At 66.9% G+C, this 54,526-nt stretch carries 61 protein-coding genes and 1 pseudogene (2 of these 62 running past the window's edge); 27 read left to right on the top strand and 35 right to left on the bottom strand.

Annotation, left to right across the window (positions count from 1 at the left end; genetic code table 11):
• From QA609_RS00865 to aroC, 3 genes and pseudogenes are all read right to left on the bottom strand, one after another.
• Positions 1-480, bottom strand: the 5' portion of a protein-coding gene (locus QA609_RS00865; RefSeq protein WP_278300690.1) for an alpha-ketoacid dehydrogenase subunit beta. It extends 531 nt beyond the left edge of the window; only the first 480 of its 1,011 coding nucleotides appear in the window; its start codon is at positions 478-480; its stop codon lies beyond the left edge, outside the window.
• Positions 477-1,528: pseudogene (locus tag QA609_RS00860) on the bottom strand (thiamine pyrophosphate-dependent dehydrogenase E1 component subunit alpha). Before QA609_RS00860 ends, QA609_RS00865 begins: the two are co-directional and overlap by 4 nt.
• Positions 1,529-1,718: 190 nt before the next feature.
• Positions 1,719-2,870 (bottom strand): chorismate synthase, encoded by a 1,152-nt coding sequence (aroC, locus tag QA609_RS00855; RefSeq protein WP_278300689.1) that lies wholly within the window; start codon positions 2,868-2,870, stop codon positions 1,719-1,721.
• Positions 2,871-3,231: 361 nt separating this feature from the next.
• Here aroC and QA609_RS00850 point away from each other — a divergent pair, with 361 nt between their 5' ends.
• Positions 3,232-3,804, top strand: coding sequence for an FxLYD domain-containing protein (locus tag QA609_RS00850; RefSeq protein ID WP_278300688.1), 573 nt, complete (start codon positions 3,232-3,234; stop codon positions 3,802-3,804).
• Between the two features lie 21 nt (positions 3,805-3,825).
• On the opposite strand, the gene QA609_RS00845 is transcribed toward QA609_RS00850, so the two are convergent.
• Both QA609_RS00845 and QA609_RS00840 read right to left on the bottom strand, forming a co-directional pair.
• Positions 3,826-4,038, bottom strand: a complete 213-nt coding sequence (locus tag QA609_RS00845; RefSeq protein ID WP_278300687.1) for a hypothetical protein — start codon at positions 4,036-4,038, stop codon at positions 3,826-3,828.
• 43 nt (positions 4,039-4,081) lie between these two features.
• The gene (locus QA609_RS00840; protein ID WP_278300686.1) at positions 4,082-5,353 is read right to left on the bottom strand and encodes an alkaline phosphatase family protein; all 1,272 of its coding nucleotides are present in this window, start codon (positions 5,351-5,353) and stop codon (positions 4,082-4,084) included.
• Between the two features lie 108 nt (positions 5,354-5,461).
• Between QA609_RS00840 and QA609_RS00835 the strand changes: the two genes are divergently transcribed.
• On the top strand, positions 5,462-6,193 hold the full coding sequence (locus QA609_RS00835) for a GNAT family N-acetyltransferase (protein WP_278300685.1): 732 nt from the start codon (positions 5,462-5,464) through the stop codon (positions 6,191-6,193).
• A gap of 38 nt (positions 6,194-6,231) precedes the next feature.
• Here the strand turns inward: QA609_RS00835 and aroA are convergent, their stop codons facing one another.
• The 3 genes from aroA to QA609_RS00820 all read right to left on the bottom strand — a co-directional run bounded on the left by aroA (position 6,232) and on the right by QA609_RS00820 (position 10,170).
• Complete coding sequence (gene aroA, locus QA609_RS00830) at positions 6,232-7,527, bottom strand: 3-phosphoshikimate 1-carboxyvinyltransferase (RefSeq protein ID WP_278300684.1); 1,296 nt, start codon at positions 7,525-7,527, stop codon at positions 6,232-6,234.
• Positions 7,528-7,631: 104 nt separating this feature from the next.
• Positions 7,632-8,276, bottom strand: coding sequence for an SDR family oxidoreductase (locus QA609_RS00825; RefSeq protein ID WP_278300683.1), 645 nt, complete (start codon positions 8,274-8,276; stop codon positions 7,632-7,634).
• Positions 8,277-8,388: 112 nt separating this feature from the next.
• Entirely contained in the window at positions 8,389-10,170 is a 1,782-nt protein-coding gene (locus QA609_RS00820) for a carbamoyltransferase C-terminal domain-containing protein (RefSeq protein ID WP_278300682.1), read from the bottom strand.
• 109 nt (positions 10,171-10,279) lie between these two features.
• Between QA609_RS00820 and QA609_RS00815 the strand changes: the two genes are divergently transcribed.
• Genes QA609_RS00815 through QA609_RS00805 form a run of 3 tightly spaced genes read left to right on the top strand, consistent with a single transcriptional unit; the run spans position 10,280 to position 12,193 of the window.
• Positions 10,280-10,639, top strand: coding sequence for a winged helix-turn-helix domain-containing protein (locus QA609_RS00815; RefSeq protein WP_278300681.1), 360 nt, complete (start codon positions 10,280-10,282; stop codon positions 10,637-10,639).
• Positions 10,640-10,677: 38 nt separating this feature from the next.
• Positions 10,678-10,950, top strand: a complete 273-nt coding sequence (locus QA609_RS00810) for a hypothetical protein (RefSeq protein ID WP_278300884.1) — start codon at positions 10,678-10,680, stop codon at positions 10,948-10,950.
• A 58-nt stretch (positions 10,951-11,008) separates the two neighbouring features.
• Positions 11,009-12,193: a Xaa-Pro peptidase family protein gene (locus QA609_RS00805; protein ID WP_278300680.1), complete on the top strand. Its 1,185-nt coding sequence runs from the start codon at positions 11,009-11,011 to the stop codon at positions 12,191-12,193.
• Between the two features lie 184 nt (positions 12,194-12,377).
• On the opposite strand, the gene QA609_RS00800 is transcribed toward QA609_RS00805, so the two are convergent.
• The 9 genes from QA609_RS00800 to QA609_RS00760 form a co-directional block, all read right to left on the bottom strand.
• Positions 12,378-13,427, bottom strand: a complete 1,050-nt coding sequence (locus tag QA609_RS00800) for an NAD(P)-binding protein (protein WP_278300679.1) — start codon at positions 13,425-13,427, stop codon at positions 12,378-12,380.
• A gap of 129 nt (positions 13,428-13,556) precedes the next feature.
• On the bottom strand, positions 13,557-14,858 hold the full coding sequence (locus tag QA609_RS00795; RefSeq protein ID WP_278300678.1) for a serpin family protein: 1,302 nt from the start codon (positions 14,856-14,858) through the stop codon (positions 13,557-13,559).
• Between the two features lie 106 nt (positions 14,859-14,964).
• Positions 14,965-15,732, bottom strand: a complete 768-nt coding sequence (locus QA609_RS00790; protein ID WP_278300677.1) for a DUF5518 domain-containing protein — start codon at positions 15,730-15,732, stop codon at positions 14,965-14,967.
• Between the two features lie 87 nt (positions 15,733-15,819).
• Positions 15,820-16,593 (bottom strand): 7-cyano-7-deazaguanine synthase QueC, encoded by a 774-nt coding sequence (gene queC / locus QA609_RS00785; RefSeq protein ID WP_278300676.1) that lies wholly within the window; start codon positions 16,591-16,593, stop codon positions 15,820-15,822.
• Positions 16,594-16,613: 20 nt separating this feature from the next.
• Positions 16,614-17,396: a 7-carboxy-7-deazaguanine synthase QueE gene (locus tag QA609_RS00780; RefSeq protein WP_278300675.1), complete on the bottom strand. Its 783-nt coding sequence runs from the start codon at positions 17,394-17,396 to the stop codon at positions 16,614-16,616.
• 1 nt (position 17,397) lies between these two features.
• Positions 17,398-17,856 carry a 6-pyruvoyl tetrahydropterin synthase family protein gene (locus tag QA609_RS00775; RefSeq protein ID WP_278300674.1) on the bottom strand — a complete coding sequence of 153 codons (459 nt, stop codon included), beginning with the start codon at positions 17,854-17,856 and terminating at the stop codon, positions 17,398-17,400.
• Positions 17,857-18,156: 300 nt separating this feature from the next.
• The gene (locus tag QA609_RS00770) at positions 18,157-18,474 is read right to left on the bottom strand and encodes a hypothetical protein (protein ID WP_278300673.1); all 318 of its coding nucleotides are present in this window, start codon (positions 18,472-18,474) and stop codon (positions 18,157-18,159) included.
• Positions 18,474-19,943 (bottom strand): sodium-dependent transporter, encoded by a 1,470-nt coding sequence (locus tag QA609_RS00765; protein WP_278300672.1) that lies wholly within the window; start codon positions 19,941-19,943, stop codon positions 18,474-18,476. The genes QA609_RS00770 and QA609_RS00765 overlap by 1 nt, the downstream gene beginning before the upstream one ends.
• A 286-nt stretch (positions 19,944-20,229) precedes the next feature.
• Positions 20,230-20,418: a hypothetical protein gene (locus tag QA609_RS00760; protein WP_278300671.1), complete on the bottom strand. Its 189-nt coding sequence runs from the start codon at positions 20,416-20,418 to the stop codon at positions 20,230-20,232.
• A 27-nt stretch (positions 20,419-20,445) separates the two neighbouring features.
• Here QA609_RS00760 and QA609_RS00755 point away from each other — a divergent pair, with 27 nt between their 5' ends.
• Entirely contained in the window at positions 20,446-21,138 is a 693-nt protein-coding gene (locus tag QA609_RS00755) for a molybdopterin-binding protein (protein ID WP_278300670.1), read from the top strand.
• Positions 21,139-21,164: 26 nt separating this feature from the next.
• Here QA609_RS00755 and QA609_RS00750 read toward each other — a convergent pair whose 3' ends face one another.
• Positions 21,165-21,290 carry a hypothetical protein gene (locus QA609_RS00750; protein WP_005553559.1) on the bottom strand — a complete coding sequence of 42 codons (126 nt, stop codon included), beginning with the start codon at positions 21,288-21,290 and terminating at the stop codon, positions 21,165-21,167.
• Between the two features lie 96 nt (positions 21,291-21,386).
• Between QA609_RS00750 and QA609_RS00745 the strand changes: the two genes are divergently transcribed.
• The 9 genes from QA609_RS00745 to QA609_RS00705 all read left to right on the top strand — a co-directional run bounded on the left by QA609_RS00745 (position 21,387) and on the right by QA609_RS00705 (position 30,517).
• On the top strand, positions 21,387-22,493 hold the full coding sequence (locus tag QA609_RS00745) for an ATP-NAD kinase family protein (RefSeq protein ID WP_278300669.1): 1,107 nt from the start codon (positions 21,387-21,389) through the stop codon (positions 22,491-22,493).
• Between the two features lie 103 nt (positions 22,494-22,596).
• On the top strand, positions 22,597-23,628 hold the full coding sequence (locus QA609_RS00740) for a phosphate uptake regulator PhoU (protein WP_278300668.1): 1,032 nt from the start codon (positions 22,597-22,599) through the stop codon (positions 23,626-23,628).
• Between the two features lie 86 nt (positions 23,629-23,714).
• Positions 23,715-26,909: a bacterio-opsin activator domain-containing protein gene (locus QA609_RS00735; RefSeq protein WP_278300667.1), complete on the top strand. Its 3,195-nt coding sequence runs from the start codon at positions 23,715-23,717 to the stop codon at positions 26,907-26,909.
• Between the two features lie 152 nt (positions 26,910-27,061).
• Complete coding sequence (locus QA609_RS00730) at positions 27,062-27,409, top strand: hypothetical protein (protein ID WP_278300666.1); 348 nt, start codon at positions 27,062-27,064, stop codon at positions 27,407-27,409.
• A 278-nt stretch (positions 27,410-27,687) separates the two neighbouring features.
• The gene (locus tag QA609_RS00725) at positions 27,688-28,545 is read left to right on the top strand and encodes a bile acid:sodium symporter (RefSeq protein ID WP_278300665.1); all 858 of its coding nucleotides are present in this window, start codon (positions 27,688-27,690) and stop codon (positions 28,543-28,545) included.
• A gap of 92 nt (positions 28,546-28,637) precedes the next feature.
• Entirely contained in the window at positions 28,638-28,823 is a 186-nt protein-coding gene (locus tag QA609_RS00720; RefSeq protein ID WP_278300664.1) for a hypothetical protein, read from the top strand.
• A gap of 88 nt (positions 28,824-28,911) precedes the next feature.
• Complete coding sequence (locus tag QA609_RS00715; protein WP_278292124.1) at positions 28,912-29,136, top strand: hypothetical protein; 225 nt, start codon at positions 28,912-28,914, stop codon at positions 29,134-29,136.
• 125 nt (positions 29,137-29,261) lie between these two features.
• On the top strand, positions 29,262-29,696 hold the full coding sequence (locus tag QA609_RS00710; RefSeq protein WP_278300663.1) for an SRPBCC family protein: 435 nt from the start codon (positions 29,262-29,264) through the stop codon (positions 29,694-29,696).
• The gene (locus QA609_RS00705) at positions 29,693-30,517 is read left to right on the top strand and encodes a carbon-nitrogen family hydrolase (protein WP_278300662.1); all 825 of its coding nucleotides are present in this window, start codon (positions 29,693-29,695) and stop codon (positions 30,515-30,517) included. Before QA609_RS00710 ends, QA609_RS00705 begins: the two co-directional genes overlap by 4 nt.
• A 222-nt stretch (positions 30,518-30,739) precedes the next feature.
• On the opposite strand, the gene QA609_RS00700 is transcribed toward QA609_RS00705, so the two are convergent.
• Entirely contained in the window at positions 30,740-31,441 is a 702-nt protein-coding gene (locus QA609_RS00700) for a class I SAM-dependent methyltransferase (protein ID WP_278300661.1), read from the bottom strand.
• Positions 31,442-31,567: 126 nt separating this feature from the next.
• Here QA609_RS00700 and QA609_RS00695 point away from each other — a divergent pair, with 126 nt between their 5' ends.
• The gene (locus QA609_RS00695; protein WP_278300660.1) at positions 31,568-31,900 is read left to right on the top strand and encodes a 2Fe-2S iron-sulfur cluster-binding protein; all 333 of its coding nucleotides are present in this window, start codon (positions 31,568-31,570) and stop codon (positions 31,898-31,900) included.
• A 48-nt stretch (positions 31,901-31,948) separates the two neighbouring features.
• Here QA609_RS00695 and QA609_RS00690 read toward each other — a convergent pair whose 3' ends face one another.
• Positions 31,949-33,484, bottom strand: a complete 1,536-nt coding sequence (locus QA609_RS00690) for an aldehyde dehydrogenase family protein (protein WP_278300659.1) — start codon at positions 33,482-33,484, stop codon at positions 31,949-31,951.
• A gap of 139 nt (positions 33,485-33,623) precedes the next feature.
• On the opposite strand from QA609_RS00690, the gene QA609_RS00685 reads away from it, so the two are divergent.
• Positions 33,624-34,460, top strand: a complete 837-nt coding sequence (locus tag QA609_RS00685; protein ID WP_278300658.1) for a proline dehydrogenase family protein — start codon at positions 33,624-33,626, stop codon at positions 34,458-34,460.
• A 91-nt stretch (positions 34,461-34,551) separates the two neighbouring features.
• Here the strand turns inward: QA609_RS00685 and QA609_RS00680 are convergent, their stop codons facing one another.
• The 3 genes from QA609_RS00680 to QA609_RS00670 all read right to left on the bottom strand — a co-directional run bounded on the left by QA609_RS00680 (position 34,552) and on the right by QA609_RS00670 (position 36,904).
• Positions 34,552-35,274 carry a helix-turn-helix domain-containing protein gene (locus QA609_RS00680; RefSeq protein WP_278300657.1) on the bottom strand — a complete coding sequence of 241 codons (723 nt, stop codon included), beginning with the start codon at positions 35,272-35,274 and terminating at the stop codon, positions 34,552-34,554.
• 194 nt (positions 35,275-35,468) lie between these two features.
• Positions 35,469-36,008, bottom strand: a complete 540-nt coding sequence (locus tag QA609_RS00675; protein ID WP_278300656.1) for a hypothetical protein — start codon at positions 36,006-36,008, stop codon at positions 35,469-35,471.
• An 83-nt stretch (positions 36,009-36,091) separates the two neighbouring features.
• Entirely contained in the window at positions 36,092-36,904 is an 813-nt protein-coding gene (locus tag QA609_RS00670) for an RIO1 family regulatory kinase/ATPase (RefSeq protein WP_278300655.1), read from the bottom strand.
• 150 nt (positions 36,905-37,054) lie between these two features.
• On the opposite strand from QA609_RS00670, the gene QA609_RS00665 reads away from it, so the two are divergent.
• The 3 genes from QA609_RS00665 to QA609_RS00655 are packed head-to-tail and all read left to right on the top strand — an operon-like array spanning position 37,055 to position 39,680.
• On the top strand, positions 37,055-38,263 hold the full coding sequence (locus tag QA609_RS00665) for a hypothetical protein (RefSeq protein ID WP_278300654.1): 1,209 nt from the start codon (positions 37,055-37,057) through the stop codon (positions 38,261-38,263).
• A 54-nt stretch (positions 38,264-38,317) separates the two neighbouring features.
• Positions 38,318-39,460, top strand: coding sequence for an acyl-CoA dehydrogenase family protein (locus QA609_RS00660; RefSeq protein WP_278300653.1), 1,143 nt, complete (start codon positions 38,318-38,320; stop codon positions 39,458-39,460).
• A 1-nt stretch (position 39,461) separates the two neighbouring features.
• Positions 39,462-39,680, top strand: coding sequence for a hypothetical protein (locus QA609_RS00655; RefSeq protein WP_278300652.1), 219 nt, complete (start codon positions 39,462-39,464; stop codon positions 39,678-39,680).
• An 87-nt stretch (positions 39,681-39,767) separates the two neighbouring features.
• Here the strand turns inward: QA609_RS00655 and QA609_RS00650 are convergent, their stop codons facing one another.
• From QA609_RS00650 to QA609_RS00635, 4 genes are all read right to left on the bottom strand, one after another.
• Positions 39,768-40,274, bottom strand: a complete 507-nt coding sequence (locus tag QA609_RS00650; protein WP_278300651.1) for a DUF2062 domain-containing protein — start codon at positions 40,272-40,274, stop codon at positions 39,768-39,770.
• 84 nt (positions 40,275-40,358) lie between these two features.
• Positions 40,359-41,615, bottom strand: coding sequence for a Glu/Leu/Phe/Val dehydrogenase (locus tag QA609_RS00645; protein ID WP_278300650.1), 1,257 nt, complete (start codon positions 41,613-41,615; stop codon positions 40,359-40,361).
• 96 nt (positions 41,616-41,711) lie between these two features.
• Positions 41,712-42,566 (bottom strand): CoA ester lyase, encoded by an 855-nt coding sequence (locus QA609_RS00640; protein ID WP_278300649.1) that lies wholly within the window; start codon positions 42,564-42,566, stop codon positions 41,712-41,714.
• A gap of 84 nt (positions 42,567-42,650) precedes the next feature.
• On the bottom strand, positions 42,651-43,310 hold the full coding sequence (locus tag QA609_RS00635; RefSeq protein ID WP_278300648.1) for a helix-turn-helix domain-containing protein: 660 nt from the start codon (positions 43,308-43,310) through the stop codon (positions 42,651-42,653).
• A gap of 164 nt (positions 43,311-43,474) precedes the next feature.
• Between QA609_RS00635 and QA609_RS00630 the strand changes: the two genes are divergently transcribed.
• Entirely contained in the window at positions 43,475-43,612 is a 138-nt protein-coding gene (locus QA609_RS00630; RefSeq protein WP_278300647.1) for an FmdB family zinc ribbon protein, read from the top strand.
• A gap of 66 nt (positions 43,613-43,678) precedes the next feature.
• On the opposite strand, the gene QA609_RS00625 is transcribed toward QA609_RS00630, so the two are convergent.
• Together QA609_RS00625 and QA609_RS00620 are read right to left on the bottom strand one after the other, a co-directional pair.
• On the bottom strand, positions 43,679-44,146 hold the full coding sequence (locus QA609_RS00625; protein WP_278300646.1) for a pyridoxamine 5'-phosphate oxidase family protein: 468 nt from the start codon (positions 44,144-44,146) through the stop codon (positions 43,679-43,681).
• 67 nt (positions 44,147-44,213) lie between these two features.
• Positions 44,214-44,861 carry a helix-turn-helix domain-containing protein gene (locus tag QA609_RS00620; protein WP_278300645.1) on the bottom strand — a complete coding sequence of 216 codons (648 nt, stop codon included), beginning with the start codon at positions 44,859-44,861 and terminating at the stop codon, positions 44,214-44,216.
• A 117-nt stretch (positions 44,862-44,978) separates the two neighbouring features.
• Here QA609_RS00620 and QA609_RS00615 point away from each other — a divergent pair, with 117 nt between their 5' ends.
• From QA609_RS00615 to QA609_RS00600, 4 genes are all read left to right on the top strand, one after another.
• Entirely contained in the window at positions 44,979-45,134 is a 156-nt protein-coding gene (locus tag QA609_RS00615; protein ID WP_278300644.1) for a hypothetical protein, read from the top strand.
• Between the two features lie 113 nt (positions 45,135-45,247).
• Positions 45,248-45,616, top strand: a complete 369-nt coding sequence (locus tag QA609_RS00610; protein ID WP_278300643.1) for a helix-turn-helix domain-containing protein — start codon at positions 45,248-45,250, stop codon at positions 45,614-45,616.
• A gap of 63 nt (positions 45,617-45,679) precedes the next feature.
• Positions 45,680-45,949 (top strand): HalOD1 output domain-containing protein, encoded by a 270-nt coding sequence (locus tag QA609_RS00605; RefSeq protein ID WP_278300642.1) that lies wholly within the window; start codon positions 45,680-45,682, stop codon positions 45,947-45,949.
• 58 nt (positions 45,950-46,007) lie between these two features.
• On the top strand, positions 46,008-46,607 hold the full coding sequence (locus QA609_RS00600; protein ID WP_278300641.1) for a DUF420 domain-containing protein: 600 nt from the start codon (positions 46,008-46,010) through the stop codon (positions 46,605-46,607).
• Positions 46,608-46,637: 30 nt separating this feature from the next.
• On the opposite strand, the gene QA609_RS00595 is transcribed toward QA609_RS00600, so the two are convergent.
• Positions 46,638-46,790 (bottom strand): hypothetical protein, encoded by a 153-nt coding sequence (locus QA609_RS00595; protein ID WP_278300640.1) that lies wholly within the window; start codon positions 46,788-46,790, stop codon positions 46,638-46,640.
• Positions 46,791-46,937: 147 nt separating this feature from the next.
• Here QA609_RS00595 and QA609_RS00590 point away from each other — a divergent pair, with 147 nt between their 5' ends.
• A complete protein-coding gene (locus QA609_RS00590) occupies positions 46,938-47,960 on the top strand; it encodes a Gfo/Idh/MocA family oxidoreductase (RefSeq protein WP_278300639.1) in 1,023 nt (340 codons plus the stop codon).
• Positions 47,961-48,018: 58 nt separating this feature from the next.
• Positions 48,019-48,531, top strand: a complete 513-nt coding sequence (locus QA609_RS00585) for a pyridoxamine 5'-phosphate oxidase family protein (protein WP_278300638.1) — start codon at positions 48,019-48,021, stop codon at positions 48,529-48,531.
• A 61-nt stretch (positions 48,532-48,592) separates the two neighbouring features.
• Here the strand turns inward: QA609_RS00585 and QA609_RS00580 are convergent, their stop codons facing one another.
• The 5 genes from QA609_RS00580 to QA609_RS00560 all read right to left on the bottom strand — a co-directional run.
• Positions 48,593-49,816, bottom strand: a complete 1,224-nt coding sequence (locus tag QA609_RS00580; protein WP_278300637.1) for a hypothetical protein — start codon at positions 49,814-49,816, stop codon at positions 48,593-48,595.
• A 170-nt stretch (positions 49,817-49,986) separates the two neighbouring features.
• Entirely contained in the window at positions 49,987-51,228 is a 1,242-nt protein-coding gene (locus tag QA609_RS00575) for a cytochrome P450 (protein ID WP_278300636.1), read from the bottom strand.
• Between the two features lie 42 nt (positions 51,229-51,270).
• The gene (locus tag QA609_RS00570) at positions 51,271-52,044 is read right to left on the bottom strand and encodes an ABC transporter permease (protein ID WP_278300635.1); all 774 of its coding nucleotides are present in this window, start codon (positions 52,042-52,044) and stop codon (positions 51,271-51,273) included.
• Positions 52,041-52,976: an ABC transporter ATP-binding protein gene (locus QA609_RS00565; protein ID WP_278300634.1), complete on the bottom strand. Its 936-nt coding sequence runs from the start codon at positions 52,974-52,976 to the stop codon at positions 52,041-52,043. Before QA609_RS00565 ends, QA609_RS00570 begins: the two co-directional genes overlap by 4 nt.
• 66 nt (positions 52,977-53,042) lie before the next feature.
• Positions 53,043-54,526, bottom strand: the 3' portion of a protein-coding gene (locus QA609_RS00560) for an alpha-amylase family glycosyl hydrolase (protein ID WP_278300633.1). It continues 616 nt past the right edge of the window; the window shows 1,484 of its 2,100 coding nt (coding positions 617-2,100); the start codon falls outside the window, past its right edge; the stop codon is at positions 53,043-53,045.

Below are 54,526 nucleotides of genomic sequence, written 5' to 3'. Positions count from 1 at the left end.
GGGGGCGACGGCTTTGAGCCCGGGGAAGTGGGCCATCCAGGTGTGGATCGTCCCCGAGTGCTGGCTCGCCGCACCCATGCCGCCGCCCTCGGTCGTCCGAACGGTGACCGGCATCTCGGCCTTCCCGCCGAACATGTAGCGCATCTTCGCCATCTGGTTCATGATCTGCTCCATCGAGACGCCCGCGAAGTCGGAGAACATGAGCTCGACGACCGGGCGGGTGCCCGTCGCGGCGGCACCAGTCGCGGCGCCCATGAAGCCGGCCTCGCTGATCGGCGTGTCCCGTACGCGCTCGCCGCCGAACTCGTCGAACAGGCCGCTCGTCACTTCGAGGACGCCGCCGAAGAGCCCGACGTCCTCGCCCATGATGTAGACGTCCTCGTCGCGCTCGAGTTCCTCGCGCAGCGCCTGGCGGACGGCCTCCCGGACGGTCATCGTCTCGGTCTCGGTCTCGAGTTCGCGTTCGGCCTGTGCGGTCATCGTCGCTCACCTCCGGGGTGGCCACCATCGGTGCTGGTCCGCGCAGCAGTTGCAAACCGTTCGATCTCGGGGGGTGTCTCGGCGAACATGTCGTCGTAGGCCTCGTGGGGCGCCGGCGGCTCCGCGTTCTGGGCGTACTCGACCGCCGCATCGATCTCGGCCTCGATCTCGCCTTCGAGCTCATCGAACTCCTCGGCGGTGAGTTCGCCTCGGTCGATCAGCCGCTCCTTGAAGGAGTCAATCGGGTCGCGGGCCTTCCAGCGCTCGAGTTCGTCCTCGTCGCGGTAGGGCTCCTCGTCGCCCTCGTAGTGGCCCCGGTAGCGGTAGGTCTCGGCCTCGATCAGCGTCGGCCCGTCGCCGGCTCTGGCGCGCGCTCGAGCCTCGCCGACGGCCTCCGCGACCGCAGTGATATCCATCCCGTCGACCGTCAGCCCGGGGATATCGTGGGCCTGGGCGGTGTCGCTCAGGTTGTCGACGTTGTGCTGTTCCTCGACGGGCGTCCCCTCGCCGTAGTGGTTGTTCTCGATGACGAAGATCGCCGGCAGATCCCAGGTCGCCGCGAGGTTCATCGCTTCGTGGACCTGCCCCTGGGCGACCGCGCCGTCGCCGAGGAAGCCGACCGCGACCTGGTCGCGGTCCTGGTAGTCGATCGACAGCGCCGCGCCGGTGGCCAGCGGCGGCCCCGCGCCGACGATCCCGTTGGCGCCGAGCATCCCCGCGTCGACGTCCGCGATGTGCATCGAGCCACCCTTGCCGTTGCAGTAGCCCTCGGCCTTCCGTACAACTCCGCCATCATATACTTCGGGTCCAGTCCCTTCGCGATGCAGTGGCCGTGACCCCGGTGCGTGCTGGCGATGTAGTCGTCGTCCTCGAGCGAGGCGCAGGTACCGACGCCGACCGCCTCCTCGCCGATGTAGAGGTGGACGAAGCCCGGAATCTCGCCGTCCGCGAAGCGGTCTCCGGCCTCGCTGTCGAACGCTCGGATCGTCAGCATTCGGCGCAACGCTTCCCGTCGTCCTTCTTCGGTTTCTATGTCAAGTCTCCCCATGGCGTGTGAGAGTAACACAACATCCACAATATGTGCTAGCAGTCACCACGCACTGGTACCACGGAAGCGTTCGGATCTCCGACACCGGCAGCCGGACGGCGACTATCCGGGACCGCAGCCCCGCTACGGTCGATCCGCGCTGCTCGAGCTCCGGGACGTATCGCTGGCGTCAAAAAAGCGGTCGCGTCGGTTACTCGTTGCGGGGGCTACTCGGGTGGTACTCCGTGTCGTACTCGCCGGGCTGATCGTCGACCCGGTCGGGGTTCATCCGGCCAGACAGCAGCATGAAATCCACGAGCGTCAGCGCGAGCATCGCCTCGACCACGGGGACGCCGCGGGGCGGCAAAACGGGGTCGTGGCGGCCGATGACCTGCTCCTCCTTGAGTTCGCCCGTCTCCCAGTCGGCCGTCTGCTGGCTCTTGGGGATCGAGGTCGGGGCGTGAAGCGTCACTTCGCCGTAGATCGGCTCGCCGCTCGAGAGACCGCCCTGGATCCCGCCGTGATCGTTCTCGACGGGGGTTGGGTTCCCCTCGGCATCGAACTCCCAGTCGTCGTTGCGGTCCTTGCCGGTCCACTCCGCGGCCTCGGTGCCGAGTCCGAACTCGAAGGCCGTCGTCGCCGGCACCGACATCATCGCCTGTCCGAGCCGCGCGGAGAGGGAGTCGAACCGGGGCGCGCCGAGACCGACCGGAACCCCCTGGACCTCGAAGTAGATCGAGCCGCCGATCGAGTCGCCCTCGTCCTGGTACTCCTCGATCAGCTCCTGCATCTCCGCTGCGGTCTCGGGGTGAGCACAGCGGACGTCGTTCTCCTCGCTGTGTGCTTTGATCTCCTCGAAGCTCACCTCGGGTGCCTCGACGTCGCCGATCTGGTTCACGTGAGCCTTGAGCTCGATTCCCTCCCGGGCGAGCAGTTTCTTCGCGATGGCGCCCGCGGCGACCCAGTTGACCGTCTCGCGGGCCGAGGAGCGCCCGCCGCCGCCCCAGTTGCGTGTGCCGAACTTCGCCGAGTAGGTGAAGTCGCCGTGGCTCGGTCGGGGCGCGGTGATGAACGGTTCGTACTTCCCCGAGCGGGCGTCCTTGTTCTGGATCACCATGCCGATCGGCGTCCCCGTGGTGTAGCCGTCCTGAACGCCCGACTTGATCGAGACGTCGTCTGGCTCGCCGCGGCTGGTTGTGATCATCGACTGGCCCGGCTTTCGCCGATCGAGGTCGGCCTGGATGTCCTCCTCCGAGAGCTCGAGACCCGCGGGACAGCCCGAGACGGTACAGCCCATCGCCTCCCCGTGGCTCTCGCCGAACGTGGTCACCTGGAAGAGGCGACCGAAGCGGTTGCCGTTCATTGGAACCCCCTCGGGGACGCGGACACTTATGGGTGCAGGATCGGTGCAAGATCCGGAAGCGCGGGACCGAACCGGAGTTACGAGGGCGTTTCCACCCGCGGACGTCAGCCCCGCCACGGGAAGGAACCGCCTACTGCGCCCGAGAACCAGCGCAACGGGCCGACTCGAGCGAGGCGGGTTCGGCGCCCCCGAAGAGTCGGGCCGACCGACGGACGGCGCAGCCGGGTCTCGGCTGTGCGGAACGGACGGACTCCCTCCGGCCGAGATAGGCACGGCGTACGACGACCCCCGGGCGGCGGCCGCGCTCCCGTCCAGAGATAGGCGGCGTATACTCAACTCCACGAGCGGGATACGCTCTCGCATGCACAGACGAACGGTGCTATTTGGAACGAGCGTTGCAGTCTCGGCGCTCCTCGCCGGATGCGCGTCCGAGGACGGGGACGAGACCGACGACGATACCGAAGTCGGAGCCGACGATGGAGAAGAGACCGAGACTGACGACACAAACGGCGACGATGACGCGAACGGTGACGGCGGAAACGGCGACGACGATAGTGGCGAGGACGAGGAAGCCGACGAGAACGGGGACGACGAAACGGACGAAGACGAAACGGATGATCTCGAGGAGCGGATCGAGGAGGGACCGCCGATCGAGGGGCTCGCGCTCGAGGAGCACGAACTCGTCGAGGACGACCTCTCGGCGTCGGTCGAGGGGGTCGTCGTCAATGAGTCGGGTGAGGACGTTCGGTCCGTTCGAGTGGGGATCGTCTTCTACGACGCCGACGGCGAGCGGATCGACGACGCCACGCCGAGCACCTCCGAGCTGGCAGACGAGGAGGAGTGGGCGTTCAGCGCGATGACCCTCGAGGAGGGGATCGCGAGCTACGCGATCGGTATCGTTGAGGCCGAACCGGTCGAGCGAACCCCGCTGTAGCTCTCCGGCCCTCCGTTTGGCTCATTCGACGAGGTAGTAGCGCTCGTACGCGGCGAGCAATCCGACGAAGACGGCGACGAACGCGGGGACCGCGACCGCGTAGGCGACGACCCCCTCGAGACCCGTGAGACCGACGATCGTCAGCGTCGCCATTCCGGTGAGGAAGAACGCGCCGACGAGATAGAGGAAGTTCCCCAGGGCCGGCGGGACGTCGGTCGTGCCAGGGAGGCTCATGCGCTGAATACGGGACAGTGAGCGTATATGTCTTCTCCCCGTACTACTTCGCTTGCAGTGCGTCCAGACGCGCTGCCGCCAGCGGGACCAGCATCTCCTGATCGGTGAGTCCGCCGTGCATCCCGATCGAATCCATCGCCGACCACCACAGCCCGCGGTTCCGGTGGACAGCGAGCAGGTCGCCACAGCGCCGGTCGAACAGCGCCGAGGGCTCGCCGGGACCGAACAGTCCGCGCTCGAGTGCGTCCTCGCGGGTGAACGTTCGGCCGTCCAGAGCCGAGTCGACGATCCGACGAGCCTCCTCGAGGCGATCCGGCCGCACGTGGAAGTGGACGTTGCGCGGGCTTCCGGTCGGCAACCGGGGCTCGCCCGCCCCGTCGTGGCGGAACGTCTCCCGCAGCGCCGGCCACGCCTCCCAGTCGGTCATGACGACGTTCTCGTCGGGCGCGGTGTCGACGATCCCGTGGTCGGCCGTCACCACCAGCAGCGTCCGCTCCGCAAGATCGGAGTCGAGTCGCTCGACCAGTTCGTACTGCAGCCGTTCGAGGATCGCCTCGAGGTTCTGGCGGTAGCGCTCGGTACCGGTCCCCTCGGCGTGGGAGACGGCGTCGATCGTCGGCTCGTAGGCGTAGACGTACGCCGGCGTCGCGGACTCCTCGAGGGCCCGCCGGATCGACAGCGCGAGGTCGGTCGCAGTGTCGTAGCCGACCCGGGTAGAACCGGCGGTCGTCGCCCGGGTGTACCCCGAGTCGACGAACTCGGCGGGCTGGAGCGCGTACGTGTCTATCCCCGCTCGTTCGGCCCGCTCGTAGATCGACGATCCGGCGAACAGCTCCGCCGCGTCGGACGACGGCGAGACGTCCGCGAGGGGATCGCCCTCGAGCGTTCGGAACGGCAGCGTCTCGACGATCTCGTCGGCGGACTCGAGGTACTGGAACCAGCCCAACAGCCCGTGCTCGACGGGCGGAGCGGTCGTGTTGATCGTCGTCAGCGCGGCGGCCGTCTCGGATGGGTAGATCGTCGTCAGCGGCGCCACGGTGCCGACGGTCGAGAGGCGCTCGAGCAGCGGGTGGACCCGCCGGTGGCGCTTCCAGTGTTCGTAGCCGAAGCCGTCCAGCAGGAAGACGACGACGTTGTCGACGTCGGCGTCGACGCCCTCGAGCGCGTCGTCGGGCAGCCGTCGCTCGAACCCGTCCTCGAGCAGCGACAGCGCCGTCTCCGGCACGTTCGCGACGCAGTAGCCGTCGTAGTCGGGAAACAGGTAGCCGTCCTCGCTCAGGCGCTCGCGGAGCCGCGACTCGAGGGACGCGCGCATACCGGTTCCGACGACGCCGTGGGGGATAGTCCCACCGGCACGGGAGGGGTCGGAAAGTATGGTACCCAATGGCAAGGACTATACTCGCGCCACCCGATGACCTCTCTCATGCGTGCACCCGAGCGGCCGACGTTCGAGAGCGAGGCGAGCAGGTCGATCTACCAGTACGTCGAGCGCCACGGGACGGCGGCTCGACACCGAATTCGGGAGATGACGTCGCTGCCGCCCGAGCAGTTCCGATCGGAGCTCGAGGCGCTGGAGACCAAGGGCTACCTCGAGGAGGACGGCGGCACGATCCGGCTCGCACTCGACGTCGGCTCGGTCGAGGAGTACGAGACCGACGACGGAACCTACCTCATCCGTCCCGGGCAGAATCGGGACTTCGACGGGCTGGTCGAGGCGATCCGCGACGTGACCGCGAAGGAGTCCTACGTCGTCGCCGAAAGCGTCGCCGAGCAGCTGCTGTACGAGGACGCGGTGACCCGCCACAACACCGTCGAGTCCCGCGTGTTCTTCGTCGCCACGGTCGACGACGAGATCGCAGGCTGGGTTCACCTCGATCTCCCGCAGGTCGAGAAGCTCCGCGAGACGGCCCAGCTCACCGTCGGCGTCCGACCCGACCACCGCAGACGCGGCGTCGGCGACGCCCTGCTCACCCGCGGGGTCGACTGGGCGGAGGCCAACGGCTACCGGAAGGTGTACAACAGCGTTCCGGCGACCAACGACGAGGCCCTGGCGTTCCTCGAGGACCACGGCTGGAACACCGAGGGGATCCGCCGGAACCACTACACGATCGACGACGAGTTCGTCGACGAAGTGTTGATGGCCTACACGTTCTGAGGACCGTTCGGGTCGCCGACTTCGGGTTCGCGTCCCGCTCAGTCGTCGCGCTTTAGGGTCGTGCCCAGCTCCTCGAGCGTCTCGAAGAAGTTCGGAAACGAGACGTCGACGTGCTCGGCGCCCGCGACCGTCGTCTCGCCGTCGGCGACCAGTCCCGCCAGCGCCAGCGCCATCACGATGCGGTGATCGCCCCGCCCGTCGACCGCGGCGCCCTCGAGGGTCGACTCGCTCCCGTGGATCGTCAGCGATTCGCGCTCCTCGGTCGTCTCGACGCCCATCTTCCCGAGTTCCTCGGCCATCGCGCTCACCCGATCGGTCTCCTTGTAGCGGACGTGTTCGGCGTTCGTGATCCGCGTGTCGCCGTCGGCGACCGCGCCCAGCGTGGCGATCGTCGGCAACAGATCGGGCGTGTCCTCGACGGAGACCTCGACCCCCTCGAGGTCGGTCGCCGAGACGTCGATGGTTCCGTTCTCCCGATCCCAGTCGACGTCGGCGCCCATCTCGGCGACGATCTCGACGATTGCCTTGTCGCCCTGGGCGCTGGGCTGGGCGCCCTCGATCCGGACGGCCTCGTCCTCGGCGCCGGCGATCGCACCCGCCGCGAGCAGGTACGAGATCGAGGAGAAGTCGCCGGGAACCCGATACTCGCCGTCCGCGGGATCGTAGCGCTGACCGCCGTCGACGGCGAACCCGGAGTCGGTTTTGCGGGCCTCGACGCCGAAGTCGTCGAGCACCTCGAGGGTGATGTCGACGTACGGCGCCGACTTGAGCTCGGTCTCGAGGTCGATCTCGAGTCCGTCCTCGGTGACCGCGCCCGCCATCAGCAGCGCGGTGATGTACTGCGAGGAGACGTCGCCCGGAATGGAGACCTCGGTGCCCGAGATCGGTCCCGTAACGACCAGCGGGGCCTGCCCGTTCCCGCGGGTGCTGAACGCGTCACCGCCGAGGTCGGCGATAGCCTCGAGCAGCGGTCCCTGGGGACGGCTCCGGAGCGACGCGTCGCCCGTGAGGACGCTCGTACCGTCGGCCAGCGCCGCCGCCGCGGTCACCAGCCGCATCGTCGTCCCGCTGTTCTCACAGTTGATGACGTCGTCGGGGACGCCCGGCTGGCCGTCGAAGCCCTCGATCTCGAGTGCGTCGTCGTCGCGGTCGACGCTCCCGCCGAACAGCGAGACGGCGCGCGCCGTAGCCTTCGTGTCGGCGCTCCAGAGGGCGTCCCGGACCGTCGTCTGCGAGGCGTAGCCGGCCGCGAGGATCGCGCGGTGAGTGTAGCTCTTCGAGGGTGGCGCTCGAGCCCGTCCCGCGACGCGGGAGGGAGTGATGGTGACGTCCATACCGACTCCTGGGAAGGGGCGCCCTATCACGGTACCGATGCTGGTGATATTGCAGCCGGCGCGCTCCCCCATCGATCGAGAGCTCGAAACGGCAACCGGCGCGCTCAGCGCTCGGGACGCACCGCGTCCTCGACGGCGGTGTCGCCGCCGAAGAGCCTGATCGTCTCCCCGATCGTCTCGTCGGTCTCGAGCGCGGCGACGACCGTCTGGGCGACGTCGGCCCGCGGGATGTCGTCGCCGCCCTCGCCGTCGTACTCGAAGCTCGCCGAGACGCGGCCCGTCCCTTCGTCGTCGGTCAGCGCCGTCGGCCGGAGGATCGTCTCGTCGAGCGCGGACGCCTCGAGGAAGTCGTCGGCACAGCGTTTGGCGACCCAGTACGGACGCATCGCCTCGGGATCGCCCAGCGGCTCGCTGGCCCGGTAGGCGCTGATCATCACGAACCGGTCGATCCCGTGCTCGAGGCACGCATCGATGGTTCGTCGCGCGCCCCAGAGGTCGATCAGTAACGTCTTCCCCCAGTCGGTATCTCCGCCCGAACCGGCCGTAAAGACGACGGCGTCGGCGCCCTCGAGGGCCGACTCGAACTCGCCCTCGAGGTCGCCCAGGCGCGGTTCGCCGCCGCGCTCGCGGATCTCGTCGAACTGCGACTCGTCTCGCACGACGCCGATCGGGTCGTGGCCGGCGTCCGCGAGACGGGGCAGTAGCTCGCGGCCGATTCCACCGTTCGCGCCGATAACTGCGACGTGCATCGTGTGCCGTCCCACTAGGGCGCCATCAATAGATGCTGCGGTCGGCGAACCCCGGGCGAGCGATTTCGAGCCGCGAGAGACCGTCGCCGAGAAGAGTGACGAGTCCGGTGCGTTACTCGTCCGTCGGGCCGGCCACGGCGTCGCCCTCGAGGGCGCCTTCGCCGGTCTTCGCCGCCGCCTTCTCGACGACGCAGTCCTCGAGGACGAGGACGTCCAGTCCCATCCCGTAGAAGTCCTTGATCGCCTCGGTCGGGGTGTTGATGATCGGTTCGGCGTGGTCGTTAAATGAGGTGTTGAGGACGACCGGAACACCCGTGATGGACTCGAACTCCGAGATCAGCCGGTGGTAGCGGGGGTGCTGGTCCTCGCGGACGGTCTGGGGCCGCGTCGAGTCGTCGGCGGGGTGAAGCACCGCCTCGAGCTCGTCGACCTTCTCGGGGCGGACGTCGAAGGTGTCGATCATGAACGGGGCGGGCTGGCCGTCGATCAGGTACTCCTCGGCCGCGGACTCGAGCATCGAGGGGGCGAACGGCCGCCACTCCTCGCGGTGTTTGACGTACCTGTTGACCCGATCTCGGGATTCGGCGGTGCGGGGGTCGGCGAGGATGCTCCGGGCGCCCAGCGCTCGCGGCCCCATCTCCATCCGCCCCTGGAACCAGCCCACGAGATCGCCGTCGGCGAGCCGCTCGGCGACGTAGGCCTCGAGGTCGTCGGGTTTCCCGTATCGGATCTTGTTCGTCTCGAGCAGCGACTCGATCTCGTCCGTTCCGTACTCGGGGCCGAGGTAGACCGTCGTCTGGGTCTCGACGTCGGCTGGTCGCTGCTCGAGCCAGCCGGCGCCGAGCGCGAGTCCCGCGTCGTGGGCGACGGGCTGGATGAACGTGTCGTCGACCGCCTCGAGCTCTCGCACGCTCTTGTTGAGCTTGCAGTTCAGCGCGACGCCGCCCGCGAGCGCGACGTTGCTCGACCGGGAGGCGCCGAGGTAGGCGTCGACGATCTCACAGACCGTCTCCTCGAGCAGCTCCTGGGCCGTGCGGGCGAGGTCCTTCTCCCACTGGTCGAACTGACCGGGCTCGTCGTTTCGCGACCGGCCGAACGCCTCCTCGAGCTGGCGGACGCCGTAGCCGGTCCCCCAGCGTTTGGTCAGCGCCGTGACGTCGTAGTCGACGCCGGTGTCGATCAGGCTCCGCAGGGTGCGTTCGATCTCGGGGCGTCGCTCGCCGTAGGGGGCGAGCCCCATGACCTTTCCCTCGCCGTTGAACATCCGGTAGCCGAGGAACTCGGTGACGATGGCGAAAAAGAGCCCGAGGCTGTTCGGGTGCTCGTAGGTCCGGACCCGCGCCAGCCCGTCGGGGGTGCCCCGCCAGATCACCGTCGAATCGTACTCGCCTTTCGCGTCGAGCGTCAGGATCAACGCGTCGTCGAACCCGGAGGGGTGGAAGGCGCTCGCGGCGTGACAGCGGTGGTGAGAGCGACACTCGACGGGAGGGATGGGCGTTCCGATCGACTCGAGCTTGCTCTCGACCTGTTGTGTCGGGAAGAACCGACTCCGGATCTCGTCGACGACGGTCTCCTCGAGCGCCGACACCTTTCGGGCGAGCCCGTCTGCCGTGATCGCGTCGGTGACGTAGTGGCGTCGAATCCGCGCACGGAGTTTCGGGTCGTAGGGGAGGAGGATCCGCTCGAGGTCCGCGAGCTCGAGATCCCGAAAGTCGAGGCAGGCGCGGATCGCCCGCTCGGGGAACGTGTCGACGGCGTGTTTGTCCCGCGTCAGCCGCTCCTCTTCGATACCGAACACCGGCGTCCCGTCCTCGAAGAGAACGGCGCTTGGATCGTGCTGGCCGTACAGTCCGATCGCGGGCTTACAGGCGACGATATACGATGGCGAACTCATTCGCGGGGACTTGTTCCACCACTCAGTGAAGGGGGTTGAAAGTCTTCCCGGAAATCGTCTCACTCAGAAAAGCGTCGGATATAGATTGGGTTCGACACTATCGACGGTCGTGCAACCGAACGTCGGTGACGATCCCGGGCCAGTGCTGGATCTGCTCGCGGATCCGTACGCCCGACGCATTCTGACGGCGGCCAACGACGAGCCGATGACCGCGAAGGCGCTCAGCGAGGCCTGCGACGCCTCGCTCCCGACGATCTACCGCCGGGTCGACACCCTCGACGAGCAGGGACTGCTCGAGGAGACGCGGGTCGTCGATTCGGACGGCTCGCACCGACGCGTCTACCGGACGACCGTCGAATCCGTCCGCGCGACGCTCGAGGGTGACGAACTCCGGGTCGTGGTCGACACCCGTGACGACCTCGCCGGGAACTTCACCGATCTCTGGGAGGAGCTCCGGGGTGAGGACTGATGGAGCCGACCGTCGTCGGGACGCCGATCGGCTCCGGGATGGACACGCTGGCCGCCTACGGGGCGAAACTGGTCGTCCTCGCGTTGAGCCTGACGATCGCGTACCTGGCCTACCACGGCTACCGACAGAGCGGGAGCGAGCCGATGCTGTACGTCTCCGGCGGGTTCGTTCTCATCGGTACCGGGGCGATCTGCGAGGGAATGCTGTACGGACTGGCCGGGATCTCGATCTCCGCGGCCGGTCTCGTCCAGGCCGCCCTCGTCTCCACCGGGATGGTGCTGATACTGCTCTCGCTGCGCTCGGGTCCGTAGGCGCGACGCCGGTTCGCAACCCCCGTAATTATGTGGGACGGTTCCGGAACCACGTGACATGGAACCCGATCTCGACCCGCTGCTCGCCGTCCTCGAGAACGGCGGACTCGACGGCTACCTCATTGACGACGACGATTCCGACTCCGATCAGCGCTACGTCTCCGGCTTTACGGCACCCGACGCCTACCAGACGCTCGTCACCGACGACGGCGATCTTCACCTGCTGGTCTCGGGGCTCGAGTACGGCCGTGCGACGAAGGAGGCCGACGCCGACTCCGTGAGCCGACGATCGGAGTACGACTACCAGGAACTGGTCGCCGAGCACGGCTCCTACGAGGGGACGGTCCGAACGATCGCCGCGTTCCTCGCCGATCACGGCGTTGACTCGGTCGCCGTCCCGCGGAACTTCCCGACGGGAACCGCCGACGGACTCCGCGAGCGGGGGCTCGAGGTCGCCGTCGAACGCGAGGGCGTCGTCGAGGGGATCCGCGCGACCAAGACGCCCTGGGAGGCAAACCAGATCAGCGCCACCCAGTCGGCCAACGAGGCCGCGATGGCCGTCGCCGAACGACTCATCGCGACGGCCGAAATCGAGGACGGTGTGCTCGTCCTCGACGGCGAGGAACTGACCAGCGAACGGGTCAAGGAGGAGATCGAGATCGCGCTGTTGCGCCACGGCTGCGCGCTCGACGAGACGATCGTCGCCTGCGGCGCCGACGGCGCCGACCCGCACAACCGCGGTAGCGGTACGTTAGAAGCCGGCGAACTGATCGTGATCGACATCTTCCCCCGGGACAAGGGAACCGGCTACTTCGGGGACATGACCCGTACCTTCGTCCGTGGCGAGCCCACCGCGGAAGCGAAACGCCGCTACGAGGTCACTCGCGAGGCGTTCGAGACCGCGCTCGAGGCGATCGAGCCCGGCGTCACCGGCGCGGCCGTCCACGACGCGGTCTGTGACGTGATCGAGGACGCCGGCTACGAGACGCTCCGAAGCGACCCGAGCGCCGGAACCGGCTTCATCCACAGCACCGGCCACGGCGTCGGTCTCGACATCCACGAGCAGCCGAGCCTCTCGCCGACCGGGGAGGAGCTCGAGCCGGGCCACGTCGTCACGGTCGAACCGGGCATCTACGATCCCCAGGTTGGTGGAGTCCGCATCGAGGACCTGGTGGTCGTCACCGAGGACGGCTACGAGAACCTCACCGAGTACCCGATCCGGCTCGAGCCGCGAGCGAACTGAGCGGTTCGCGGCGCAGCGGCCTAATTTCATCCACTATTCTGCAGAAAGTATTTAATCGGGCACTACCTACGAAAAGGTAGCCGGGACCGATTTCCCCCCACTGCGTCCGAATCGCTGGTACGCCATCCCGGCTGATCCACCCCTCTTCCCCCCTTTTCGTTCGGTAGCGACCCCGATCGACCGCTCAGTCCCGACGCCCCTCGGCGATCCGTTCGCCGACCTCGAGGCCGCTTCGCAGCGCCGCGTGGATCCGTCCCTCGCCGGCGACCCAGTCCCCGACGCAGTACAGCCCCTCGGACTCGGCTCGCTCCAGCGAGCCACTCGAGACGCCGTCCTCGGGGATCGCGTAGCGCCAGCCCTGGTGGTCGGTCCACTCGGGCTCGGTGAGGCGGTCGTCCTCGAGCAGTCCGGCGGTCAGCGCGGCGAGCTCGGCGAGATTGCGCTCCGGGTCGCGATCGTAGTTGTCGACCGACCACTCGTGGTTGGCCTGGACGATCAGCAGGGAGTCGCCGTCGGGGACGTGACCGGACTTGCACTCCTCGCGGCTGACCCAGCCGATCTCGTGGTCCTTGTCGGTGTTGACCAGCGCGTAGTAGGGGACGTCGAGTTCGAACGGGTAGCGAAAGACGCCGGTCCACACGCAGCGGTAGGAGACGTCGGCGAGCGCCTCGAGCAGCGACTCCCGTCGGTCCGACTCCCAGCTACTCGACTCGAGCAAGGTCGCCGTCTGGGGCGCCGGCGGGTTCAGGAGAACGATGTCGTACGGCCCCCACGGTTTGCCGGCGTCGTCCTCGAGGGTCCACGTTCCGGCGTCGTCGTCCCGAACCAGTCGCTCGACGCGCGTCTCGCGGTGGATTGTCGCGTCGGTGCGGGCGAACAGCCGCTTGGCGAGCTGGGTCAGTCCCCGCCGGTACGTCCACTTGTGGTCGTCCGCGTCGCGGCCCGGTTCTATAGCGCCGTCCTGGTCGAACGTCCAGACTGGTTCCTCGATATCGACGAGCCCCTCCGTCGGGAGCGTCTCGGTTACCAGCTCGACGACCCGCTCGTCGTCGGCCTTCAGGTAGTTCGCCCCGTAGTCGTAGACGATGTCGTCCCGGCGACGGGTCGCGGCCCGCCCGCAGAGCCCGCCCGACTTCTCGAGTACCGTCACCGAAACGTCGTCGGTCGACTCCTCGAGGGCGAACGCCGCGCCCGCCGCCCCGACGCCCGCGCCGACGATCCCGATCCGTTTCATACGCGGCGTTCGGGGCCGACCCGGAAGTACCCTTCCGCAGCCGGCGTCGATTGCCGGCTGTCGCGGCGCCTCTCGAAACGGCCGTTCTTCGACGATTCGTCTCCCCGTAAGTTCGACGGCTCGAGGGGGCTACCGGGGGTCGACCACGCGGCCGAGAAACAGCGTCGCGCCCGTCTCGCGGTCCCGGATCAGAAACAGGAACGGGCGGTCGACGACCATCCGGAAGTCGACGGCGGGCGCGGAGTCGGCACCTACCTCGGCACCCGTTGCCGCCGCGGCCTCAGTCCCCTCCTCGTCGACGGCGACGTAGGCCTCGTGGCGAACGTCGTCGACGAACAGGTTCTCGTCGATCTCCTCGAGGGGGACCATCCCGTCGAAGTTCGCCCGATCGGGATCGAACGCCCGCTCGATCCCCAGCTCCGCGAGGGCGTCGGTCAGGCCGAACCCGGCGTCGAACTCGAACCGGGGGAGGACGACCTCGCCCTCCCGTTCCTCGAGAGCGTCGACGGACGTCCCGAGCGATTCGGCGTCGAGCTCGTCCTCGAATCGTTCGAACTCGTCCTCCGCCGGGAGCACGACGAGCATGCCGACTCCCTCGCCGACGTAGGGGAGTTCGACGAGCTGGTGGCCGTCGACCTCGGCGTAGGGGAACGTCTCGGTCTGGCGCATCAGGGGTACCTCGATCGTCTCGCCGTCCAGCAGCGTGAACTCCTCCGCTCGCGTGTCGCTCTCCTCGAACCGGTGGTACCAGTCGGCCAGCAGGTAGACGGCGTTCGCCAGCACGAGCCGCGTCCGACCGTCGAACGAGCCGTCCGGAAACAGCTCGTCGATGCGCTCGTTCGTCCGTTCGGCGACCCACCCGTTGATTGCCTCGCGGGCGCCCTCGGGATCCGCGCCGAACTCGACGGTCCGTAGCTCGGCCCCGTACCGATCCTCGAGGGTCTCGAGGTACGACTCGCGGTAGGGGTACCCCTCGAGCCCCCAGACAGCGTTCGCGACCGCGAGTTCGAACTCACCGTCCGTCGCGGCGGCCGCGCGCTCGTTTAATTCGTACTGGAGCTGCTGGTGGGCCGACCGAAGCGCCTCGCGGTCGTCGGGGAACCGGAGCGCCTCGGCGATCTCCTCGGCCGTCTCCCCACGAGCCCCCGCGTCGGTCATCCCGAGCGCGAAGCCGACGCTCACCGGCGAGACCAGCAGGTTCTCGTCGGGATCGGCGCCGGCGAGCCGATCCAACAGCGCGAGCCCGAACTCGACGTTGCCCTCGACCGCCCGCTCTACGGCGTCGCCGTCGTGATCGGTCGCCGCACCGACGCCGGGAACGGGCTCGACGCTCGGACTCGAGGCGTCGTCGCGGCCGAACCGCCACCAGAGGGCGCCGCTCGCGAGGGCCGCCCCCGACGCGGTCGCGAGCCGCCGTCGCGATAATTTCACACAACTAACTCGTTGACGGGGATCGAAAAATCCCGGGGCAAGGTAAAAGGGTCGTTTGAACTAGAGGTGGTGGAGGCCGATCGGGAGCGTCCTCGAGAGCGCGTCGCTACTCGTCATCGGGAGTGCCTCGAGGGCGGGGCGTCGCCGCTCGACGCTCCGCGAACCGGCCGCCGACGTAGCCCCCCAGCGCGCCGAGAGCGCCGACGAGAGTCGCGACGAGCATCGCCGTCAGAAACAGGGTCGCTCCGACGACGATCGCTTCTCCGACCTGCCCGATCGTCAACAACCCCGCGATCAGGCCGATCAGAACGAACGCAAGGATCGCGAGGACCGGAGCCGCCGGCAAGAATCCGGCGAGCGCTCCGACGCTGACCGTGCGCTCGGACTCGCCGCGCTCGAGGTAGCCCGCCAGTGCGCCGCCCAGCGCCGGCGAGAACGGGACGAACGACAGCACGACGGTGACGACGGCGCCGATGAGGGCGTACGTTCCGTACGAACTCGCTGGCTCGCCCGCCTCGTTTCGGCGGTGGGCGCGCCGTCTCGCGACCAGGTAGCCGACGGCGACCAGCACCGTCGCGACGCCGACCACCAGCAGTCCCGTCCCCGTCCACGAGACGACGGCGTCGGCCACCTCGAGCGCCTCGGCGTCGGTCAGTTCCGTCGTTCCGACCGTTACCGTCACCGTGCCGTCCTCGATCCCAGCCGCGAGCTCGTCCCGGTCGACGAGAAAGACGAGCGCGCTGCCGGTGACGACCGAGAGCAGGCCGAACAGCGCGACGACGGTCGCGAGGATCCAGTCGACGACCTCCGGCAACGGGCCGCCTGCGGTCGGATGTCTCTCCCCGTCCACCCGCTCGGTTGGTGTCGTTCCCATGACATCCGTTCGTACGTGAGGCGGTTCCTTATAGCTCGTCGGGGACCGGGACGGGATCGACCACACTCGGGTCGCGAGAACCGACCGCTACGCCGACTCGTTCTCCGTCGGCTCGTCCTCGAGATACGACGGCCGCTGCTCGTACTCGATCGGATCCCGAACGCCGAGGCGCTGGAACGCCTGCAGGCGGTAGGCGCAGGCGTCGCAGGTGCCACAGGCCGGTTCGTTCTCGCGGTAACAGCTCCAGGTGTGTTCGTAGGGGACCTCGAGCTCGAGCCCCCGCTCGGCGATATCGGTCTTCGATAGCTCGACGAACGGCGCCTCGATCGCGATCTCGGTGTCGGGTTTCGTGCCGACGTCGACCACCTGCTCGAAGGCCTCGAAGAACTCGGGTCGGCAGTCGGGATACCCCGAGAAGTCCTCGCTGTGGGCGCCGATAAAGACCGCCTCGCAGCCGTTGGCCTCGGCGTAGGAGACCGCCATCGCCAGCAGGTTCGCGTTTCGGAACGGGACGTAGGAGGTCGGGATCTCGTCGCTGTCCATGTCGGCGTCGGCGACGTCGAGCTCGTCGTCGGTGAGACTCGAGGCGCCGATCGCCGAGAGGTGGCCCGTCTCGATCCGCAGGAAGTCGGCCGCGTCGAACGCCTCGGCGAGCCGACGGGCACACTCGAGCTCGCGGTCCTCGGTGCGCTGGCCGTAGGAGGTGTGCAGGGCGTAGATCTCGTAGCCCCGTTCGCGGGCGACGGCGGCAGCGGTGGCGCTGTCCATCCCTCCCGAGAGGAGGACGACGGCGCGTTTTGCGGTCGATTCGTCGTTTCGTGCGGGCGTGTCTTTGGTCGTCGTGGTGGTGTCGTCGGTCATGGTGCGATCGGTGTCGTCGACTACGTTTCGGGGGCGTCGTTCCAGAGGTCGACGTGGAGTCGGGGAGTATACCGGAAGCCGTGGTCCATCGCCAGCTCGGCGACGCGACTGCGGGTTTCGGCGAGGCGCTCGCGGGTGGCGCCCTCCGGCATCAGGAGGACGTCGTCGTCGCCGATCGGTTCGCTTGTCGCGTCGCGAAGCTCCTCGAGGAGCTCGAGGATCTCGGGCATGTCGTCGGCGTCGGTGACGACGAACTTCAGCTGGAACTCGTAGTCCTCGACGAGCGCGGCGAGTGCTTCGAGGTCGATGCGGTCGTTCTCGTGGCGCTCGGCCCACTCACCGTCGCCTTTAGGGTCGCGCTCCGGCGTCGGCGTCGAACTCTCGAGCTTCGGGCTGATCGAGGCGAGGTCGATCGGCGCCTCGCGGTGGATCGTGCCGTTGGTCTCGACGGTGGTGTGGTAGCCCCGCTCCTCGAGGGCCTCGAGCAGGTCGACGCTTCGCTCGTGGAGCAGCGGCTCGCCGCCCGTGAGGACGACGTGGTCGGCCTCGGCGTGGGAGTCGACCTCGGCGACGATCTCCTCGAGGCTCATCCAGGCGTGGGTCGGCTCCCAGGAGGTGTGGTACGAATCGCAGAACCAGCATCGAAGATTGCAGCCGCTGGTGCGGACGAACACCGACGGAACGCCGGCGAGGGTCCCCTCGCCCTGCAGCGAGTAGAACAGCTCGTTGATCGGGAGGCCCTCGCGGTCCGCTTGCCGTGTCTCGCCGACTGCCTCCCGGTCGACGGAGTCGGAGACGGGCATCTCAGAGCTGCCCTCCCCCGCAGAGCTCGTTCGTCTCGTTTACCTGGACGGCGACGTCGACCACGGTGTCGGGCAGGGCCGCCTCGAGTTTCTCCTCGAGGAGGACGCTCATCACCTCCGCCGTGGGCGGGTGCTCGAGGACGACGACGCCGTCGTCGTCGCCGGCTTCCTCGAACGCCTCGACCAGAGGGTCGCCCCGCTCGAGCAGGAACATGTGATCCCACTCGTCGATCACTGCGGTAATATCGCCTTTGTCGGCGACCCACCCCTCCTCGGTGAGCTCGCCCTCGACCCTGACCGCCACCTCGTAGTTGTGACCGTGGGGTCGGGCGCACTTGCCGTCGTGGTGGAGGAGTCGATGGCCGGCGCTGATCCGAATCGGGCGATCCCGGCCGACGTGGAGGATCCGACGGCTGCCGACGACGTCGGCGTCCTCGCGAGTGGAGAGTGTCTCGGTCATACCTGGATATTCTTCTCGGAATACTTAGGCCGGTCGGTCCGCGCTCGAGCCGACAGCGACCGACAGGAACCGTGGGCATGAGCGGGGGAGATCGACGACACTGTCTGCGGTCTTCCCGAGCGAAGTGAGAGAAGGCTTTTCAGACCCTACTCTGACAGTGGATGAGCGAGCGACCGCAAAGAGTAGGCGTGGCGCGGAACCAGAGGTTCCACGAACCATACGAACGGGTTCGTGAATAGATTCGTGTGACCGTTCGAAGGTGTTCAAGGAGTGTTGCCTTCTCAACCACAGTAGTTGGAGTTAGAGCTGTTCGAGAGACTCGATAGCTGTCCGATCCCAGTCGTAAAAGTGGTTGTCAGTTTCCTTGAGTGCTTTGACGCACTCGTTGTACTGGGAGCGGGCTTCCTCGACGAGCGGGTCATCCGGATTCTTCTCGATCCATTCACGTAACTCCGCAAGTGCTGTTGGAGAGTACGTGTCCATCTGGTCCTGGTGTTCCAAAATCTCTACCTTTCGGCTTTCTTGGCGAAGCGTCAGGACGAGCGCTGCGGTAGCGACACCCCAGAACGATAACAGGGTGAACACAAGCATCGCGAGTACATCGGTTGTCAAATCCATCAATCGTCACCTCCCGAAACGGGAGCCCGCTCGGCGTCGTAATCTGTTTGATCCCGGTCAGCAACGGACATGATCGCGTAGCTGACGAGCGGGAATGTAATCAGTATGACTACACCTCCGATCATTTCGGGAGATCCGAACTGGTCGTACGCGTAGTACCCCATAATAAAGAGCATCACCGCGGGGACGACATACTTGATAACTGGATCCCACCAGCTACCGATATGAATGCCTGCATTTCGGTTCACTACAAGCAATCGGAGCCGCTCGGGTCCCATTATCCAACCGATTGCCGTAATGATCGATAGCGTCGCGAGCGGCAGGCCCCAACTCCCGACGACGAAATCAACGTAATCGAGGATATCGACAGAGTACGCACTTGGCAAGCCAGCTACCCAGATGAGCCCACAAACGCCAAAAATCGTCTGCGGTCGAGTAAACCGTGTTTCTTCATAAACGGTCGTGACGCTGACTTCAGTGATGACCACACCCGATGTGAACGTTGCGAGGAAAAAGCCGACGAAAAACACAATTCCAACGAGTCCACCAAGCGGAATCTCCGGGAACACCTGCACGAGCGAGACGAACGCGAGCCCGGCGCCAGCGTCCGGCTCAACCCCGTCAACAGCGAAGACGACTGGGAAGATCGCAAGCGATGCAAGGATACCAATGCTCGAATCACCAATCGCAGTGAAAACTCCTCCTCCGAGTGGGACATCGTCATACTCCCGAAGGTAGCTGCCCACGGTCAGGGCTATCCCCCAGCCGAGACCTGTCGAAAACAGAGCCTGCCCTAATGCCTCGATCCAAGTACTACTGTAGGTAAGATACGCCCAGTCGACGGTAAATGCGAACGCGATTCCGTCGGTTGCGCCAGGAAGCGTGAGTCCACGAATCATCATAATGAACAGCGAAACCACCAACGCTGGCACAGCGTAGACGACGATTCGTTCGATACCTTTGCGGATACCGAGGAGAAGAATGGCTGCAATGCTCCCCATCACAACCGTATGTAGTCCGATTAGAAGCGTCGAGTTCGCGAAGAGCCCGTTCATAAAGGTCTCAGCCTCAAAGGCAGGCGTTGTGAACGTGAACAACAGCGAGTGGACTGCGTAGTACAGCGTCCACCCAACTACGGGGGAGTAGTAGGACATCAGCGCAATGTTTACTAACACGACAACGACGCCAAATCCGACCAATCCTCCCGGACCAGTAATGTCGCGGAACGCGCCGATCACACCTTTGCTTGCGTACCGTCCGAGCGCAACTTCAGCCATCAGTCCTGGAACTGCAAGGACTATCATCAGCGTAAAGAAGGCGAGAATGAAAGCACCCCCTCCGTTCTCACCCATTATATACGGGAACCGCCAGATGTTCCCAGCACCGACCACTCCACCGATCATCGCCATCAAGAACCCGAACCGAGTTCCCCACTCCGCTCGAGCCGTCTTTGCCTCAGAGTTAGCCATGATTTTCCATCGTATTCGTTGAGCGATTCGATCCGGATATATTGGCGGCAGCCCATGGTCGGGTGAGAGACGGCATCGACTTCAGCGGCATCGATCTTTCGTCGAGAAGAGGGTGGTTTTTTGCGACTTGCCCGGTCAGTCGACAGGGAACCGTCCAGCTGAGGCCCCGTCGGCTGGCGTTCGTCCGTCGAGCGATTGAGGGAGTCTTTGATGGTGTAGCAATGCACGAACTGTTCTTCGGAGTCACGGCCAGGACTGGATATCGAAACCGTACTCCCAACCGCCGTTACGGTTCTCCCTCGAGTCTGTCCTGCAGTCGAACCCTCGCCTCGCTCCGTCGCTCCCGGGAGCAGGTCGGCCCCTCGAGCGAGAACTCGACCTCGAGTTCGTCGACCGTTCGCCGGTAGACGGTCGTCTGGCGGCCCGCCTCGGAGAGCCGTTGCCCCGCGCAGGTCAGCAGGCCGGCGGGAGCCATTTGAACCGTCGGTTCGAAGGCGAGGGTATGAACGCCGCGGTCGTGACGGTCGGAGACGAACTGCTCGCCGGACGGACGACGAACACGAACGCCACCTGGCTCTGCGAACGGCTCGCGGAGCGAGGCGTAACCGTCGAGCGCGTGACGACCGTCCCCGACCGAATCGAGGACATCTCGGCGGTCGTCGGCGACTACAGCGCGACCTACGACGCCGTCCTCGTCACGGGCGGGCTCGGGCCGACCCACGACGACGTCACGATGGTGGGGATCGCGGCGACGTTCGGACGGGAGCTCGAGACCGACGAGACCGCCCTCGAGTGGCTCGAGGAACACGGCTACTCGCGGTCGGATCTGACGACGGGGACGGCCGACCTGCCCGCGGGGTCGCGGCCGCTACACAACGAGGCGGGGGTCGCTCCCGGCGCGGTCCTCGAGAACGTCTACGTCCTCCCGGGGGTTCCCACCGAGATGCGAGCGATGTTCGAGACGGTCGCCGAGGAGTTCGCCGGGACCCGGGTGTACCGGGAGACGGTCGTCGCCGACGAACCCGAGAGCGCGCTGCTCGATCGCCTCGAGACCCTCAACCGGGAGTTCGACGTCTCGGTGGGGAGCTACCCCGGCGAGTCGGTCAGACTCGAGCTCTCCGGACCTGACGAGGAGACGGTCACGTCGGCGGCGACGTGGCTCCGCGAGCGAGTGGAGACGGTCGAGGAGTCGTAGCGGTCGCGGATACCAGTCGGGCCGCGCTATCGGTAGAGGTACGCCAGCCAGACGATCGTGACGACGAGACTCAACAGGAGCGTTCCCCACCCAGCGATATCCATCGGGAGCGTTGGTTCGGCCTCGAGCACGACGGCAATCAGTTCGTTCATGCGTCGCGGTCGGTTCCGGTCCCTCTTAGTCTTTCAGAAAGCGTGTCGTTCGGTGAAAAGCCACACGGCTTTGGTCGCCGCCTCCGAAAGCCCGCCATGGACACGATCGGCGTCGTCGTCAACCCGATCGCCGGCATGGGCGGGCGGGTTGGACTGAAGGGAACAGACGGGAAGGTCACGGAGGCGCGTCGGCGCGGTGCGACCACGCGGGCGCCAGAACGAGCGCGCCGGGCGCTCGAGGTGCTGTCCCGCGAGACCGACGGGCTGACGGTGTATGCGGCCGCGGGCCCGATGGGCGAGGACGCGGCTCGAGACGCCGGTTTCGAGCCCGAGGTCGTCTACGATCCGTGGGCGGAGTCCGTCGAGGGACCGCCCGATGACCCCGGCGACGCCGAGACCACCGCCGAGGACACGCGGGCTGCCGTCCGGACGTTTCTCGAGGCGGACGTCGATCTCGTCCTGTTCGTCGGCGGCGACGGGACGGCGGTCGACGTCGCCGAGGTGCTCGAGGAGCAGAGTAACGAGACACCGATGCTCGGCGTACCAGCGGGGGTCAAGATCTACTCGTCGGTGTTCGCCGTGACGCCCAGAGACGCCGGGCGGATCGCAGCCGGGTTCGACGCGGTCGAGCCCCGCGAGGTCAACGACATCGACGAGGCGGCCTACCGCGAGGGCGAGGTTCGGTCCGAGCTGCGGGCGGTCGTCCCGGTGCCCGTCGCGCCGGACGTCCAGTCGGGCAAGCAGGTCTCGAGCGGCAGTACCGAATCGCTGGCGGCTGGATTCGCTCGCGAAGTCGAGGACGGGCGGACCTACGTCTTCGGTCCCGGCGGAACGGTCGGCGCGATCCAGGCCGAACTCGGGGTCGACGCCTCCCCGCTCGGGGTCGACGTCTGGCGCGACGGCGAGGTGCTCGCGCGGGACGCGGCCGAAGCGGAGATTCTCGAAGTCCTCGAGGATCCAGTCACGATCGTCGTCTCGCCGATCGGCGGCCAGGGATTCGTCTTCGGCCGGGGCAACCACCAGCTCTCGCCCGCCGTCATCGAGCGGGCCGACGAGATCGCGGTCGTCGCCGCCGGCGAGAAACTGGACGCGATCGACGCGCTCCGGGTCGACACCGACGACGACGAGCTCGACGAGGAGCTACGGGGCTGGATGAAGGTGCGGACGGGACGGTTCACGACGCGGCTCGTGAAGGTTGTTTAAGGAGAGCCGGTTCTGTGGATTCTGTGACAAGGATATTACCATCGGGCACGAATATACTGTGTGTATAGTCAGGACTAAGGTGTCCTCTAGCCTATCCCGTCCCATGGAAACGCGGAAAGTGCAGCGACTCGGTCCGTCGACGCTCGCGATGACCCTTCCGGCGGAGTGGGCGTCCGAACACGATGTCGAGAAGGGAGACGAAGTGACGATTCGGACCAGCGGCAAGGGAACGCTGACGGTGATGCCCGAGTCGGCCAACACCGAGGAGACGGAGGCGACGATCCACGTCGACAACCTCGACGCGGCCGCCGTCGAACGGGCGATCGTCGCCCAGTACGTCCTCGGCCGCCGAGTGATCCGGATTCAGTGTGAGGACGGCGCCCTCGAGTCCGAACACATCAACGCGGTCTATCAGGCCGAGACCCAGCTGATGGGGCTGGGCGTGATCGAGGAGACCCCCGAGAACATCTCGATTCGCTGCTCGGTCGACCCCGAGGACTTCACCCTCGACAACCTCCTCGAGCGCCTCGAGCGAACCGGCCGGACGATGCGCGGGGAGGCGATCAAGGCCCTGGCCCACGGCAACCCGGATCTCGCTCAGCGAGCCCTGAACCGCGAGCGCCAGGCCAACAAGATCTTCGTGCTCCTGTTGCGCCTGATCTTCACCGCCTACCAGAACCCGAACCTCGCGCGGGCCGTCGGGCTCAACAGCGGCTTTCCGCTGATCGGCTACCGCTCGATCGCGAAGAACCTCGAGCTCACGGCCGACAACGCCGAGGACATCGCCGACATCGTCATGGAGACGGAGGGGCACACCCTCGACATCGACAGCTCGGTCATGCGGGACATCCGCGAGCTGAACGAAACGGTCGACGAGATCACCTCGCTGGCGGTCGAGGCCGCCGTCGAGCGGGACTACGACAAGTCTAACGAAGTCCGAGCGTTGTTCCACGAGATCGCCGACCGGGAGGACGAGATCCTCGCCGAACTCCCCGAGATGGCGAACGAGGACCTGCTGCGGGTTCGCGAGGTGCTCGTCAGCCTCCAGCAGACCGCCCAGTACGCGATGCGAAACGCCGAGATCTCGGCGAACCTCGCGCTCAACGAGGAGTCCGAGCACACGACGATCAGCTGATCGGGCCGACTCACGGCGAGTCGGCGACGCCAAATTTCTGTTGGCGGAAGCCTTTTGTTGCGGCCTGCCGAGTCGTCTCCAACGCAATGAGTTCGTCAACCCCGACGCCGACCGAGGTCCTCGAGACGTTCGACGCGCTCGCGGAGCCGGGGACGCCGCTGACGACGACGGAGGTCGCCGAGAAGTTCGACTGTACGAGCCGAACGATCTACAACAAACTGGACGCGCTCGTCGAGGACGGCCGTCTCGAGACGAAGAAGGTCGGCTCCCGCGGTCGGGTGTGGTGGCGACGCCCCGAACTCGACGCCGACGGCGGAGCGGCGCCGGAATCCGCCGAGTCGACGTTTCGCCGGCTGTTCGAGAACGTACCTGGCCGATACCTCATCCTGAAGCCCAACGACTACGAGATCGTGGCGGCGAGCGACGCGTACCTCAAGGCGACGATGACCGACCGCGACGAGATCATAGGCGAGGCGCTGTTCGACGTCTTTCCCGCCGATCCCGGCGACCCCGATCACGAAGGGGTGTCCGAACTACGCGCGTCGCTCGAACGGGTGAAGGCGCGACGGGAGGAGGACACGATGCCGGTGACGTACTACCCGATCCCGCGGCGGGACAACGGAAACGGCGGGTTCGAGGACCGCTGGTGGACTCCGGTCAACGCCCCGGTCTTCGGCGCGAGCGGCGACCTCGAGTACGTCGTCCACCGGGTCGAAGACGTCACGCCCGTCGTTCGGGAGCTGCGGACGGACGGCGAGATGGGGATACTCGAGGAAGCGGATCCGAGCGACTCGCACCTCGCTACGGACGCCGTGCTCCAGGGCGACGAACTCCGGCGAGCCAAGGAGCGGGCGCACGAGCGATTGCGCGAGAGCGAACGGCGGCTCGACGCGTTCGTGACCGCGACCACTGAGCTCGTCTACCGGATGAGTCCCGACTGGGCCGAAATGTACGAACTCGACGGACGAGGACTTCTCGAGGATACGGACGATCCCCTCGACACCTGGCTTGAGGAGTACATTCCGCAGGACGAGCAACGACGCGTTCGGGATGCGATCGACGACGCCGTTGAAAGCGAGAGCGCCTTCGAGCTAGAACACGAGGTCCTGCGAGCCGACGGGACGCGAGGGTGGGTCGAATCTCGAGCCGTTCCGATCCGCGACGAGGACGGGGCGATCGTCGAGTGGTTCGGAGCGGCGACCGACGTAACCGAGCGCAAACGGATCGAACACGCGCTACGCGAGAGCGAGAAGCGGTTCCGAGCTATCGCGAACCTCGTTCCCGACCTCATGTGGAGCAACGATCCGGACGGCACGGTGACCTGGTACAACCAACAGTGGTTCGAGTACACCGGGCAATCCCGCGAGGACGCCACCGGGGACGGCTGGCTGGACGCGATCCACCCTGCGGACCGCGAGCAGTCCCTCGAGAGCTTCCAGCGCGCCCTCGACGAGGGTGAACCGCTCCGACGTGAACACCGCGTTCGCCGCCACGACGGCGAGTACCGTTGGTTTCTCGTCCGGGCCAGGCCGATCGAGGACGACGACGGGACGATCAGCCACTGGTTCGGCACGGCGACCGATATCCACGACGATCACGAGACGAAAGCGGCGCTCGAGCGGCTCAGCGCGGCGAGCCAGGAGCTGATCGGTGCCGACAGCGGGGAGATCGCCGGTCGCGTCGCTGAGTTCGCTCGCGAGGTCCTCGGCGTCGAGCACACCGCGCTGTGGCGCTACGACGAGACCGCCGGCGATCTCGATCGCTACGATAATCGGGTCGGCGCCGGACGGGACGTCGACGCCGTCGAGTACCCCGACGAGATCGACGAGCTGGCCTGGGACGTGTTCGTCGGCGACGAGCTCGCCGTCGCTCGCGACCCGTCCGCCCCCGAGGCGGGGCCCGGCATCCTGACCCTCCGGAGCAAGGTTCTGATACCCCTCGGACGACACGGCGTGCTCTGTGGCGGCTCGCCGCGGCCGGAAGCGGTCGACGAGCGAACGGTCGATATCGCGGAGACGATCGGAGCGACCGTCGAATCGGCGTGGGATCGCGCCGAGGGCGAACGCCAGCTCGCGGAGCGAAACGAGGAGCTCGAGCGACTCGACGGCCTCAACACTCTCATCAGGGGGATCGATCGGGCGCTCGTGGAGGCCGACAGCCTCGAGGCGATCGACGACGCCGTCTGCGAGCGCCTCGCGGAGGCGGATCGCTACGAGTTCGCCTGGATCGGCGACCGTGACCCCGGGACGGGCGCGGTTACGCCACGGGAGTTCGCCGGCGTCGACCGGGGGTACCTCGAGACGCTTCCGACCGGGATGGACGAACGACAGGCGGGCGCGGACCCGATCGCCGAGGCAGCACGAACGGGCGAGCTTCGGGTCGTCTCGGACGTCGCCATCGATCCGCGAGCCGCTCCCTGGCGGGAAGCGACCCTCGAGCGAGGGGCGCGCTCGTGTATCGCCATCCCGCTGGTCTACAACGGCTCGCGGTACGGCGTCCTCGCGGTGTACGCGAGTCGTCCCCAGCCCGACGCGCGCGACCACGCCGTCTTCGGGGAGCTCGGTCGGACGATCGCACACGCGCTCAACGCCGTCGAGACCAAGCGCACCCTCCTCACCGACAGCGTGATCGAGCTGACGATCGACGTTCGGGAGCCCGACGACGTCCTCTCGCGGCTCGCTCGGGAGGCGGACTGCGAGATCGAGTTCGAGGGTCTCGTCCCCCAACGGGGAGATACCGCTCGCCTGTTCTTCCGCGCGACGGGGGCGGATCCGGAGCCGGTTCGTACCGCCGCATCTCGGGTTCCAGACGTCGCCGAAATCCAAACGCTCAGCAGCGGGAACGGGAAGTGCGAGTTCGAGGTGACGGTCACCGGAGGCACCCTCGCATCGCACGTCGTCGAGAACGGCGGCGTCGTGCGGTCCCTCGCGGCGACCGACGGGGGGACGACCCTCGTCGTCGATCTCCCCGCGGCCGACAGCGCCAGAACGTTCGTCGAGGCCGTTCGCGAGGAGTACACTCGGACCGATCTCGTCTCCCGGCGGACGCGCGATCGTCCGATTACGACCCGGGAGGATCTGCGGGACGTGCTCGACGAACGATTCACTGACCGCCAGCGCGAGGTGCTCGAGACCGCGTACCGAAGCGGGTTCTTCGAATCGCCGCGCGTGCGAACCGGACGGGAGCTGTCCGAGGCGCTGGACATCGCCCAGCCGACGTTCTCGCACCACCTCCGGGAGGCGCAGCGCCGCCTCTGCGAGCTGGCGTTCGAGAACGCCTGACCCGTCCTCGGCCGGGACCGTCACCGGGACGACGAAACGGACGACGACGCGCCGCCCGTGACCCCGGTGGTCTAGATGGTTCGATACCGTTCCGTCGTTAGTCGAAATAGTTCGAAAGTAGGCTTTCTTCCGAGTCTCGCCCATCCCGGAGCGTGATCGATAAGAGCGTGGACCTCTCCGGCGGACTCTCGACTGACGCCGCTCTCGAACTCCTTTCGGACGCCCGCCGACGGGAGCTCCTGATGGCGCTGCTGGAACGCGACCTGCGAGACGGCGCCGACGCGCGACTCTCCGTAGAGGAGGCCCTCGCGGAGTCGGAGGGACGCGACCTCGAGCTTCGGCTGCACCACTTGCACCTGCCGAAACTCGAGTCGACGGCGGTCGTCGACTGGCGACGGGACGCAAACGAGATCCGAACGGGGCGGCGTTTCGACGAGCTCCGGCCGCTACTCCGGTTACTACGCGACCACCCCGACGTACTTCCGGACGACCGTCCGTAGACGTCCCGAACACGCCGTCGATGCGTACGGGCCGCCGTCAGCGAGATCGCTACACTCGATCCCGAGTTCGGGGGCGCTCGAGTCGCTGCGGTGCAGCGGGCTCGTCCCACGACGAACCTGCCGGCCACTCACCGCGGTCGCGCGGCCGACTATCATGTTAAATCGGGATGGAAGAGGGTTGAAAAGATACATATACGGCCGTTCCAATACTCGCTGTCATCGTCCGACACATCGCTCGTCTCCGGAACGCCGTCCGATCACAGAGTACGCTCCTGGTCGTGGTCGTCGCCACGCTCGCGGGCGTCGCGTATCCGGCGCTCGCCGCCCCCCTCCAGCCGCTCCTGCCGGTGCTCGTCGCGGGGCTGATCTTTACCGGGTTCTACGGATTCAGTCTCGGCGAAGCCACGGAGCAGCGCGTCTCCTTGCCCGTCGTCGCCTCCCTGCTCTGTCTCTACCTGCTCGTTCCGGTCGCGCTGTACCCCGTCGCCGCCGCGGTGCTCTCCGGGGAGATGCTACTGGGCGTCCTGGTGGTCCTCTCGGCGCCGCTGGCGGCCGGGAGTTCGATCATCTGGACGCGCCTGGGCGGCGGGAACACCGTTCTGACGACGCTCGTCGTCCTCGCCTCGATGCTGCTCGCGCCGCTGATCACCCCCTCGCTCATCACGCTGTTCGCCGACTCGGCGGTCGAGGTCTCGGCCTCGGAGCTGATCCTCGAGCTCGGCGCGATCGTCCTCGCGGGCGGCGCGCTCGCGTACGTCGTCCCCGACGGATCGGTCTCCGAAAGTCAGCTCGACGGGTTCTCGATCGTCACGATCGGCGCCCTGATCTACGCCGGCGTCGGCGGCTCGACGCTCTCGCTCGAGCCCTCCCAGCTCGCGTTCGTCGGCGCGATCGGGGCCGCGGCGATCGGCCTCAGCGCGGCGGTCGCGTACGGGCTGTACGCACGCGGGATGCGTCAGGACGACTGCGTCACCGTCCTGTTCTCGAGTTCGATGAAGAACATGAGCGTCTCGGTGATGATCGGCGCGGTGCTGGGCGGGGGGACGATCGTCGCCAGCATTACCGCCTTCTACGTCGTCCAGCAGCTCGTGAGCAGCTCCCTGGTTCGTCACCTCGACGCCTCCGTCGGTCGGTAGTCGCCGCCCCGGTGCCGGCGCTCCGGCCGTGGGCTACCCGTCCGCTTGCGCGAATGAAAGCAATTAAGCGACGCCACTCGGAACCCTCGAGCATGGCTACGCAATCGGAGTCGACGGACAAGGGCCTGGGACTGGCGCTTGCACTCGGTGCGGTCGCAACCATCGGCGCGCTCGGCATGCTGGTCGGCGCCCCCGACATCGAAGCCGCGTGGGGATTCGCCGGCGCGATGCTGTTCAGCGCGCTGGCGGTCGTCGCGATTCACCTCTACTGGGACTGACGAGTTGACTGGGGTTCCGTTCGAGACGATCGCTCGAGATCCGCCGTCAAAAGTTAATACTGCTGACGACCTAGTGAGCGTACGGACGATGACGAACTACTCCGACGAAGAGCAGCGTATTCTCTCGTACCTCCGGGAGAGTGCCGCCCGCGGCGAGCAGTACTTCCGGGCGAAAAACATCGCGGAGGCGATCGGCCTCTCGTCGAAGCAGGTCGGCGCCCGCCTCCCCCATCTCGCCGAGAAGTCCGATGAGGTCGACATCGAAAAGTGGGGCCGAGCCCGATCGACGACCTGGCGGGTCACCGTCAGCTGAGACGAGCCGCGGTACGTCGGTTCCGACGCGATCGCACGGTGACTCGAGGCTGCGTCGGAACTCGCTGTGACTGACCGTCTGAGGGGTTCGTGGTCTTTTTACCCGAGAACGACCGACGTAGTTGCATGACTGTACGCGTCGACCGGTCGTTCGAGCTCGCGGCGCCGCCGGAACGGGTCTGGGAGTTCATCGTCGATCCGGAGAACCGCGCCCGGGCGATCAGCGTCGTCCAGGAGTACTCCATCGACGGGCCCGAGGGCCGCCGAGCGACCTGGCAGGTCGAGCTCCCGATTCCGCTCGTCCGCCAGACGGTCGCCGTCGAAACCGAGGACGTCACCCGCGACCCCCCCGAGTACGTCAAGTTCACCGGCCGATCGACGGGGTTGGACGTCACCGGCGAACACCGGATCGTCGAGACCGAGACCGGAAGCCGCCTCGAGAACGAGTTCGTCGTCGACGGGAAGCTGCCGGGCGTCGAGAAGTTCTTCAAGCGCAATCTAGACGAGGAGCTCGAGAACCTCCGGCGCGCGCTCGAGCGGGATCTGGAGGGATCGCCGTGAGCGCCGACGGGTTCGACCTCGCGCTCGCACAGCTCGAGATCGAGGCCGGCGACGTCGAGGGGAACGTCGAGCGCGCCCTCGAGGCGGTCGAACGGGCCGCCGACGAGGGAGCCAACCTGGTCGCCCTGCCGGAGCTGTTCAACGTCGGCTACTTCGCGTTCGACCTCTACGAACGGTACGCGGAGCCGTTCGAGGGGGAAACGTTTACCCGACTCGGCGAGGCTGCCGCCGACCACGGAATCGCCGTTCTCGCGGGCACCATCGTCGAGGATCTCGCCGAGACCGAATCCGTCGAGACGCCCGCCGACGAGGGACTGGCCAACACCGCGGCGCTGTTCGACGCCAGCGGCGAGTTGCAGCTGGTCTACCGGAAACACCACCTCTTCGGTTACGATTCGGCCGAAGCCGAGCTGCTCGTTCCCGGCGAGCGAATCGAGACCGCCTCGATCGGCGGCGTCACGATCGGCGTGACGACCTGTTACGACCTGCGATTCCCCGAGCTCTACCGGGAGCTGATCGACGCCGGCGCCGAGTTGTTGATCGTCCCCAGCGCCTGGCCCTACCCGCGGATCGAACACTGGGAAACCCTCTCTCGAGCGCGGGCGATCGAGAACCAGTGTTACGTCGCGACGGTCAACGGCTCCGGCGAGTTCGACGACGCCGGCGCCGAGCTGCTGGGACGGTCGACGGTGTACGACCCCTGGGGCGTGACGCTCGCCTCGAGCGGCGACGATCCGGCCTTCGTCACCGCCGAGATCGATCCGGATACGATCGCGTCGATCCGCGAGGAGTTTCCCGCGCTTCGGGACCGCCGGCTGTAGTCGACCTCGACCGCTGTTTTTTTATCCACTGACGGCGTTGTCTTCGATGCCGGTTACAGGCGCTTTTCACGTCAGACCGGCACTGCGCGTCGCTCCGGCCGCGCTTCGCTCGATCTCCCGGGAATCGAGCGACCCACTCCCGTCGGCTCGCCTTCGCCCGCGCCACTCCTTTCGCCCGCGTCTTTCGCCTTCGTCCTCGAGCGCAGTCTTCGGCTCGACGGGTCACCGCTTCTCGAGGACGGCCCGCCACTGGACGTCGCCGTACCGGGCCTCGACGACCGTCCACGGCGTGCCGACGGCCGCCTCACGGAGCCGATCGACGCTGAACAGTCGAAACAGCAGCGTCCGACCGACCACGTCCTCGTACTCGCAGTGGTACACTCTGTAGGCCAGCCCGGACGCGGCGTCCTCGCGGTAGCCGAAGGCGTCCGCGGTCGCCGCCAGCTCGGGCGCGTAGTTGTCGAGCACGGCGGTAGCGTCGGGAGTCGTCACGAACGCGAGATCGGCTAGAAACTCCCGGACACCGTCCATCGAACCGGCCAGTCCGACCTGCGTGCCGATCGCGTGGGCCGACCGGAACCGGTCGCGCCCGAAGCTCTCCCGAAGCGAGAACATGTCTGCGAGTCTGGCGTCCTCGACGCCCCGTTCCCGCATCAGGTCGACGAGGAAGTCGCTCACTTCGACGGCGACGGTCTCGAACCGCTTCTGGTAGTAGAGGCTGTCCCGCCCTGCGCCGGCACCCACGTCGAGCAGCGGTCCCTCGAGCCACGCGTCGCGCCAGGCGTCCCCGTCGTGGTCGCCAAAGTACCACTCCTCGATGGCATGCTCGCGGGTCGCCTCGCCGTCGCGGTCGAGCAGCGGCGCCGTTCGTTCGCCGCGGTAGTGGTCGCGGACGGCGCGGCCGAACGGATCGTGCGTCGTCACAGTGTGTGACACACGCTCGACCGCCGTAAGCGTGATCGAGAGTCGGTACCGAGTCTCGTCCCGACCGCTCGCGTCGAGACTGCCGGCTCGCGAACGGCTTTGGGTCCGCGTCTCGTACGCCGTTCTATGCCGACGGTTACCTTCGACGGCCGGGAGATCGACTGCGAGGAGGGGGCGATCCTTCGTGACGTCCTGCTCGAGGCGGGGCTGTCGCCGCACAACGGGCGGTCGAGCCTGCTGAACTGCCGGGGCCACGGGACCTGTGGCACCTGCGCCGTAGAGATCGACGGCCCCGTGAGCGAACCGACGAGCCGCGAGAAGCGCCGGCTCTCGGTGCCGCCACACGATTCCGACAGCGGGTTACGGCTGTCCTGTCAGACGGAAGTGCGGGGCGACCTGGCCGTCGAGAAACACGGCGGATTCTGGGGACAGCACCGAACGGAGTCGTCGCGCGACTAAGGTTAGGGAACCGCCGGATTCACTGCCAGCAAAATCGGAGGATGGCGCTCAGTCGTCGCGGGTGAGGATGTCCGCGGAGAGCCCCTGGGCCATCTCGATGTCCTTGGAGTTGTTCATCGTCCAGGCGGTGCGCTCGGTGACGGCCTCGATGGCCTCGCGGGCGCTGGGGTAGCCGTTGCCCGACTTCTTGACGCCGCCGAAGGGGAGCTGGACCTCGGCGCCGATACACGGCAGGTTCGCGTACGCGAGGCCGATCTCGGCGTGGTCGCGGAAGTAGTTGATCTGGCGGTAGTCCTCCGAGACGATCGCGCCCGCCAGTCCGTAGGGGGTGTCGTTGTGGATCTCGACGGCGTCCTCGATGTCACCCGAGTACTCGAGCAGGGCGACGTGGGGGCCGAAACACTCCTCTTTCAGACAGCGCAGGTCGGTGTCGTACTCGATCTCGTAGACGAACGGACCGACCCAGTGGCCGTCGTCGTGACCGTCGGGGATCTCGCCGTCCTCGAGTTCGAAGCGGTCGACCAGCACCTCGGCGCCCTCCTTGCGGGCGAGTTCGTTGTGCTTCTCGATCTTCTCGAGGTGGTCGGCCTCGATCGCCGGCCCCATGAACGTGTCCTCCTCGAGGGGGTCGCCGACGGCGACGTCCTCGGCGATCTCGACGAACCGCTCTTTGAACTCGTCGTAGAGGTCCTCGTGGACGATCAGGCGCTCGCTCGAGACACAGCGCTGCCCGGTCGTCTTGAAGCTCGACATGATCGCCGAGTGGACGGCGATGTCGAGGTCGGCCTCCTCGGTGACGATGATGCCGTTCTTGCCGCCCATCTCGCAGGCCGCGAGCTTGCCGGGTTCGCCGCCGACCTTGCTGGCGATCTCCTGGCCCACTTCGGCGGAGCCCGTAAAGAGGACGGTGTCGACGCGCTCGTCGTCGGTGATCGCGGCGCCGGCGTCGCCGTACCCCTGGATCATGTTGAACACGCCCTCGGGAATCCCCGAATCTTCGAACATCTCGGCGATGATCTGGCCGCACCACGGGGTCTGCTCTGCTGGCTTCCAGACGACCGTGTTGCCCTCGACCAGGGCGATGGCCATGTGCCAGAACGGGATCGCGACCGGGAAGTTCCACGGGGTGACACAGCCGATCACGCCACGCGGCTTGCGGCGCATGTAGGCGTCCTTGTTCGCGACCTCGCTGGGGACGACGTCCCCGTGGGGATGGCGGGCGTTGCCCGCGGCCCACTCGACCATATGCCAGGCCTCCGTGACGTCAGCTTTCCCCTCGCTGATCTCCTTGCCACACTCCTGGCTGACGATTTCGCCGAGTTCCTGGTGGCGTTCGCGGAGTTCGTGGTAGATGTCCCACAGGTACTCCGCACGGTCGATGTACGAGAGGCCCCGCCACTCCTCGAAGGCGTCCTCTGCGGCCTCGAGGGCCTCGTCGACGTCGTCGGCGGTCCCGCGCTGGAACTCCGCCAGCGTCTCGCCCGTTGCTGGGTTCTCGCTTGCGAACGTCTCCGAACCGCTTCCGTCGGTCCACTCTCCCGCGATGTAGTGCTGGTGGGGTTGCGTCCCGGTTTGTTGCGACATGGTTTGTACTCACACCCCGAACCTATGTAAGCACCACCGATCATGGTCGGCCCCGTGCGGAGATGATTTCACTCAACGATAGATCGAACGTATTGGTCGGGTGGTGGCTTATGTGGGCCGTCTCGAGGAGTACGAACGAATGATACCCCCTATCGCAAGCAAGTTCGTCGCGGGCGAGACGTCCGCCGAGGTACTCGAGCACACTCGGACGCTCAACGAGCGCGAGGTCGCGGGCATTCTCAACCTGCTCGGCGAGCACTACGACGACCCATCGGACGCGGCGGCGGACACGAACGCCTACGTCGAACTGATCGACGACATCGCGGCGTCGGATCTCGACGCCTGCATCTCGGTGAAACCGTCCCAGATCGGCCTCGGCGTCGACGAGAAGACGTTCGAACGGAACCTCATCGAGATCGTCGACTACGGCGCAAACAGGGGCGTGTTCGTCTGGGTCGACATGGAAGACCACACGACGACCGACGCCACCCTCGACGCCTACGAAGCGCTCGTCCGTCGCCACGGGGGCGGAGCGGGCCTCTGCCTCCAGGCGAATCTCAAGCGCACCCGCGAGGACCTCGAGCGTCTCGCCGACGCCCCCGGCAAGATCCGGCTCGTCAAAGGCGCCTACGACGAACCCGACGAGATCGCCTACACCGACAAGGACCGCGTCGACGACGTCTACCGGGACCTCCTCGAGTACATGTTCGAGTCGTTCGACGACGGGATCGCGATCGGGAGCCACGATCCGGACGTCATCGCCCACGCACGCGAGTTGCACCGAACGCACGGGACGCCCTACGAGATCCAGATGCTGACGGGCGTTCGAACCGACACCCAGTACGAACTGGCCGCACGCGGGGTCGACGTCTACCAGTACGTTCCCTACGGGCCGAACTGGTTCTCCTACTTCTATCGGCGGGTTCGCGAGCGCAAGGAGAATCTGGCGTTCGCGCTGCGGGCGATCCTGAACTGAGTCGAACGAACAGCCCTTGCTCGGTTGCTCGAGCGGAGACGGCGCCGAAGACGACGGCTCCGGCCGTGGCCGAGTCCGACTCCCGTCGCGTCTACGGATCCAGTAGCTTCGATTCGGCCCTGCGCAGGTGCTCGAGGAGCGTCGATTTCGCGATATCGAGATCGTCGGCGAGCTCCCGGGTCGTGGTCTCTCGAGGCCACTCGTAGTAGCCGGTCTCGCGAGCGTGTTCGAACACTTCCCGCTGGGCGGTCGTCAGCGTATCGAGGCGCTGGGTACGCGTCGACCGTCCGGGCGCGTCGGCGGTCGTGATCGACGTCACGGTCACTTCGGCACCGGTCGTCTCGCGGACGTCGTCCAGCGAGGCCTCGATGCCGGATCGATCACCGGCGAAACACAGCTTCCACTTCTCGCTGCCGTCCTCGATGCGAACCGGTGCGCTGTGGACGAACCCGTTCTCGAGCAGGGTCGGACAGATCATCTCGGCGGGATCGTACTCGAGGAAGAACTCGCTAACGACGTTTCCGGGCGCGTTGCGGGCACGTCCGAACCGTTCCTGCAGTTCGAACACCTCGCCCGAGTGCTCGGAGTCACGGATCGCGTCCAGCAGTCCGTCGACCTCCGCGGACGTGTCTCCGAAGGCCGTGAACAGTCCCTTGACGGTGTTCGGGCTCTCCTCGTCGGTTTTCGGCGAGTTGTAGACCGCGTGAGCGAGCACGCCGCCCCCCGTCCGATCGGTCGCCTCGATGGCCCAGCAGTTCGGATGCCACAGATCGAGCGTCAGTCGAACGCTCGACAGCTCGCGGTCCAGGCTCATACCTCCCGTTGCTCGGAGCAGGCGCTTTTGTGTTACGTTCTCCCGAGGAGGAGTCCAGCACTCGGGACGACCGGTAGCCGTCCCGTCGGGGATCGAATCGGTGGCTTCGGCTTCGGCTGGTCGGACACCGACTGCTTCCGGGAACGGATGGCTCGGATCGAGGTCGTTCTACGGACGGGACAGGCCGAGCGGAGTCACCGATCCTCGTCCTTGCCGCGGTCCCGCGTCACCGTCCGATCGCCCTCGGGTGGCGCCTCCTCGGTGTCGGGGTGGCGCTCGTCGCCGGCCTCGTCCATCTCCTCGGTCTCGGGCTCGAGAGCCTCGCCGGAGCGACCGGACTCGTCGGGGAGGTCGTCGGTTCCCGCGGTCCCCTGTCCGGTGTCGCGCCGGCCGTCGCCGGAGCCCTCGTCGTCGGTCCGTTCGTCGCGTTCGATGACCGGCTCACCGTCGTCGCGTCCGGCGTCCTCGGCGTCGTTCGCGCTGCCGTCGTCGCCCGCGCGCTCGAGCCGAACCGTCTCGTCGGTGACCGCGCCGACGTCGTCCTCGCCGAACGAGACGGTGTCGTCGCTGTCGTCGACGTTCTGACCGAGTGCTCCCCTGAGCGACTCGAGCGCGCCGGAGTCGTGGTCGATCTCGGCCGTCACGCCCTCGAGGGAGGCGACTACGCCGACCCGTTCACCGTCCGCGGTTTCGACCGGTTTACCGACGTCGTCCTCGGTGAGTTGCGTTCCCATGGACGGGCTAACGGGGAGCGAGAAAAACCGCCGGTGCCTGCACTCGCGGGGTCGCGGATCGACCGCCCGAAGACGTGGCGCCGTCAGCGCTGTCGGCCCAGATCCGCCGCCTTCTCGAGTTCGCTTCGTAGCGTCGTCGAGTCGAACTCGTGGTCGGGGCGCAGCCGGACGAAATCGAGAAAACGACGGGCCGAGAGCAGCGTCTCCGGATCGTACACCGACAGGGCCGCATCGACGGCGTCTCGGGGGCCGATTCGGGGCTCGAGCACCGCGAGCGCGCAGGCGATATCGTACGCGGTCGTCTCGTCGACCCGATCCTCGTGGACGCTGGTGGCGTCGATGAAGTACAGTTCGCCGTCACACAGCAGGATGTTCTCGGCGCGCAGGTCACCGTGGGCCAGCCCGTGGTCGTGCAGCGTCGCCAGCATCTCGAAGAGGTCGACGGCGCGGGCCGCGACGAACTCGTCGGAGACCTCGTCGAGGGATTCGAACGCCGGGAGATACTCGAGGACGAGCACGCCCAGACCGTTGACCTCGAAGGCGTCGATCGGGCGGGGCGCGCTGATCCCGATCTCGCGCATCCGTCTGGTCGCCTCGTACTCGTGTTCGACCATCTCCCGGGGCGTGTCGAAGCGGTCGAAAAACCCCTCCGTGCCCGAAGAGAAGGCGCCGACGTTTCGACCCGTTGTCAGCAGGGCGTGGACCAGCGCGTTCTGCCGGGAGACGATCTTGACGAACCACTCCTCGTCGATGACACACGGCGTCGACAGCCAGTTGTCGGCCTCGAGGAACTCGACGCGGACCTCCTCGCGACCGTACCGTTCCGCCAGCGTCCGGACGACGCGCTCGATGCGGCTCCACTCGACGGTTCCGCGAGCGAGCTGGCGGATATCCATACGTCGAACGAAGGAGCGATGGGGTTAAATGCCTCTCGAACTGTCGCAGCCGAGACCAGTTGGGCGGGCAAGCTCGCGGTTCGGCGCGACTGCTCGCGGACCGTCGGAACAGTATTATTATCAGCGGTGCGACGGTACCGTCCGGTACGCATGGACGCTGTCGACGACCTCGGTGACGCGATCGACGCGACGCGGAATTTCCTGACGCCGGTTCGGGCCGGGCTGTGGCTCCGGCTGGCGATACTCGCGCTGTTCGTCGGCGGGCTGGGAACCGGGTTTCCGTCCGCTCCGACCGGCGACGTCGGGCCGGCAGCCGAGCAAGCGCCGGGTCCCGGAGCCGAGGCCGTTCCCGACGAAGCGCTTCTCGCAGCCGCCCTCGTAGTGGGCTTTCTGGCTTTGCTGTGGCTTGGATACGCGTTCGTCGCAGCCATCATGGAGTTCGTCTTCATCGAGTCGCTTCGCTCCGAGACGGTCCGCGTTCGTCGGTACTCGAACGCGAACGTCGGCCGGGGGATCCGGCTGTTCGGGTTCCGGGTGGCCCTCCTCGCGATCACGCTGCTCGTCGGTGCGACGCCCGTCGTGGCCACGGTGTTCGGCCTCGGCGGCATCGACGGCGGGGTGGGAGTCGTGGGCTTTGCGGGGCTGTTCGCAGTCGGCGTCTACCTCGTCTACGCCGTGATCAACCGCTTTACCTCCGAGTTCGTCGCCCCGGTGATGCTCCTCGAGGAGCGGGGCGTGCTCTCGGCGTGGCGCCGGTTCTGGCCGACGGTTCGGGCGAACTGGCTCGAGTACGTCGTCTACCTCGTTCTCGTCTGGATCATCCAGGCCGCGGTCGGGATCGCCGTCAGCATTCTCATGCTGGTTGCGGGTATCGTCGTCGCGATCCCGTTCGTCGTCGTCGCGGTCCTGCTGTTCGCGCTCGGCGACGTCGGCGCCATCCTCGCCGCAGTGGTAGTTCTGACGGGGATCCTCGCGTTCGTGCTCGCCGCGTTGCTCGTCCAGGTCCCCGTCGTCTCCTACTTCAAGTACTACGCGCTGTTGTTGCTCGGCGACACGAACGCCGAACTCGATCTGATCCCCGACCAACGGGCGGCGATCAGAGCCGACGGCGGCGAGGAGCCATCCGGGCCCGTTCGGGACGACTCGAGTCGGTCAGTCGGGACGGAACGGGACCGCGAACCGGACGAGTCCGAACGCGACGCCGACGGCGACTGGACGGACGACTACGGCTGGAACGACGACGACGAGGAGATCGACGACTGGGACGACGCCGGCTGGGGTGAGGAGGACGACCGCGATCGCGACGATCGTCGGGAACGCGACGACTCCGGGGACGACGATCGGGACCGCGGCTGGTAACGTAGTTGATCATTTTTCCGGAGCGTTTATTCCGGGGCCTGGCAAGTATTGCATATGGACTTCGAGCTGCCGGACGAACACCGGATGATCCAGGAGACGGTCAGGGAGTTCTGCCAGGGCGAGATCGAGCCGATCGCCCAGGAGATCGAGGACGACCACCGGTTCCCCGAGGAGATCTTCGAACAGCTCGCCGACCTCGACATGATGGGTGTCCCCATCTCCGAGGAGTACGGCGGACTCGGCGGCGACACCCTGATGTACTCGCTGGTCGCCGAGGAGATCGGGCGCGTCTCCGGCTCGGTCGGGCTCTCCTACGTCGCCCACATCTCGCTTGCCTCGAAGCCGATCGAGCTGTTCGGCACCCCCGAGCAGAAGGAACGCTGGCTGCGCCCGCTCGCCGAGGGCGAGTATATGGGCGGCTGGGCGCTGACCGAACCGAGCAGCGGCTCGGACGCTTCCGACATGGACACCGTCGCGGAGAAAGACGGCGACGAGTGGGTGATAAACGGTACGAAGCAGTTCATCACGAACGCCTCCGAGGCGGGCTCGGTACTCGTCAAGGCCGTCACCGACCCCGGCGCCGGCTACGACGGGATCTCGACGTTCATCGTCGACCCTCGAGAGGACGACGGGTTCGAGGTGACGACGATCTGGGACAAGATGGGGCTGAACGCCTCGCCGACCTGCGAGATTCAACTCGAGGACGTCCGCCTCTCGGAGGATCGCCTGCTCGGCGAGAAGGGCGAGGGCTGGGACCAGACGAAGAAAACCCTGGACGGCGGTCGGATCTCGATCGCGGCGCTGTCGACGGGGCTCGCCCAGGGTGCTTACGAGCACGCCAAGGAGTACAGCCAGGAGCGCGAGCAGTTCGACCAGCCGATCTCGAAGTTCGACGCCGTTCGGGACAAGATCGTCGACATGCACCGCAAGACCGAACGCGCCCGACTGCTCACCCATCAGGCGGCCCACCGCTACGACCAGGGCGAGCCGGTCACCCGCGAGTCCGCGCTGGCGAAACTCGACGCCAGCGAGGCGGCCCGCGAGGTCGCCGAGGACGCGGTGCAGGTGCTGGGCGGCTACGGCTACACCACCGACTTCGCGCCCCAGCGGTTCTATCGTGACGCCAAGCTCATGGAGATCGGTGAGGGGACGAGCGAAATCCAACACCTCGTCATCGGCCGCGAACTCGGCCTGTAGGATGCTCGTGACGGCTCTGGGGGTCGTCTTCCTCGCGTTCGGTCTCGCGGGGATCCGGTACGCTCCCGCAATCGTCGAGGCCCAGCGCCGGGAGGGGATGACGCCGTTCGACGACGCCGAACTCGAGGCGTCCGACCGAGTCAGCGTCACTCGAGGAACGGGCGCCGTCGCCGTTCTGGTGGGACTCGCCTTGCTCGTCTACGGACTGGGCGTCGTCTAGAAGCGAGCGGAACGCTGACGACGTCGTCGACCCGAAGCTGGGCTCGAGCACCCGACGAGCGGTCGGCTTCTCAAAAGAACCGTTGCGTTAGCGTCGGAACAGTCCCAGGACGGCCGACGCGGACGACCGGTCGGCAGGGTCGTCCGCCCGTTCGCGGTGAAGCCGGGTCAAACGGGCGACGACGACGTAACTCGAGACCGATAGCACCGCGGCGATCAGAAGGTTGCCGACCAGGAGCTGCCTGACGACGATCCCCGCGGTCTCGAGCAGCGAGGCGTCGGTGGTGCTCGAGCGAAGCGGCCGCTCACCGAAGATGAGGCCGCCGACCTGGTAGCTGCCGACGTAGACGGCGGGCTTGACGAGGGGATTGAGCACGGCGATCGCGGCGACGATCGCCGGCTTGCTGACCCAGGATCGCCACGCCGCGAGCCCGGCGAGCAGGCCGATTCCGAGCCCCCCGGTCGGCATGGCCGTCACGAAGATCCCGACCGCGAAACTCAACCCCACCTCGTGGGGAGTATGCTCCTCCTGGAGGGCGGTCGTCAGCTCCCGGCGGACGCGCTCGCGGTACCGGGAGAGCCGTTCTCGGATCACGCTCTGTCGATCGGTCCGTCCGGGTCGGGAAAAACATGTCGACGTGCTCGCGGTCGTGTTGCCTGGTCGACAGCTCGAGGCGGGCTACGGGAAGCTACCGGCTTCCTCGAAGGCGTTCGCGACGCGTTCGATCGCGACCACGTAGGCCGCGGTGCGGGGGTTCTCGAGGTCGTTGTCCTCGATCGTCTCGACGAGGGCGTCGAAGGCGTCGACGATGTGGTCCTCGAGTTCCTCGTTGACCTTCTCCTCGTCCCAGTAGAAGCGCTGGCGGTTCTGGACCCACTCGAAGTACGAGACGGTGACACCGCCGGCATTGGCGAGGATGTCCGGAATGACGAACACGTCCGCCTCGGCGAGGGTGGCGTCGGCCTCCGGGGTGAGCGGGCCGTTGGCGGCCTCCGAGATGACGTCGGCCGAGACGTCTTCGGCGAGGTCGGCGTCGATCGCGTTCTCGAGGGCGGCGGGGATCAGCAGGTCGACGTCGAGTGTCAGAACGTCCTCGTTGGTGAGTTCCTCCTCGCTTTCCTCGTAGCCGACGATGCTGCCGGTTTCGTTCTTGTGTTCCTTCGCGGCGACGGGATCGAAGCCGTCGGCGTTGTAGATCCCGCCGCTGGAGTCGCTGGCGGCGACGACGGTCGCGCCCATCTCGTCGATCAGCTTGGCGGCGATCCAGCCGGCGTTGCCGTACCCCTGGACCGCGACGGTCGCACCCTCGAGGTCCTTCCCGAGGTAGTCGAAGGCCTCACGGGCGGCGAGCACCGTCGAGCGGCCGGTGGCCTCGACCCGACCCTCGCTGCCGCCGCTGGCGAGGTTCTTGCCCGTGACGACTCCCGGCTCGGTGGTGTTCTCCAGGGTCTCGTAAGTGTCTTTGATCCAGTTCATCTCCCGCTGGCCCGTGTTCACGTCGGGAGCGGGGATGTCCCGGTCCTCGCCGACCATCGGCCGGAGCTCCTTGGCGAACGCGCGGGTGACGCGCTCGAGTTCGGCTTCCGAGTACTCCTTCGGGTCGATGACGATCCCGCCCTTCCCGCCGCCGTAGGGGATGTCGGCGGTCGCACACTTGTAGACCATCCAGCCCGACAGCGCCTTCACTTCGTCGCGGTTGACGTCGGGGTGGTAGCGGATGCCGCCCTTGTAGGGACCGCGATCGCCGTTGAACTGCGAGCGAAACGCCTTGAACCGCTCGAGGGAGCCGTCGTCGCGTTCGATCGTGAGGTTCGTCTCGAGAACGCGCTCGGGGTGTTTGAGCCGCTCGAGGACGTCGTCCTCGACGTCGAGATAGGCGGCGGCCTCGTCGATCTGGGACTGGAGACTCTCGAATGGGTTCGCCTGCCCGGTCATACGGAGGCGTTTATCGGACTGGTGGATAAGCGTAGCGAATATCGGTGCCAACCCGATAAACAGCGAATATACTAGGGTATCATAGGGACCTTTCTGTTAGTCCGCCCCACCGGCCCGCTCGAGGATTCGTTCGGCCTGTGCGATCAGCGGCGCGTCGATCATCTCGCCGTCGACCTCGAACACCCCTCGGTTCGCCTCCTCGGCTTCCCGCTCGGCCTCGAGGACGCGCTCGGCCCACTCGACCTCGTCGGGGTCGGGAGAGAACGCCTCGTTGATCGGGTCGACCTGGGCGGGGTGGATCGCCAGCTTTCCGTCGTAGCCCAGCTGCACCGAGAACGCGGCGTCCTCGCGCAGGCGCTCCCCGTCACCAAAGTCGGTGACCAGCGTGTCGATCGCCTCGCAGTCCCGGGCTGCCGCCGCGAGGACGACCCGCTCGCGTGCGTAGAGCACCTCCGTGCCCTCCTTCGTTCGGGTCGCGCCGAGATCCGCCGAGAGATCCTCGGCGCCGAAGACGAGCGCGTCGGTCGCATCGGCGTCGGCGATCTCCGGGGCCGCGAGGACGCCCGCCGCGTTCTCGATCAGCGCAAGAACGGGACAGGCAAACCCACGTTTCTCGAGTGCATCGGCCAGTTCGCGGACGTCCGCGGCCGCCGTCGCCTTCGGAAGCATGACGCTGTCGAGACGGAGCGCGTCAACGTCGACGCCCGCGAGCGCATCGAGGTCGCGTTCGATCTCGGCACCCGCCGCGTTGACCCGAACGCAGACCTCGGGGTCGGGGTCGAACTCCGGATCGGCGAGGACCTCCCGGACGGTCTCGCGGGCCTCGTCCTTGCGCCCCGGGGAGACGGCGTCCTCGAGGTCGAACACGATCGCGTCGGCGCCGGAACTGGCCGCCTTCCGGATCATCTCCGGTCGGTCCCCCGGCGTGAACAGCAGGCTTCGACGTACCATACCACCGTGTGTGCGGACCGCCACCGTGAATGTACGGATCCGGCGACTCGTCGGTCCGCCGACGCCGACGGGTTCCGGTCGGACTCAGGCCTCGAGGAGCGAATCGAGGAGCTTCGTCTGTGCGGCGCCGAGGTGCTCGGAGAACGTCGACCGCGAGATACCGATTGCCGCGGCGACGTCGCCCGCGTTCGCCCGCTTCGGGTACTCGAAGTACCCCATCTCGTGGGCGGTCTCGAGGACCTCCCGCTGGCGGTCGGTCAGTCGGTTCCGGTCGACGAAGGCGAGATCGGCCGACTCCTCCTCGCCGGTCCGGAGCAGCTGCTGGAGTTCGACGCCGTCGAACCGTTCGCGAAGCGCGCCGACGATCTCTGACAGCGCCTCGACGTCGGACGCCCGAACGGTCAGATACAGCGCCCCCTCCTCGGCCCGGATCGACGACACCGGCGTCCCCTCGGTCTCGACGACCTCGCAGGCACAGACACCGTCGAGATCCCGCGTGAACCGGTACACCTCGCCGTGTTCGTTCGCGGAGACCGTCGACAGCTCGACCCCGACGTCGGCCGACTCGAGGGGTTCGGACTCATCCCCGCTCTCGATCGAGAACTCCTCGACAGCCGGCGCCTCCGGGCTCGAGAGCGACGACCGGGAGACCGTCTCGACCGGTTCGCCGGTCGCGCTCGTGGCGCGGGCGACCGGGCAGCTCTCCGGGTCGCGAAGCACGACCGTCGCTGACAATCCACTCATACGCTCCCCTTCGAGGTCGACCACGATTACATCGGCCGCCAGTTCCCAGCGCGTGGAAAAAAGGCGAGGGCGAGCCGATCCCGATATTCTCTTAAACCTACCCGGATATGGTGGAGACGACGACTTCCGTACCGCGAGCTACTCTCTACAACAACACACGAGGGATGTCCGAATACGAGTTTACCTGCCCGGACTGCGGGCAACAGATCGACGTCAACACGCCGGTTCGCGAGGCGACGCTATCACACGGCTGTCCCGTCTGTGGCGCGTCGGTCTCACAGGAACACTTCGCGAAACAGTAGGTGGCTCTCCACCCCGGTCGAGCGAGACCCAGACGTGTCGCCGCCGTTTCTCGACTGTGAGTTCGGTTACTCGCCCTCGGCGGTACGATCGATCTCGGTCCGCCGACCGCTCAGCTCGGTCGGTTCGAACTCGTAGAGCTGGATGTCGAGGTTCTGCTTCGAATCGCCCCAGATCTCGAACAGCGGCCGCTTCGCCTCGCCGTACTGTTCGATGTGGGAGGCGGTCAGCTCCGACGGATCGATCTCCTCGAGCGAACCGACGGCGACGACGCTTCGGTAGGTCTCGCCCGAATCGGTCTCCTCGTAGACCACGAGTCGGGACTCCGGCGAGGAGGCCAGGAACTGCCGCTTCTCGCTTTCGGGCGTCGAGACCAGCCGCAGATAGAAGCTTCGGGCGTCGGCATCGTACCCGTAGGAGATCGGAATCGCGTACGGCGTCCGCTCGTCGGCGAGCGCCAGTACGCCCGTCTCGTGGCGGCTGAGAAACGCGTCGATCTCACCGTCGGTCATCTCGGTCTCCTCGGCAAGTGCCATTGTCGTACCCCGAGTGGGCGTAGCACTAAACTACTTCCGTTGTCTCCAGAGAGAGCGGGCCGTGATGCTACGTCCCGGTCTCTAAGACGTCGCCGAGGAGTTTCCGCTGTGCCGCGCCGAGGTGTTCGGTGAACGTCGACTGGGTGATTCCGAGGGACTCCGCGACCTCCGTCGCGTTGGCCTCCTTCGGCCGCTCGAAGTAGCCCATCTCGTAGGCCGTCTCGAGCACCTCGTACTGGCGGTCCGTCAGCTTCCCGCGGTTGACGAAGATCCGTTCCTCCGGCGTCCCGCTGAGGGGTGGCTGGAGCAGGCTCTGGACGTCGACGCCGGGGTACCGCTCCCGGAACTCGTTCATCACCGCCTGGAGCTGATCGAAGTCGGCGGCGTGGAAGACGACCGTTACCTCCCCGTCGACCGCCCGATAACGGTGGACCGGACAGTCGTACGCCCCCAGACACTCGCAGGGGCACGTCGCCTCGCCGTCGTGAGAACAGCGGTAGAGGTTCGTCGTTCCGTAGGAGAACACCGGGCCCGAAATCGACTCGTCGAACTCGACGTCGGCGTCGGCCAGGAACTCGGTCGTCGATCCGTCCGACCCACAGGAGACGCTCGTCGATACCTGATCGATGGTCGTTCCGGTCTCCCGCGAAAACCGCGCGATCGGGCAGGCTTCCGGGGAGTCTACTTTTACCGTGGCACGAATTCCCGACGACATAGGTACTACAGGCGGGTTCGGACTGCGTCGTATTTAAAGTGAGCTACCGAACACCGATCTTCCCACGCCCTCGGAACGAGAATCGGTACCTTATGCGTGGGGAGCGTAGTCCGACGTATGAGTACCCGCGAGAACGCGCGGTTCGTCTGTCCGGCCTGCACCCGATCGATCGCCGTCACCGACACCCTGCGCGACGCGCTCGTCGAGAACGGATGCGCCATCTGTGGCGCCGACGTGGATCTCGACGCCTTCGACGTCGCGGAGACCGCGTGACGAACGGCGAGCCTCGAGCCTCCGCCCTGCGTGACCATGTGTAACATCGGGTTATAAAGGATCCCCGATATCGGTGGTCAACACTGGTGGCACTCCGGCGACCACGGTGTAGTATGAGCCAATCGCTGACCGGGACATCACGGACGTACGGTCGAGAGCAACTTACCGACGAACCGCGGATCGTGTCCGGCGAGGACGACATCAAAGCGATTCTCACCGCGCTCAACGATGCCGACTGTCGCAGCATTCTCGAGGAGCTCGGCGACAGCGAGCCCTACCTCTCGGCGGCGGAGCTCTCCGAGCGCTGTGGGGTGCCCCTCTCGACGACCTACCGAAAGCTCGAGCTCCTCGAGGAGGCCGACCTGCTCGAGGAGAAGCTACGGATCCGCCAGTCGGGCCGCCACGCGAGCGAGTACGACCAGCGCGTCGACGACGTCACGATCTCGGTCGACGACGGCGGAATCGCGCTCGAGCTCTCGTGAGCGCTCGGTTCGATCGGTCACGACGAGGGATACCGTTATCGGCTCTCGGACAGTAGTTCTATCGTGAGTCGCAGTTACGACGGGACCGACGAGACGAAGCGGAAACCGCCGAGCCTGGCGGTCGTCGAGGCCGTCGCCGACGCGGAAGGGATCAAGTACGACCAGCTCACGATGCCGGCGTACGACCCACTACACTCCGTCGTCGATCCGACCGCTCTCGACGAGCTGTTCGCCCCGCTGCGGGACGGACGGCCGCGTACCGGTTCCGTCTCGTTTTCTTACTGCGGGTACGACGTCACCGTCGATCACCGCGGGACGGTCTCGCTCGAGTGAACGGGGCGCGCCTTCCGAAACGGCAAGACAGATAGGCGATCCCTCCTAACCTCGACCGATGGCAACCGCCGACGCGAGAGAACGACTCCGGGAGCGGCCGATCGGCGCAACGATCCTGTTGACGATCGTCGGCTACACGCTCGTCATCGGAACGTTCGTCGCGGACGTCCCGATCTATCCGGATCTGACGAACGCACAGGTCAACCTGTTCACCCACGCGATCGCGGTGATCAACGCCGTGACGACCGTGTTGCTCGTCGCGGGCTGGTACTGGATCCGGGCCGGCGACGTCGACAAACACCGCGCGGCGATGACCGGCGCGTTCGCGACGATCCTCCTGTTTCTGGTCGTCTACCTGATCCGGGTCGGCGGCGGCGGGACGAAGGAGTTCGTCGGCCCCTCCCCGGAGTACGAGCTCTACCTCGCGATGCTGGCGATCCACATCGTGCTCTCGATCGTCGCGGTCCCGGTCGTGCTGTACGCACTGATCCTGGGTCTTACCCACTCTCCCTCCGAACTTCGGGAGACCATCCACGCTCGCGTCGGCCGCATCGCCGCCGGCTCGTGGATCCTGAGTCTCGTCCTCGGAATCGTCACCTACCTCATGCTCAACCACATCTACGGCTACGAGTTCGCGATGCTCGTCCCCTCCCTCTGAGCGGGACCGTTTCTCGTCGTCAGCCGCGGGTTATCGCTCTCGATCGCGGAGTTCCCGAAGGAGTTGCTCTCCCCACCGCGACTCTCGTTCGGGAGCGCTACTCCAGAGCCACTTACAGTACCGCAGGTGTGCGAGACACTCCTCGTGAGTGAGCTGGCTCTTGCAGCCGGGACAGGTAGGCATACCCCTCGAAACGCGCCCGGAGGGAGAGTAGCTTCCGGTGACCCTCGTTCCCGACCGGTCGGCAACAAAGACTCCCGGGACGCTCCGAGAGTCCTGTTGTGCTGTGTGTTAGCAAGTGTTTTTCGTCGTGGGGAGCGCGGTAGCGGTATGCAGTTCCGCGCAGCGGCGATCGGACTCGGGGGACTCGGGCAGCTCGAGCTCGAGGTGCTGGTCGGGCTCGAGGGTGTCGAGCTGGTCGCGGGGGCCGACGTCTCCGGTGATGCACGGGAAGTTTTCGAGCGCGAGTTCGGCGCGCCGGCGTACGCCGACCACGACGCGATGCTCGCCGCCCACGGGGACGGGATCGACATCGCGCTGATCGTCACCCCTCATACCCTCCACTTCGAACAGGCCCGGGCGTGTCTCGAGGCCGACGTCCACGTCTACCTCGAGAAGCCGATGGTGACCGACGTCGCCGACGCCGTCGAGTTGCTCGAGCTGGCCGACGATCGGGGGCTCGTCGTGCAGGTGGGGTACCAGCGCCGGTTCCACCCGGGGTTCGCCGAGGTCAAACGGCTCGTCGACGACGGTCGGGTCGGGGATATCCACGCCGCGAACGCGTTTCTCGGCCAGAACTGGTTCGAGCTCCACGAGGGGACCTGGCGCGTCGATCCGACGCTCTCGGGCGGCGGGCAGCTGTACGATACGGGATCACACCTGCTCGACGTACTCTGCTGGATCGTCGACGGAACGCCGACCCACGTCTCCGCCGACGTAACGTACGCGAGAGCCGAGATCGACGTCAACAGCGCACTGTCGGTCGAATTCGAACGCGACGACCGGGCGATCCTCGCGGGCGTCACGATCTGCGGGGACGGCGTCGAACTCACGCCGGCGGAGGGGTACGCGATCTGGGGGACGGACGGCCGGGTCACCTTCGACGGCGAGCGGATCCGCCTCGCCGAACGCGGCGCGACCGTCTACGAGAGCACGATCGACGCCCGCACCGATTTTACGACGCTGACGACCGCGAAACTCGAGAACTTCCTCGAGTCGATCGCGGGAACCGCTGACCCGGCCGTCCCGGGAGCGGACGGACTCCGGGTGACCGCGCTGACGGAGGCGGCCTACCGAGCCGACCAGCGGGAGTGTCGAGTCGACGTGGAAGCGCTGCTCGAGGAGACGCGGTGAGCCGGACTCGGGAGCCCCGGCCCCTGGGATTGGTATGGGAGGACCCCGTTCGTCCGGTATGAAGGTTCGAGGCTCTCGCTCGCGCGAGGAGATCGCGGCGTTTCTCGAGGCGGAGAGGATCCCGATCCGACTCGGCTGTCGGACTCCCGCTGGTCACCCCTGGATGGTGTCGCTGTGGTATCGCCGACGGCTCCTCGAGGCGAGACCGACGGACGGCGGAGACGACGGGGGCGAGCGGGAGAGCGGCGACGACGCCGGCGAGAGCGACCGCTGGATTCTCGAGTGTGCGACCGCCGCCTCGGCGGACGTCGTCACCTACCTCCGTGAGACCCCCGAGGTATCGTTCGAGGTCTCGACGAACGACCCACCCTACGCCGGAGTCCGCGGACGGGGTACGGCGTCGCTCGAGCCCGATCCCGAGAAGGAGGTGCTTCGGGATCTGCTCGAGCGGTACCTCGGTGGAACGGAGTCGGAGCTCGCGCGGACGTTGCTGGACGAGGACCGCGAGGAGGTGACGATCACGATCGAGCCGGCGGTCGTCTACGGCTGGGACTTCTCCGGTCGAATGTAGGACCCGCCTCGAGTCCGATCCGGTCGGTTCGAAGGCTGGTCCGTCGGGGCGCCCGACGGACTCAGTAACCCTCGAACGTGAACACGAACACGCCCGTGTTCGCATCCGAGACGTACACGTATTCGCTGTCTTTTGTGTTTGCGCCCCAGACCTGAGGGATGGCATCGATGTCTCGTTCGGGATCCTCACGGCGGACCTCGTTTGTCCCCTCGGTCGTCATGTACTGGTCGATCCGCTCGGGGTCGGCGGGATCGGAGAGGTCGAACGTCTGGACGCCAGCCTTGTAGTCGCCGCTGAACAGGATATCCTGCTGGTCGCCGACGCCCCAGTCCGAGAAGTGGCCCGTCCACCAGAACGCCTGCTGGCCAGTGGGTTGTTGGGCACTCCCCTGTGGCGGGCGGAACGACGAGAGCAACTCGGTCTCGCCGGTTTCGAGGTCGAACTCGATCACGTGCTTGTACCCCGGATCGCCCGTACCGACCTCCTCGCCGAGCAGGCAGATGTCGTCCTCGGGGTGAGGGAACGCGTGGTGGGCGTTCCGCAGCGGGACGTCCGCCTCCTCCTCCTGGTAGTCGAAGGAGGCGACCTCTTTGGGATCCTCCGGGTCGCTCATGTCGACGATGTAGAGCCCCCGACTCCAGTGGGAGAGGTAGGCGTAGTCGCCGCGAACCTGGGTGTCGTGGACGAACGCGCCGTCGACCTGGAACGACGACACCTCCTCGGGATCGGTGGGATCCTCTACGTCGTACACCACCATCCCACGGCCCGAGCCGGACGTGATGACGTACTCCTCGTCGAACGCGATGATCGTGTGGACGCCGCCCGCGTCCTCGACGGTGAACGGACCGAGCGGCTCTGGATCGTGCGGGTCCGAGACGTCGACGATCGCCCAGCCCGCGTCCTCGCCGCCCTCGTTCGCTGTGAACACCCACGGCTCCTCGGGGTGGAAGAACACGTCGTTCACGTAGCCGACGCCGGCCGAGACCGTTGCGGTTCGCTCCGGGTTCTCGAGCTCTGAGAGGTCGACGACGTGGACGTCGGTATCGGCGTTGACGAACGATCCTGCTGCCGCGAGCCCCAGGTCCTCGCGGACGTCCATGTTCGTGATGTTTCCCTCGGGGACGTCAAGCGTAGAGTGACCAACGAGTTCCAAGCGCGGGTTGCGGTTCTCGCTTCCCCGTCCTCGGGCCGCACCGGTGCCGCTCAGCGCGCCGAGTCCGACCGCTGTCGCCGCACACCCTTGCAGTACGGTTCGTCGAGTTGCTGGATCGAGTTCTCGAGGCATTTCGGACGAATCTTACGACCAATTCTACAAAACAATAGTCAGTCGTTCGTGTTAGTGAGGGAGAGCGGAAGATATATATTAGGTACAATTATCCTGTATTTACAGATAGCTCGAGCGAATCCGTCTGTCGATTCGGGAGACTACGGGTTCGACGCGATCGAGAGGACGGATCAGTTTTCGGACGATCGCTCGTACCGGATCGGCAACGACTCGACGCCGTAGATCAGCGAACTGCGAACCGGCTGCAGGTCGGTGTCGACCGTCTCGATCGTCGCCGTCCGGGCACACAGCTCCTCGAGGGCGACCGACGCCTCGAGCCGGGCCAGCGGGGCGCCGAGACAGTAGTGGGTTCCGTGGCCAAAGCCGAGGTGCTGGTTGGGCGATCGGTCGGGAACGAACGCGTCGGCGTCCTCGAACTGCCGTTCGTCCCGGTTCGCGGAGCCGAGCCAGGCGATGACACGGTCACCCGATTCGATCTCGGCGCCTCGAAGCGTCACGTCTTCCGTCGCGACCCGGGACATCGCCTGAACCGGGGAGCGGTAGCGCAACACCTCCTCGATCGCCCGGCCGATCGCGTCGGGCTCCGCGCGGAGATCCTCGAACAGGTCGTGGGCGTCGAAACACCGGACGGCGTTCGTGACGAGGTTCGTCGTCGTGATGTTGCCGGCGATGAGCAACAGGATACAGGTGCCGAGCGCCTCCTCCTCCGAGAGCCGCGACCCGTCCTCGAGCTCTCGCGTGACGATCTGGCTCATGAGGTCGTCCTGCGGGGACTCGCGTCGGTCCGCGATCATCTCGAAGAAGTAGCTCGCCATCTCCATCTGGGCCTGCTGCTGGCGCTCGAGGAACGCCTCGGTCTCGTCGTCCGCGCTCGAGGACTCGACGAGCGTGTCCGACCACCGCTTGAACCGGTCGCGGTCCTCGGCGGGAACGCCGAGCAGCTCGGCGATGACGACGACTGGAAGTGGGTACGCGAAGTCGTCGACGACGTCCAGCTCGCCCCGATGGTCGTCCAGCGCGTCCGAGAGGAGGTCGGTCGCCAGCTCGCGGATCTCCGGCTCGAGCGCCCGGATCGCTCGCGGTTCGAACGCGTCGTCGACGACGCCGCGGAGTTCGTCGTGTCGGGGCGGATCCTGGAAGAGCATCGTCTCGAAGAGCAGCCCCTCTTCGGGCCGATCGGGTTCCTGAAAGTCGTCGGCCAGCCGCGGGTTCACCGAGAACGTCCCGTCGTCGTCGAGGACTCGCTTGACGTCCGCGTACCGGAAGACGTCCCAGCACCCCCGGGACGGGTCGTACCGAACGGGGGCGCTCTCGCGCATCTCCCGGTACCAGTCGAACGGCTCGAGCCAGGCCTCCCGGGAGGCGAGCTCGTCGGGAAACGCCTGCAATCCCTGTGGATCTGCGCTACTCATGGGCCGTAAACGGCGGGAATCCACAAAACGTTCGGGGTGGTGTCAGTCGGTCGTCGGGATCGATCGGGCGCCGAGCGCGAAGAAGACGACCGCGAGCGCCGCGAGGATCCCAAGGTTCGCCAGCGCGGGGTCGACCCCCGCGACTGTAGATGTCCCAGCGGTCGGATCGGTCGCCGCCCGCACCCCGCGGGCGAAGTACGTCAGCGGCGAAAGGTTCACCAGCGGTTCGAACCAGCCGGGCAGCTGCTCGAGCGAGACGAACGTCTCGGAGAGAAAGAGCAGCGGCAGGCCGACGGCGTTGCTGGCGGCGACGGCGCCGTCCTGGGAGTCGGTGTAGCTCCCCAGCATCGCGCCGACGCCACAGAAGCAGACGACGCCGACGAGGATGTAGGGGACCAGCAGCGCCGAAAAGACGATCTCGGCGCCCGTCAGGACGATCACGAGCGCGAGGATCAGCAGGCTCGCTAGCCCGATGATGACGGCGTTGACGACCGTCTGAGCCAGCAGCCACTCGGCTCTGGTCTGGGGGGTCGTCGCCAGCTTCTCGAAGCGGCTCCCCTCGCGGTGGCGCGCGACCTCGCTGCCCAGCCGCGACAGCGGGGTAAAGAGGACGACGACGGCCAGGTAGCCCGGGACGTAGTACGCCGGGGGCTCCGCGAACAGTCCGCCCCCGCCCGGATCGGTCCGCACCAGCGCACCGAAGATGACGATCAGGATCACCGGGAAGAAGAACGTGAAAAAGACCGCGGTCCGACGGCGGACGAACGCCCGCCAGCCGGCACCGGTCTCGGCCCGAACGCGACCGAGCCGGCTCACGCCGTCTCACCCGCGCGGGCGAGGTCGGCACTGTTGGTTCGCTCGAGTTCGGTTTCGTCGGCCAGCTCGAGGTAGACGTCCTCCAGATCGGGCTCGGCCCAGGAGAGCCCGGAGTAGTCGATCCCCCGCTGCTCGAGGTAGTCGACGACGCGTCCGATCTCGGCGGGCGAGACCTCGCGGACGACGACCTCCTTTCCTCGCGCAGCGGTCGCGAACGGGAGGTCGTCGAACGCCGCTGCACCGGCCGGCGTTTCGACGATCAGCCGGCTCGAGCCGGCGTGGTCTGCGATCAGCCCCGCGGGGGTCCCTCGGGCGACGAGTTCGCCGTCGGCGAGCAGCCCGACGCGGTCGGCGAGGCGTTCGGCCTCGGCCATGTCGTGGGTCGTCAGGAAGACCGTGGTTCCCGAGTCGGCGAGGTCCTCGACCAGCCGCCAGACGGTGCGCCGACCCGCGGGGTCGATGCCCGTCGTCGGTTCGTCCAGAAAGAGCACGTCGGGGTCGTTGACCAGCGCGGTGCCGACACAGACCCGGCGCTGCTGACCGCCCGAGAGGTTCTCGTACCAGGTGTCGTCGGCGTCGGCCAGGCCGACGTCGGCCAGCACGGCCTCGGGGTCGCGGTGGTCGTCGTACAGCCCCGCGTAATAGGCCACCAGCTCGCGGGCGGTGAGTCGATCCGGCGGCGAGAACGACTGCGGGAGCACGCCCAGGCGGTCGCGGTCGACGGCCGACGGCACCGCTCCGAGGACGCGCGCGCTGCCCGAATCGGGCTCTGTCGTCCCGGTGAGCGCGCGAACGAGCGTCGTCTTGCCCGCGCCGTTGGGGCCGATGAGCGCGAACACCTCACCGCGCTCGACCGACAGCGTCACGCCCGCCAACGCCGTGGTCCCGTCGTATCGCTTCTCGAGTCCCTCGGCGACGACCGCGGTATCCATACGGGTCGCTATCGGCGCGGCCGGGGTAAGGGGTTCGATTCCCCGCTTTCGGATCGATGGGGTGCGTTACTCGAGGCGGGCGACGACGACGTCGTCGACCTCGAGGGTCGGGCTCTCGGTTCCGTCCTCGACGGTGAGTTCGTCGCCGGTGACGAGGTCGACGGGTTCGATAGGGGAATCGAGGGTCACCTCGACGGGATCGCTCCCGAAGTTCAGCGCGACGGCGACGCGCTCGGCGTCGGCCTCGCGGGCGAACGCGACGACGCGCTCTGAGTCGGCTTCGTACTCGAGACCGTCGAGGACACCCCGGGAGAGCGCCGCGGAGTCGCGCCTGGCCGCGACGAGCCGTCGGTGGTACGTCGTCGCGCGGCTGTCGCCCTCCCAGGGCATCCGCTGGCGGTACTCGGTCGCACCCCGCTCCTGGCCGTAGTAGATCATCGGCATCCCCGGAAGCGTGAGTACAGCCGCGACGGCCGCACGCTGTGCGGCCTCGCCACAGTCGGTCAGGTACCGCGTTTCGTCGTGGTTCTCGACGTAGCGCATGTGCAGCGACCAGTTGGGAAACCCCTCCCGCTCGGGGGCCCGTGCGGCCTCGAGCAGTTCGTCAGCGGCCCGCTGGCCGTTACCGATCTCCCGGAGCGCGTAGTACAGCGTCGTATCGTAGTGGACGTCGAACTCGCCCTCGGCGTACTCGGGCTCTCTGGGAATGGTCTCGTCGAGCAACAGGAACTCGTCGTCCCGATCGCGAGCAAGGTCGGCCACCTCCTTCCAGAAGCCGTGGGGAACGCCCCAGGCGACGTCACAGCGGAAGCCGTCGACGACGTCGACCCACTCCTCGACGACCGCACGGAAAAAGGACCGCACCGCGAGCGAATCGTAGTTGACGTTCGGGATCCCGTGCCAGTTGAAGTAGTAGTCGGCGACTTCGGTCCGCCCCTCGATCGTGACCCGTGACGGCGGCGCGTCGGCCTCCCGTCCCCCCTCCAGATCCGTCGCCTCGATCCCGACGTCCTCGAGCGGTTCCCAGACGTACCAGTCGTCGTACTCGGACACCTGGGCTGCGCTCATATCGAAGGCCGCGTGCTCGCGAGCGGTGTGGTTGATCACGAGGTCGAAGACGACCCTGATCCCCGCCTCGTGGCAGCGGTCGACGAACGACTCGAACTCCTCGCGCGTGCCGAGATCGGAGGCGGTGTCGAAGTAGTCGGTCGTGTGGTAGCCGTGGTCGGTCGGGCTCTCGAGGACCGGCGTCAGCCACAGACAGTCGATCCCCAGCGACTCGAGATAGGGCACCCGCCGTTCGAGCGCCTCGAAGCTCGCGGGGTCGGTGAACGAGCGGACGAAGATCTCGTAGACGACCGCGTCCTCGGCCCACTCCGGCGGGTCGTTCGTCCGGTCGACCCGCCCGTCGGGATGGACGACGACGCTGTCGGCGACGCTGTGACGCTCACCGACGGCGACGGCGTGAACGCGAGTGGCCTCCTCGAGATCCGCGAGGTCGACCCGGACCTCGCGGCCGTCGATCTCGAGGTCGTCGTCCGAGAGCGGAT

Origin of the sequence: Natronococcus sp. A-GB7, assembly GCF_029688865.1 — an archaeon.
Lineage (GTDB): Archaea > Halobacteriota > Halobacteria > Halobacteriales > Natrialbaceae > Natronococcus.
The sequence above is the reverse complement of the archived record's forward strand: the minus strand, read 5'-3'. Positions and strand labels throughout refer to the sequence as shown.

Excerpts from the sequence above, each read along its gene's own strand:
- QA609_RS00675 (WP_278300656.1), bottom strand. The coding sequence starts at position 36,008 with ATGGGAACGCAACTCACCGAGGACGACGTCGGTAAACCGGTCGAAACC.
- QA609_RS00790 (WP_278300677.1), bottom strand. The coding sequence starts at position 15,732 with ATGGGAACGACACCAACCGAGCGGGTGGACGGGGAGAGACATCCGACC.
- QA609_RS00695 (WP_278300660.1), top strand. The coding sequence starts at position 31,568 with ATGCCGACGGTTACCTTCGACGGCCGGGAGATCGACTGCGAGGAGGGG.
- QA609_RS00820 (WP_278300682.1), bottom strand. The coding sequence starts at position 10,170 with ATGAGTTCGCCATCGTATATCGTCGCCTGTAAGCCCGCGATCGGACTG.
- QA609_RS00595 (WP_278300640.1), bottom strand. The coding sequence starts at position 46,790 with ATGCCTACCTGTCCCGGCTGCAAGAGCCAGCTCACTCACGAGGAGTGT.
- QA609_RS00845 (WP_278300687.1), bottom strand. The coding sequence starts at position 4,038 with ATGAGCCTCCCTGGCACGACCGACGTCCCGCCGGCCCTGGGGAACTTC.
- QA609_RS00600 (WP_278300641.1), top strand. The coding sequence starts at position 46,008 with ATGGCAACCGCCGACGCGAGAGAACGACTCCGGGAGCGGCCGATCGGC.
- QA609_RS00690 (WP_278300659.1), bottom strand. The coding sequence starts at position 33,484 with ATGTCGCAACAAACCGGGACGCAACCCCACCAGCACTACATCGCGGGA.
- QA609_RS00580 (WP_278300637.1), bottom strand. The coding sequence starts at position 49,816 with ATGCCTCGAGAACTCGATCCAGCAACTCGACGAACCGTACTGCAAGGG.
- QA609_RS00745 (WP_278300669.1), top strand. The coding sequence starts at position 21,387 with ATGGACACGATCGGCGTCGTCGTCAACCCGATCGCCGGCATGGGCGGG.
- QA609_RS00590 (WP_278300639.1), top strand. The coding sequence starts at position 46,938 with ATGCAGTTCCGCGCAGCGGCGATCGGACTCGGGGGACTCGGGCAGCTC.
- QA609_RS00685 (WP_278300658.1), top strand. The coding sequence starts at position 33,624 with ATGATACCCCCTATCGCAAGCAAGTTCGTCGCGGGCGAGACGTCCGCC.
- QA609_RS00635 (WP_278300648.1), bottom strand. The coding sequence starts at position 43,310 with ATGAGTGGATTGTCAGCGACGGTCGTGCTTCGCGACCCGGAGAGCTGC.
- QA609_RS00765 (WP_278300672.1), bottom strand. The coding sequence starts at position 19,943 with ATGGCTAACTCTGAGGCAAAGACGGCTCGAGCGGAGTGGGGAACTCGG.
- QA609_RS00585 (WP_278300638.1), top strand. The coding sequence starts at position 48,019 with ATGAAGGTTCGAGGCTCTCGCTCGCGCGAGGAGATCGCGGCGTTTCTC.
- QA609_RS00640 (WP_278300649.1), bottom strand. The coding sequence starts at position 42,566 with ATGGTACGTCGAAGCCTGCTGTTCACGCCGGGGGACCGACCGGAGATG.
- QA609_RS00835 (WP_278300685.1), top strand. The coding sequence starts at position 5,462 with ATGCGTGCACCCGAGCGGCCGACGTTCGAGAGCGAGGCGAGCAGGTCG.
- QA609_RS00740 (WP_278300668.1), top strand. The coding sequence starts at position 22,597 with ATGGAAACGCGGAAAGTGCAGCGACTCGGTCCGTCGACGCTCGCGATG.
- QA609_RS00625 (WP_278300646.1), bottom strand. The coding sequence starts at position 44,146 with ATGGCACTTGCCGAGGAGACCGAGATGACCGACGGTGAGATCGACGCG.
- QA609_RS00775 (WP_278300674.1), bottom strand. The coding sequence starts at position 17,856 with ATGACCGAGACACTCTCCACTCGCGAGGACGCCGACGTCGTCGGCAGC.
- QA609_RS00575 (WP_278300636.1), bottom strand. The coding sequence starts at position 51,228 with ATGAGTAGCGCAGATCCACAGGGATTGCAGGCGTTTCCCGACGAGCTC.
- QA609_RS00770 (WP_278300673.1), bottom strand. The coding sequence starts at position 18,474 with ATGGATTTGACAACCGATGTACTCGCGATGCTTGTGTTCACCCTGTTA.
- QA609_RS00735 (WP_278300667.1), top strand. The coding sequence starts at position 23,715 with ATGAGTTCGTCAACCCCGACGCCGACCGAGGTCCTCGAGACGTTCGAC.
- QA609_RS00630 (WP_278300647.1), top strand. The coding sequence starts at position 43,475 with ATGTCCGAATACGAGTTTACCTGCCCGGACTGCGGGCAACAGATCGAC.
- QA609_RS00750 (WP_005553559.1), bottom strand. The coding sequence starts at position 21,290 with ATGAACGAACTGATTGCCGTCGTGCTCGAGGCCGAACCAACGCTCCCG.
- aroA (WP_278300684.1), bottom strand. The coding sequence starts at position 7,527 with ATGGACGTCACCATCACTCCCTCCCGCGTCGCGGGACGGGCTCGAGCG.
- QA609_RS00780 (WP_278300675.1), bottom strand. The coding sequence starts at position 17,396 with ATGCCCGTCTCCGACTCCGTCGACCGGGAGGCAGTCGGCGAGACACGG.
- QA609_RS00810 (WP_278300884.1), top strand. The coding sequence starts at position 10,678 with ATGGACACGCTGGCCGCCTACGGGGCGAAACTGGTCGTCCTCGCGTTG.
- QA609_RS00615 (WP_278300644.1), top strand. The coding sequence starts at position 44,979 with ATGAGTACCCGCGAGAACGCGCGGTTCGTCTGTCCGGCCTGCACCCGA.
- QA609_RS00720 (WP_278300664.1), top strand. The coding sequence starts at position 28,638 with ATGGCTACGCAATCGGAGTCGACGGACAAGGGCCTGGGACTGGCGCTT.
- QA609_RS00680 (WP_278300657.1), bottom strand. The coding sequence starts at position 35,274 with ATGAGCCTGGACCGCGAGCTGTCGAGCGTTCGACTGACGCTCGATCTG.
- QA609_RS00800 (WP_278300679.1), bottom strand. The coding sequence starts at position 13,427 with ATGAAACGGATCGGGATCGTCGGCGCGGGCGTCGGGGCGGCGGGCGCG.
- QA609_RS00610 (WP_278300643.1), top strand. The coding sequence starts at position 45,248 with ATGAGCCAATCGCTGACCGGGACATCACGGACGTACGGTCGAGAGCAA.
- QA609_RS00850 (WP_278300688.1), top strand. The coding sequence starts at position 3,232 with ATGCACAGACGAACGGTGCTATTTGGAACGAGCGTTGCAGTCTCGGCG.
- QA609_RS00655 (WP_278300652.1), top strand. The coding sequence starts at position 39,462 with ATGCTCGTGACGGCTCTGGGGGTCGTCTTCCTCGCGTTCGGTCTCGCG.
- QA609_RS00825 (WP_278300683.1), bottom strand. The coding sequence starts at position 8,276 with ATGCACGTCGCAGTTATCGGCGCGAACGGTGGAATCGGCCGCGAGCTA.
- QA609_RS00665 (WP_278300654.1), top strand. The coding sequence starts at position 37,055 with ATGGACGCTGTCGACGACCTCGGTGACGCGATCGACGCGACGCGGAAT.
- QA609_RS00840 (WP_278300686.1), bottom strand. The coding sequence starts at position 5,353 with ATGCGCGCGTCCCTCGAGTCGCGGCTCCGCGAGCGCCTGAGCGAGGAC.
- QA609_RS00760 (WP_278300671.1), bottom strand. The coding sequence starts at position 20,418 with ATGGCTCCCGCCGGCCTGCTGACCTGCGCGGGGCAACGGCTCTCCGAG.
- QA609_RS00805 (WP_278300680.1), top strand. The coding sequence starts at position 11,009 with ATGGAACCCGATCTCGACCCGCTGCTCGCCGTCCTCGAGAACGGCGGA.
- QA609_RS00715 (WP_278292124.1), top strand. The coding sequence starts at position 28,912 with ATGACGAACTACTCCGACGAAGAGCAGCGTATTCTCTCGTACCTCCGG.
- QA609_RS00565 (WP_278300634.1), bottom strand. The coding sequence starts at position 52,976 with ATGGATACCGCGGTCGTCGCCGAGGGACTCGAGAAGCGATACGACGGG.
- QA609_RS00670 (WP_278300655.1), bottom strand. The coding sequence starts at position 36,904 with ATGGATATCCGCCAGCTCGCTCGCGGAACCGTCGAGTGGAGCCGCATC.
- QA609_RS00755 (WP_278300670.1), top strand. The coding sequence starts at position 20,446 with ATGAACGCCGCGGTCGTGACGGTCGGAGACGAACTGCTCGCCGGACGG.
- QA609_RS00620 (WP_278300645.1), bottom strand. The coding sequence starts at position 44,861 with ATGTCGTCGGGAATTCGTGCCACGGTAAAAGTAGACTCCCCGGAAGCC.
- aroC (WP_278300689.1), bottom strand. The coding sequence starts at position 2,870 with ATGAACGGCAACCGCTTCGGTCGCCTCTTCCAGGTGACCACGTTCGGC.
- queC (WP_278300676.1), bottom strand. The coding sequence starts at position 16,593 with ATGACCGACGACACCACCACGACGACCAAAGACACGCCCGCACGAAAC.
- QA609_RS00710 (WP_278300663.1), top strand. The coding sequence starts at position 29,262 with ATGACTGTACGCGTCGACCGGTCGTTCGAGCTCGCGGCGCCGCCGGAA.
- QA609_RS00645 (WP_278300650.1), bottom strand. The coding sequence starts at position 41,615 with ATGACCGGGCAGGCGAACCCATTCGAGAGTCTCCAGTCCCAGATCGAC.
- QA609_RS00660 (WP_278300653.1), top strand. The coding sequence starts at position 38,318 with ATGGACTTCGAGCTGCCGGACGAACACCGGATGATCCAGGAGACGGTC.